The 55,831-nt window shown below is 54.9% G+C and carries 60 protein-coding genes and 3 pseudogenes (1 of these 63 cut by a window edge); 46 read left to right on the forward strand and 17 right to left on the reverse strand.

The genetic code is table 11. From position 1 onward, the window contains the following. The 3 genes from ACJ8M3_RS23660 to ACJ8M3_RS23670 form a co-directional block, all read left to right on the forward strand. On the forward strand, window positions 1-1,299 hold a 1,299-nt coding region (locus ACJ8M3_RS23660; RefSeq protein WP_442514754.1), incomplete at its 5' end, for an S-type pyocin domain-containing protein. Then, on the forward strand, window positions 1,296-1,562 hold the full coding sequence (locus tag ACJ8M3_RS23665; protein WP_094887908.1) for a colicin immunity domain-containing protein: 267 nt from the start codon (window positions 1,296-1,298) through the stop codon (window positions 1,560-1,562). The genes ACJ8M3_RS23660 and ACJ8M3_RS23665, both read left to right, overlap by 4 nt. 458 nt (window positions 1,563-2,020) lie before the next feature. Then, window positions 2,021-2,185: a hypothetical protein gene (locus ACJ8M3_RS23670; RefSeq protein ID WP_230200727.1), complete on the forward strand. Its 165-nt coding sequence runs from the start codon at window positions 2,021-2,023 to the stop codon at window positions 2,183-2,185. Here ACJ8M3_RS23670 and ACJ8M3_RS23675 read toward each other — a convergent pair. The 3 genes from ACJ8M3_RS23675 to ACJ8M3_RS23685 are packed head-to-tail and all read right to left on the reverse strand — an operon-like array spanning window position 2,182 to window position 3,630. Then, a complete protein-coding gene (locus tag ACJ8M3_RS23675) occupies window positions 2,182-2,508 on the reverse strand; it encodes a DUF1493 family protein (RefSeq protein ID WP_442514755.1) in 327 nt (108 codons plus the stop codon). The two genes, ACJ8M3_RS23670 and ACJ8M3_RS23675, sit on opposite strands and share 4 nt — an antisense overlap. After that, a complete protein-coding gene (locus ACJ8M3_RS23680) occupies window positions 2,508-2,969 on the reverse strand; it encodes an STM2901 family protein (protein ID WP_442514756.1) in 462 nt (153 codons plus the stop codon). The genes ACJ8M3_RS23675 and ACJ8M3_RS23680 overlap by 1 nt, the downstream gene beginning before the upstream one ends. Before the next feature lie 25 nt (window positions 2,970-2,994). Next, window positions 2,995-3,630, reverse strand: a complete 636-nt coding sequence (locus tag ACJ8M3_RS23685) for a DUF2913 family protein (protein WP_435958795.1) — start codon at window positions 3,628-3,630, stop codon at window positions 2,995-2,997. A gap of 213 nt (window positions 3,631-3,843) precedes the next feature. Between ACJ8M3_RS23685 and ACJ8M3_RS23690 the strand changes: the two genes are divergently transcribed. After that, entirely contained in the window at window positions 3,844-4,341 is a 498-nt protein-coding gene (locus ACJ8M3_RS23690; protein ID WP_435958794.1) for a PBECR2 nuclease fold domain-containing protein, read from the forward strand. A 509-nt stretch (window positions 4,342-4,850) separates the two neighbouring features. Here ACJ8M3_RS23690 and ACJ8M3_RS23695 read toward each other — a convergent pair. Continuing rightward, window positions 4,851-5,462 (reverse strand): DNA-binding protein, encoded by a 612-nt coding sequence (locus ACJ8M3_RS23695; RefSeq protein ID WP_435958793.1) that lies wholly within the window; start codon window positions 5,460-5,462, stop codon window positions 4,851-4,853. Window positions 5,463-5,861: 399 nt separating this feature from the next. Between ACJ8M3_RS23695 and ACJ8M3_RS23700 the strand changes: the two genes are divergently transcribed. Further along, a complete protein-coding gene (locus tag ACJ8M3_RS23700) occupies window positions 5,862-7,202 on the forward strand; it encodes an RES family NAD+ phosphorylase (protein WP_442514757.1) in 1,341 nt (446 codons plus the stop codon). 188 nt (window positions 7,203-7,390) lie between these two features. Here the strand turns inward: ACJ8M3_RS23700 and ACJ8M3_RS23705 are convergent, their stop codons facing one another. Genes ACJ8M3_RS23705 through ACJ8M3_RS23715 form a run of 3 tightly spaced genes read right to left on the reverse strand, consistent with a single transcriptional unit; the run spans window position 7,391 to window position 10,728 of the window. After that, the gene (locus ACJ8M3_RS23705) at window positions 7,391-9,370 is read right to left on the reverse strand and encodes a KAP family P-loop NTPase fold protein (protein WP_442514758.1); all 1,980 of its coding nucleotides are present in this window, start codon (window positions 9,368-9,370) and stop codon (window positions 7,391-7,393) included. A gap of 24 nt (window positions 9,371-9,394) precedes the next feature. Then, window positions 9,395-9,655: a P-loop NTPase fold protein gene (locus ACJ8M3_RS23710; RefSeq protein WP_442514759.1), complete on the reverse strand. Its 261-nt coding sequence runs from the start codon at window positions 9,653-9,655 to the stop codon at window positions 9,395-9,397. Between the two features lie 2 nt (window positions 9,656-9,657). After that, window positions 9,658-10,728, reverse strand: coding sequence for a hypothetical protein (locus ACJ8M3_RS23715; RefSeq protein WP_435958790.1), 1,071 nt, complete (start codon window positions 10,726-10,728; stop codon window positions 9,658-9,660). A 707-nt stretch (window positions 10,729-11,435) separates the two neighbouring features. On the opposite strand from ACJ8M3_RS23715, the gene ACJ8M3_RS23720 reads away from it, so the two are divergent. Together ACJ8M3_RS23720 and ACJ8M3_RS23725 are read left to right on the forward strand one after the other, a co-directional pair. Continuing rightward, a complete protein-coding gene (locus ACJ8M3_RS23720; RefSeq protein ID WP_264384011.1) occupies window positions 11,436-11,702 on the forward strand; it encodes a type II toxin-antitoxin system TacA family antitoxin in 267 nt (88 codons plus the stop codon). Next, window positions 11,690-12,175 (forward strand): GNAT family N-acetyltransferase, encoded by a 486-nt coding sequence (locus ACJ8M3_RS23725; RefSeq protein ID WP_442514760.1) that lies wholly within the window; start codon window positions 11,690-11,692, stop codon window positions 12,173-12,175. Before ACJ8M3_RS23720 ends, ACJ8M3_RS23725 begins: the two co-directional genes overlap by 13 nt. A 181-nt stretch (window positions 12,176-12,356) precedes the next feature. Here the strand turns inward: ACJ8M3_RS23725 and ACJ8M3_RS23730 are convergent, their stop codons facing one another. After that, window positions 12,357-12,950: a hypothetical protein gene (locus ACJ8M3_RS23730; protein WP_264384013.1), complete on the reverse strand. Its 594-nt coding sequence runs from the start codon at window positions 12,948-12,950 to the stop codon at window positions 12,357-12,359. Window positions 12,951-13,653: 703 nt separating this feature from the next. Between ACJ8M3_RS23730 and ACJ8M3_RS23735 the strand changes: the two genes are divergently transcribed. The 7 genes from ACJ8M3_RS23735 (at window position 13,654) to ACJ8M3_RS23765 (ending at window position 20,537) form a co-directional block, all read left to right on the forward strand. Then, window positions 13,654-14,226, forward strand: coding sequence for a fimbrial protein (locus ACJ8M3_RS23735; protein WP_264384014.1), 573 nt, complete (start codon window positions 13,654-13,656; stop codon window positions 14,224-14,226). Window positions 14,227-14,286: 60 nt separating this feature from the next. Next, window positions 14,287-14,991 (forward strand): fimbria/pilus periplasmic chaperone, encoded by a 705-nt coding sequence (locus tag ACJ8M3_RS23740; RefSeq protein ID WP_264384015.1) that lies wholly within the window; start codon window positions 14,287-14,289, stop codon window positions 14,989-14,991. A gap of 37 nt (window positions 14,992-15,028) precedes the next feature. Then, the gene (locus ACJ8M3_RS23745) at window positions 15,029-17,749 is read left to right on the forward strand and encodes a fimbria/pilus outer membrane usher protein (protein ID WP_264384016.1); all 2,721 of its coding nucleotides are present in this window, start codon (window positions 15,029-15,031) and stop codon (window positions 17,747-17,749) included. Between the two features lie 13 nt (window positions 17,750-17,762). Continuing rightward, the gene (locus ACJ8M3_RS23750) at window positions 17,763-18,326 is read left to right on the forward strand and encodes a fimbrial protein (protein ID WP_264383970.1); all 564 of its coding nucleotides are present in this window, start codon (window positions 17,763-17,765) and stop codon (window positions 18,324-18,326) included. A gap of 63 nt (window positions 18,327-18,389) precedes the next feature. Beyond that, on the forward strand, window positions 18,390-18,932 hold the full coding sequence (locus ACJ8M3_RS23755) for a hypothetical protein (RefSeq protein WP_442514761.1): 543 nt from the start codon (window positions 18,390-18,392) through the stop codon (window positions 18,930-18,932). Window positions 18,933-19,110: 178 nt separating this feature from the next. Beyond that, complete coding sequence (locus tag ACJ8M3_RS23760) at window positions 19,111-19,947, forward strand: reverse transcriptase domain-containing protein (protein ID WP_264383972.1); 837 nt, start codon at window positions 19,111-19,113, stop codon at window positions 19,945-19,947. Between the two features lie 392 nt (window positions 19,948-20,339). Continuing rightward, window positions 20,340-20,537: a hypothetical protein gene (locus ACJ8M3_RS23765; protein ID WP_264383973.1), complete on the forward strand. Its 198-nt coding sequence runs from the start codon at window positions 20,340-20,342 to the stop codon at window positions 20,535-20,537. A 259-nt stretch (window positions 20,538-20,796) separates the two neighbouring features. Here ACJ8M3_RS23765 and ACJ8M3_RS23770 read toward each other — a convergent pair. After that, window positions 20,797-21,166: pseudogene (locus ACJ8M3_RS23770) on the reverse strand (type II toxin-antitoxin system VapC family toxin). A gap of 26 nt (window positions 21,167-21,192) precedes the next feature. Continuing rightward, window positions 21,193-21,405: pseudogene (vapB, locus tag ACJ8M3_RS23775) on the reverse strand (type II toxin-antitoxin system VapB family antitoxin); the annotation flags it as partial. Between the two features lie 547 nt (window positions 21,406-21,952). Here vapB and ACJ8M3_RS23780 point away from each other — a divergent pair. The 4 genes from ACJ8M3_RS23780 (at window position 21,953) to ACJ8M3_RS23795 (ending at window position 24,394) form a co-directional block, all read left to right on the forward strand. Beyond that, window positions 21,953-22,894 (forward strand): hypothetical protein, encoded by a 942-nt coding sequence (locus ACJ8M3_RS23780; RefSeq protein WP_435958784.1) that lies wholly within the window; start codon window positions 21,953-21,955, stop codon window positions 22,892-22,894. A 4-nt stretch (window positions 22,895-22,898) separates the two neighbouring features. Continuing rightward, on the forward strand, window positions 22,899-23,675 hold the full coding sequence (locus ACJ8M3_RS23785) for a site-specific integrase (RefSeq protein ID WP_435958798.1): 777 nt from the start codon (window positions 22,899-22,901) through the stop codon (window positions 23,673-23,675). A 108-nt stretch (window positions 23,676-23,783) separates the two neighbouring features. Continuing rightward, a complete protein-coding gene (locus tag ACJ8M3_RS23790) occupies window positions 23,784-23,960 on the forward strand; it encodes a hypothetical protein (RefSeq protein ID WP_185742248.1) in 177 nt (58 codons plus the stop codon). 179 nt (window positions 23,961-24,139) lie between these two features. Next, window positions 24,140-24,394 carry a helix-turn-helix transcriptional regulator gene (locus ACJ8M3_RS23795; RefSeq protein WP_128869033.1) on the forward strand — a complete coding sequence of 85 codons (255 nt, stop codon included), beginning with the start codon at window positions 24,140-24,142 and terminating at the stop codon, window positions 24,392-24,394. 57 nt (window positions 24,395-24,451) lie between these two features. On the opposite strand, the gene ACJ8M3_RS23800 is transcribed toward ACJ8M3_RS23795, so the two are convergent. From ACJ8M3_RS23800 to ACJ8M3_RS23825, 6 genes and pseudogenes are all read right to left on the reverse strand, one after another. Next, the gene (locus ACJ8M3_RS23800; protein ID WP_128869034.1) at window positions 24,452-24,655 is read right to left on the reverse strand and encodes a plasmid partition protein ParG; all 204 of its coding nucleotides are present in this window, start codon (window positions 24,653-24,655) and stop codon (window positions 24,452-24,454) included. Then, window positions 24,652-25,278 (reverse strand): ParA family partition ATPase, encoded by a 627-nt coding sequence (gene parA, locus ACJ8M3_RS23805; protein ID WP_060445473.1) that lies wholly within the window; start codon window positions 25,276-25,278, stop codon window positions 24,652-24,654. The genes ACJ8M3_RS23800 and parA overlap by 4 nt, the downstream gene beginning before the upstream one ends. Window positions 25,279-25,696: 418 nt before the next feature. Next, the gene (locus ACJ8M3_RS23810) at window positions 25,697-25,987 is read right to left on the reverse strand and encodes a helix-turn-helix transcriptional regulator (protein WP_435958783.1); all 291 of its coding nucleotides are present in this window, start codon (window positions 25,985-25,987) and stop codon (window positions 25,697-25,699) included. Between the two features lie 202 nt (window positions 25,988-26,189). Beyond that, entirely contained in the window at window positions 26,190-27,365 is a 1,176-nt protein-coding gene (locus ACJ8M3_RS23815; RefSeq protein ID WP_442514762.1) for a MalY/PatB family protein, read from the reverse strand. A 1-nt stretch (window position 27,366) separates the two neighbouring features. Continuing rightward, window positions 27,367-28,806, reverse strand: a complete 1,440-nt coding sequence (nhaC, locus tag ACJ8M3_RS23820) for a Na+/H+ antiporter NhaC (RefSeq protein WP_442514763.1) — start codon at window positions 28,804-28,806, stop codon at window positions 27,367-27,369. Window positions 28,807-28,951: 145 nt separating this feature from the next. After that, window positions 28,952-29,962: pseudogene (locus ACJ8M3_RS23825) on the reverse strand (LacI family DNA-binding transcriptional regulator). 369 nt (window positions 29,963-30,331) lie between these two features. Between ACJ8M3_RS23825 and ACJ8M3_RS23830 the strand changes: the two are divergent. From ACJ8M3_RS23830 to ACJ8M3_RS23895, 14 genes are all read left to right on the forward strand, one after another. After that, window positions 30,332-30,976, forward strand: a complete 645-nt coding sequence (locus tag ACJ8M3_RS23830) for a DNA methyltransferase (protein WP_442514764.1) — start codon at window positions 30,332-30,334, stop codon at window positions 30,974-30,976. A gap of 16 nt (window positions 30,977-30,992) precedes the next feature. Next, a complete protein-coding gene (locus ACJ8M3_RS23835; RefSeq protein ID WP_060432392.1) occupies window positions 30,993-31,214 on the forward strand; it encodes a hypothetical protein in 222 nt (73 codons plus the stop codon). Window positions 31,215-31,638: 424 nt separating this feature from the next. Beyond that, the gene (locus tag ACJ8M3_RS23840; protein WP_060432393.1) at window positions 31,639-32,064 is read left to right on the forward strand and encodes an antirestriction protein; all 426 of its coding nucleotides are present in this window, start codon (window positions 31,639-31,641) and stop codon (window positions 32,062-32,064) included. A 58-nt stretch (window positions 32,065-32,122) separates the two neighbouring features. Further along, complete coding sequence (locus ACJ8M3_RS23845) at window positions 32,123-32,521, forward strand: DUF1380 family protein (protein WP_442514765.1); 399 nt, start codon at window positions 32,123-32,125, stop codon at window positions 32,519-32,521. A gap of 662 nt (window positions 32,522-33,183) precedes the next feature. Further along, window positions 33,184-33,474 (forward strand): ribulokinase, encoded by a 291-nt coding sequence (locus ACJ8M3_RS23850; RefSeq protein ID WP_435958777.1) that lies wholly within the window; start codon window positions 33,184-33,186, stop codon window positions 33,472-33,474. A gap of 86 nt (window positions 33,475-33,560) precedes the next feature. After that, window positions 33,561-35,615 (forward strand): ParB/RepB/Spo0J family partition protein, encoded by a 2,055-nt coding sequence (locus ACJ8M3_RS23855; RefSeq protein ID WP_442514766.1) that lies wholly within the window; start codon window positions 33,561-33,563, stop codon window positions 35,613-35,615. Window positions 35,616-35,657: 42 nt separating this feature from the next. Beyond that, on the forward strand, window positions 35,658-36,098 hold the full coding sequence (gene psiB / locus ACJ8M3_RS23860; protein WP_442514767.1) for a conjugation system SOS inhibitor PsiB: 441 nt from the start codon (window positions 35,658-35,660) through the stop codon (window positions 36,096-36,098). After that, window positions 36,095-36,820, forward strand: coding sequence for a plasmid SOS inhibition protein A (locus ACJ8M3_RS23865; protein WP_442514768.1), 726 nt, complete (start codon window positions 36,095-36,097; stop codon window positions 36,818-36,820). Before psiB ends, ACJ8M3_RS23865 begins: the two co-directional genes overlap by 4 nt. Before the next feature lie 556 nt (window positions 36,821-37,376). Next, the gene (locus tag ACJ8M3_RS23870) at window positions 37,377-37,805 is read left to right on the forward strand and encodes a dehydrogenase (RefSeq protein ID WP_435958773.1); all 429 of its coding nucleotides are present in this window, start codon (window positions 37,377-37,379) and stop codon (window positions 37,803-37,805) included. A gap of 456 nt (window positions 37,806-38,261) precedes the next feature. Then, window positions 38,262-38,555 carry a hypothetical protein gene (locus tag ACJ8M3_RS23875; protein ID WP_060432400.1) on the forward strand — a complete coding sequence of 98 codons (294 nt, stop codon included), beginning with the start codon at window positions 38,262-38,264 and terminating at the stop codon, window positions 38,553-38,555. 86 nt (window positions 38,556-38,641) lie between these two features. Beyond that, the gene (locus ACJ8M3_RS23880; protein ID WP_128869045.1) at window positions 38,642-38,902 is read left to right on the forward strand and encodes a hypothetical protein; all 261 of its coding nucleotides are present in this window, start codon (window positions 38,642-38,644) and stop codon (window positions 38,900-38,902) included. Window positions 38,903-38,961: 59 nt separating this feature from the next. After that, complete coding sequence (locus ACJ8M3_RS23885) at window positions 38,962-39,843, forward strand: DUF4942 domain-containing protein (RefSeq protein ID WP_435958772.1); 882 nt, start codon at window positions 38,962-38,964, stop codon at window positions 39,841-39,843. A gap of 824 nt (window positions 39,844-40,667) precedes the next feature. Beyond that, window positions 40,668-41,084, forward strand: coding sequence for a protein TraE (locus ACJ8M3_RS23890; protein WP_435958771.1), 417 nt, complete (start codon window positions 40,668-40,670; stop codon window positions 41,082-41,084). 44 nt (window positions 41,085-41,128) lie between these two features. Beyond that, entirely contained in the window at window positions 41,129-41,983 is an 855-nt protein-coding gene (locus ACJ8M3_RS23895) for an LPD29 domain-containing protein (RefSeq protein ID WP_435958770.1), read from the forward strand. Window positions 41,984-42,016: 33 nt separating this feature from the next. On the opposite strand, the gene ACJ8M3_RS23900 is transcribed toward ACJ8M3_RS23895, so the two are convergent. Continuing rightward, a complete protein-coding gene (locus ACJ8M3_RS23900) occupies window positions 42,017-42,337 on the reverse strand; it encodes a hypothetical protein (protein WP_435958769.1) in 321 nt (106 codons plus the stop codon). Between the two features lie 222 nt (window positions 42,338-42,559). Here ACJ8M3_RS23900 and mobA point away from each other — a divergent pair, with 222 nt between their 5' ends. The 14 genes from mobA to ACJ8M3_RS23970 form a co-directional block, all read left to right on the forward strand. Next, the gene (gene mobA / locus ACJ8M3_RS23905) at window positions 42,560-42,892 is read left to right on the forward strand and encodes a plasmid mobilization protein MobA (RefSeq protein WP_060432402.1); all 333 of its coding nucleotides are present in this window, start codon (window positions 42,560-42,562) and stop codon (window positions 42,890-42,892) included. Window positions 42,893-42,899: 7 nt separating this feature from the next. Continuing rightward, window positions 42,900-44,855 (forward strand): TraI/MobA(P) family conjugative relaxase, encoded by a 1,956-nt coding sequence (gene traI, locus ACJ8M3_RS23910; protein ID WP_435958768.1) that lies wholly within the window; start codon window positions 42,900-42,902, stop codon window positions 44,853-44,855. A gap of 123 nt (window positions 44,856-44,978) precedes the next feature. After that, a complete protein-coding gene (locus ACJ8M3_RS23915) occupies window positions 44,979-45,254 on the forward strand; it encodes a helix-turn-helix transcriptional regulator (RefSeq protein ID WP_435958767.1) in 276 nt (91 codons plus the stop codon). Window positions 45,255-45,370: 116 nt separating this feature from the next. Beyond that, window positions 45,371-45,571, forward strand: coding sequence for a TraY domain-containing protein (locus ACJ8M3_RS23920; RefSeq protein ID WP_072270311.1), 201 nt, complete (start codon window positions 45,371-45,373; stop codon window positions 45,569-45,571). Window positions 45,572-46,334: 763 nt separating this feature from the next. Continuing rightward, window positions 46,335-47,486, forward strand: coding sequence for a toxin co-regulated pilus biosynthesis Q family protein (locus ACJ8M3_RS23925; protein WP_435958766.1), 1,152 nt, complete (start codon window positions 46,335-46,337; stop codon window positions 47,484-47,486). 113 nt (window positions 47,487-47,599) lie between these two features. Then, a complete protein-coding gene (pilM, locus tag ACJ8M3_RS23930) occupies window positions 47,600-48,064 on the forward strand; it encodes a type IV pilus biogenesis protein PilM (RefSeq protein ID WP_128869051.1) in 465 nt (154 codons plus the stop codon). A gap of 21 nt (window positions 48,065-48,085) precedes the next feature. Continuing rightward, window positions 48,086-49,717, forward strand: a complete 1,632-nt coding sequence (gene pilN, locus ACJ8M3_RS23935; RefSeq protein ID WP_435958765.1) for a PilN family type IVB pilus formation outer membrane protein — start codon at window positions 48,086-48,088, stop codon at window positions 49,715-49,717. A 3-nt stretch (window positions 49,718-49,720) separates the two neighbouring features. Continuing rightward, window positions 49,721-51,019, forward strand: coding sequence for a type 4b pilus protein PilO2 (gene pilO2 / locus ACJ8M3_RS23940; RefSeq protein ID WP_435958764.1), 1,299 nt, complete (start codon window positions 49,721-49,723; stop codon window positions 51,017-51,019). Next, the gene (pilP, locus tag ACJ8M3_RS23945) at window positions 51,006-51,578 is read left to right on the forward strand and encodes a type IV pilus biogenesis protein PilP (protein ID WP_435958763.1); all 573 of its coding nucleotides are present in this window, start codon (window positions 51,006-51,008) and stop codon (window positions 51,576-51,578) included. The genes pilO2 and pilP overlap by 14 nt, the downstream gene beginning before the upstream one ends. 5 nt (window positions 51,579-51,583) lie before the next feature. Then, window positions 51,584-53,074: a GspE/PulE family protein gene (locus ACJ8M3_RS23950; RefSeq protein WP_435958762.1), complete on the forward strand. Its 1,491-nt coding sequence runs from the start codon at window positions 51,584-51,586 to the stop codon at window positions 53,072-53,074. After that, window positions 53,071-54,186 (forward strand): type II secretion system F family protein, encoded by a 1,116-nt coding sequence (locus ACJ8M3_RS23955; RefSeq protein ID WP_128869054.1) that lies wholly within the window; start codon window positions 53,071-53,073, stop codon window positions 54,184-54,186. Before ACJ8M3_RS23950 ends, ACJ8M3_RS23955 begins: the two co-directional genes overlap by 4 nt. 36 nt (window positions 54,187-54,222) lie before the next feature. Then, window positions 54,223-54,813 carry a type 4 pilus major pilin gene (locus tag ACJ8M3_RS23960; RefSeq protein ID WP_060442022.1) on the forward strand — a complete coding sequence of 197 codons (591 nt, stop codon included), beginning with the start codon at window positions 54,223-54,225 and terminating at the stop codon, window positions 54,811-54,813. 54 nt (window positions 54,814-54,867) lie between these two features. After that, the gene (locus tag ACJ8M3_RS23965) at window positions 54,868-55,353 is read left to right on the forward strand and encodes a lytic transglycosylase domain-containing protein (RefSeq protein ID WP_089186989.1); all 486 of its coding nucleotides are present in this window, start codon (window positions 54,868-54,870) and stop codon (window positions 55,351-55,353) included. After that, window positions 55,353-55,831 carry the 5' portion of a prepilin peptidase gene (locus ACJ8M3_RS23970; protein ID WP_435958761.1) on the forward strand. Its footprint extends 190 nt past the window's final position, so 479 of the gene's 669 nt are visible here — the first part of the coding sequence; the start codon lies at window positions 55,353-55,355; its stop codon lies beyond the right edge, outside the window. Before ACJ8M3_RS23965 ends, ACJ8M3_RS23970 begins: the two co-directional genes overlap by 1 nt.

The following is a 55,831-nucleotide window of genomic DNA, read 5'->3' on the forward strand; positions in this document are numbered from 1 at the left end:
GAGGAAGCCCGTAAGGCGGAGGAAGCCCGTAAGGCCGAGGAAGCCCGCAAGGCCGAGGAAGCCCGTAAGGCCGAGGAAGCCCGTAAGGCGGAGGAAGCCCGTAAGGCCGAGGAAGCCCGTAAGGCCGAGGAAGCACGCAAGGCCGAGGAAGCCCGCAAGGCCGAGGAAGCACGCAAGGCTTTGTTCGACAAAGCCGGGGTGAAACCCGCTCCCGTGTATACATCGGCGATGGTAGCAGAAGCGAATAAGGCGCTCAAAGCGCCGGGCGCGATGGTGCTGAATCAGACGCCGGGGACGGCGCAGATGGCGTTGGCCGGAGCCGGAGTGTGGACAGCTGCCGGTGATGTGGCAGGCAGTATTACCAACTGGTTCAGTAATGCGCTGTCCAAACTGTCCGTTCCGGCGGTCAGTCCGGGGCTTCTTAAGGCATCGATGGCGACTCTTTGGTTCCATTCAAAACCTGCTGGTCAGGGTAGTGATCAAGTTCCAGGGCGCGACGTTCCTGCGCTGTTTGCGGTTCCGGCGCGGGCTCTGGCGGATGCGAAGGCGATAGAGGCCGGGATGAAAACCGTGAATATGCCGGCGCGTGGGAGTCTGGTGAAGAGCAATGGACAACTGGCGCTGCAGCTGATGAAAACCGGTAACGGCGGTATTCCGGCTGCGGTGCAGGTGCTGACGGGGGTGCGTGATCCGAAAACAGGTCTGGACCGTATTACCGTTCCGGCAATTGCCGGTGCAGGCGTCCCTGCGCGGACCATCCTGATTAACCCGGCTCAGCCGCCCTCAGCGCCGTCAAATACTGGCACACCACCGCCTCCGGTCCCGGTGACCCCTGTCCATACTGGCACGGAAGTGAAACCGGTGGACACCATCACGGTGACCACGACGCCGGTCGCAGACCACAACGGACTACAGGATTTTATCTACTGGCGACCGGATGCGTCGGGAACGGGTGTGGAGCCGGTGTATGTAGTGCTGAGTGATCCTCTTGACTCGGGGCGATTTACGCGTAAGCAACTGGACAGAAAGTATAAACATGCTGGTGATTTTGGGGTTAGTGACACGAAGAAAAATCGTGAAACGTTGACTAAGTTCAGGGATGCTATTGAGGCGCATTTAGCAGACAAAGAAACCGTAGAGAAAGGGACATACCGAAGAGAGAAAGGGTCTAAAGTGTATTTCAATCCTAAAACTATGCGAGTTGTTGTTCTTAAACCTAATGGTGATTTTTTGTCAGGATGGAAAATCAACCCTGATGCAGAGAACGGTAAAATTTATTTGGAGACCGGTGACTTATGAACAAAATGTCGATAATTGAACTGGCTAAAAATTTCTTGGCCTCAAAAGTTACAGCTATTCAATTTTCTGAGCAAATATGCGTTGAAAGGCGGAAGCTATACGGTGTTAAGGATCAAGATAAAAATGTTCTAAATTGTGGTGAAGAGTTATTCATGGTAGCTGAACGCTTTGAACCTGAAGCTGATAGGGCGGACTATGAACTGGATGAATCTGGCTTAAGAAAGGAAGTAAAAGCTACATTGGAAAAGTTTAAACTTCTTTAACGTCCAGGATTTTCAAGTAATATCTATAGATAACGCCATCCTACAGGATGGCGTTTTTTATGCATGTAATTCGATGGGGGGACACAGGGTCTGACGCCCAGTGGAACGAAAACTCACGTTGAGATATTTTCTGCCGTTGACGCCGCTTTTAACGGCCTCAAACCCCTCTCTCAACTGTTGCGACTTAGCACGATTTCAGAGGGTCTGATCGTTATCTGCCATCCAGCGCCGGGAGACACAAGATGTTGTGTCTAAATCAGCTGAATGAGGTACTAAATGTTGTGTTTCCAGGCGTGATCGTCACTTGCTACTGGCGCCATTGTTTGCCAAACTGCATTGCAGTAATATGACAAAATGACATGTTTTAGGGGGCGGTGATGACGGGATTTGAGCTGAAACTATGGCGAACGGGGCTGGGATGGACACAGGAACGGGCGTCAAAGGAGTTTGGGATTTCGATGCGTACCTACATCCGCTATGAGCATGCTGATCCACCGAGGGCGATTGAATTGGCCATCCAGGCCCTGTCTCTGGCCGCGATGTTGCCGGATATCGACGCACTGCCGGCAGATACGTTACGGCAGCGTGTCAGAACGCTGGCGGTTGACATCCAATCCGGCTAATACAACCAGCGTCCGGCTTTCGCCGACTCGACCAGCATTCTGATGGTGAGCGGTTTTAGGGGCTGGTCGGGCACCTTTGAACCGAAAAACTCTGGGGCAAAATAATGGGTGAATTCCATGCCGGCCGGATCGACCTGCCATATGGACAGGTAGGTGTTGATCGCGTCGTCACCGTCATCCCACCCAATCTTGAGATCTTCCCGCAAGCGTGTGTCCAGGGTTACCGGCACTTTCGGGCCCCAGAAGACATACTTCCGCGGGCTGAAATTTTCATAGTAATAATCAATGATCTCTTGCTCTATTTGCGTGGGCATCTTCATCATCAAAAATAGGTCCACTGAATTCTGTCTGCCGGACGGGCAATGAGGTTGAAACGGTCTTTCACATCGCGTCCGATCGCGTAAATGGTCCAGGCCGACAGGGCATACCCCAGCCAGGGAACATTGCGGCCGATAAATTTTCCCCAGTTATTCACGTAGCTGATGTGCATGCGCTGTGGGGTTTCGCCCACCAGTGTCGGTAAACGGATACCTTTCGGCAAGGGCTTGTCCAGGTATTTCCGTGACAGTCGCGAGGCGATTGACGTGCCTGGTGTGGCTGTCCCCGGCTTTTGGCGCGTGGGTAGCCAGGGTTGTCCTGATGCGATCAGGACGGCATCGGCAACACTGATCCCCAGATGCTCACGGAGCGCATCGACGGTGATAAGCCACCACAGCTGCTGGGGCGTCAACTGGGTATACCCCTTGTAGAAATACGTACCGTTTAATTCTTCAACCGTATCCATAGGTTATCCTTTACCGTAGGGGATGTCAGGTTGGCGCGTTGCTGTGCTCGCCTGGCTCCAGTGTTACCGTTTGATATGTCGGCTTGCTGTCTGCAAGGCGGGCCTGCAGTCCATACTCTGCCATGACCTGAATGAACGTATCGGCATCGCCGACAATGCGAAAAGAGACTGGCTGCAGGTGATGGCCATCCTGAGAGAAGGCGGCATTGAGCGCCGTTTTTTCGACGTAAAAACCGTTGTACTGGGACGGCGTGGGTGTTGTTTCCGACCGCCACTCGCGGGCATCCATCACATAGTTGTCCCAGCCCCGATCTTTCAGGGTTTCAGTCGCGTAAGTGAGCCGGAACAAATCGGACTGCGCGGCGAGATTGCCACTGCAGGAGCGCCACAGGTATTCCAGATGCTGGCGCAGTTTACCGGCCGGCCCGTGTTTGCGGCCGCGTTCGAGCAGCCAGGCGATATCCACGGCGACGCTTCTGGGAAATCGCTTCTGTTTTTGGGCGGTGGCCAACCAGCGGATCAGGAACAGGTTTTCGGCATAGGGCGTGCCGGCGATACCGTCCTGGCGGGCGAGCCCCAATGCTGCCAGGGCGCAGAACGCCAGATGGCTGAGTGCTGCGGTGGTGTTATCCGTAGTAACGGATTTGGTTTTGTCTAACAACGTTGTCTGCCCTGCCCGTTTTGACGAATGGTTAAAGGGACTCTGCGATCCATCACCATTCAGTGTAACTGGCTATCCGGGCAGTGACCAGCAACGCATTGCACTCCAAATAATTACCAATGTAGGATTCTACTCCGGAGTCACTACAAAACCGAACATAGCAAAACATGGTAAAATGGGCCATTATCTAAGCCGATAAAGGGTAGGAGCAGCGTGGCGCGAGCAATAAAAGGATTGATTACTTTCAAGGATTTAGGGCGTCCTGACCTGCGCGAGCTGGAGAGAGAATTCAGGTTAGATCCTACTCCAGAAATTGAAGCCGGAGGCAGTCTTGAAGCTGCAGTCACTCTGTTGGAACTGCACATGGGTTTCACTGAACCGGAAATGTTAATCGTCCGCAAAGAAACAATCATCGGTACGCTCAGTATTCTCCGAGATAAATTGGAACATATCGTTGAAAAGCGCCTTGATGCTCGCGAACGCTACGTGTTGCTTGCGTTGGATACGCTGGCTAATCCTTATGAAGTGTGGGAAACCATGTATGATGACGGATTGGCACGCTTTCTTTTTATCGGTGCATACCGGCAGAAACAGCAGATGTTGGTTGTCGTGGCGCCGTGGGAAGGAAAAGTGCTCTGGAATTTCATGCACACTGACGCGAAAAGCCTCAATAAACATCGACAGGGAACTTTGCTTTATAAACGGCAATAAAAAAGCCGCCATTTTTCAATGGTGGCCTCAGGGATCTGGGCCTGTTTATTTTACACCTTCAGGCGGGAGGTGTGAGGTTTCACCCTAGCACAGAATTCAGGGATTCTATGGGGTCCTTCCACCAACTCTAGCACCCTGATGCAGTTGGCTTCTCGCTCGTAAATAATAGTATGCTATTACTACGAAAACGTCAATCACCCCGGCTAATCCGGCATAACGGCCCTTCATCCTCGTCAAACTGGTTCAGGGTCAGATCGATGTAGTCCCCGTCCAGGGCGACAAAGACGTGACCGTGAATTTCACCATTTTCAATCCACTGCAGGCCGATGACATAGGGAAACAGGTTTGGGTCGTGATCGCTGAGGTATTTTACCAGCGTCTGGCTGGCCAGCTCACAACAGCCGGCCGGAAAGTCTGTCAGATAGTTATGCCAGCTGCGCGGTTCCGGTTCACCGGCGCGTTCGCCGGCGCCTGGCGAAAAGCCCTCACACAGTTTTCGATTTCCGCTCTCATGGCTTCACCTTCCCGGCGCCGCGCGCCAGCGTCAGCAGCTCGGCCTGCAGGGTGCGGGTTTCCTCGCGGGCGCCTTTCAGCTCGGCCTGGGTGTCCTTCAGCTGCGTCGCCAGGTGCTCGCCGGTGGCGGTCAGCCGGGCGACCTGCTCGCGCAGCGGCAGCGCCTCATCCCGCAGCGCGCGCACCTCCTGCAGCAGGCGATCGCGCTCGGCCACCACCTCGCGCAGCACCGCCAGCTCGCTCTCAAGCCGGGCCACGGTCGCCTGCGCGGCGTCGCGCGCCTGGTCAGCCTGGGCAATATCCGCGTCGGCCTGCTCACGCGCCGCCAGGGTGTCGGCGTCGGCCTGTTTCACGGCCGCCTGCCACAGCAGGGCCAGCTGGCCGCTCAGCAGCTGTGCCAGCTCAACCGGCAGCGCCGGCGCCTGCTCCGCGCGCTGTTCGCGCAGGCGGGCGCGGAACGCGCGCATCACCGGGGAGATGTGGGACAGCGAGCCACCGCCAAGGTGCGCCCGCACCTGCTCGTTGGTCGGGTTCGGGGTGCCGGCGGCAATGAGGGCCGCGGCGGCGTCTTCAATACGGCGGACGGTGTCCGGGGAGAGTGGGGTCATGATCAGGCTCCGGTCTGTCGGGGAATGCCGTCATCGTACCCCTGGCGTAAAAAATACACAATACAAAAAATACAAATAATACATACAATACAATCTGTACATACACTGCATACAATACAGTACATCTCTACAGGTTGTGCTTTTTCGCGGGCAGATCCGTTTTCTGCTAGACCCAGAAGTTCGCTTTCAGGCTGCCTTTCGTCTGTTAATATTGGGACAATGAATCCTTTGGGGGAGACGCTCTGGATGTGCAGCACAAACTCACACAAAACCTGGATATGTTCAGAATGTATCACTGAGCCATTTCTCAGCGCGAACATTGAGGAGTCCGGTAGCCTGCATGACTGCAATTACTGCGGTATGAATCAAGCCTGTTTCAGCCTTAGAACCATATGCAACTTGACCGAACAAGCTATAGCAGAACATTACGTTCGCACGTCGAACGAACCATCAGAATTTGAATATGCCATGCTCAGGCACGGAGACAGCGATTATGACTGGGAGCGAGAAGGTACTGACATTGCGTATGTTATTGAAGATCTGCTTGCGACCAGTTCGGCCGTGGCAACGGATATTCAAAAACAGCTAGAGGAAAAAAATTACAGCTTTGAAGCTGGCACAATGGGTGAGGAATGCGAGTTTGCATCTGATTCCCGCTATGAGGAACGGGGAAAAGTCGATACGGACTCTCTTGACTCCATGTGGGAAAGGTTCGTCACTTCCCTGAAAACCGAGTCTCGCTACGTTAACCACGCCGTAAGCGAAACACTGAACGGCATATTCCGCGATGTGGAAAGCCTGCAATCACATGAAAATAAAGCGGTGATCGCACAGGCCGGTCCAGGTACTGAAATCCCTTTCCTTTATCGCGCTCGGTGGTGCCGTAACCATGACGAACTTGAGAGTTTACTGGTTACTCCAGATCGGGAATTAGGTCCCCCGCCGCATCGCCTCAGCGGCTCGAACCGAATGAGTGCCAGAGGCATCTCGGTGTTTTATGGTGCCAGTTCTTTGGAAATATCAATTTCAGAGATCCGCCCTCCGGTGGGTTGCTCTGTGGTTACCGCGAGATTCAGGATTACCCGCCCGCTCAGGCTGCTAAATCTGCCTGCTTTGGAGGGCATTCTGGCACGTGGAAGTAAGTTTGATCCGAGTTTTATCCGAAGGCGCGAGCAGGCTGCCTTCTTACGCACGTTGACCAGACGCATTGTGGATCCAGTGCTGCCGGGAGAGGAAGACTTCAGTTATATCCCGACCCAGGTTATTGCGGAATATCTGGCAGACCCCGAGCAATTCGACCTGGACGGGATCCTTTATCCGTCGGTGCAATTGTCGGGTACCGCGCCGTTGTCGACTATCTCATCGGAAGAAGGCTACAACGTCGTTCTGTTCCACAAAGCCTCCCGGGTTCGCTTGCTTACGCTGCCAGCACAGAAAGACTGTATGATCCGATACGGGCGTCAAGTCAGTGAAGACGAGTGGGAGCCAGATATTTGCGTGACAGAAATGGAAGACGGTGCAGCTCCATGCCTGCCAGATACGGATTCTGTTTCACCTCCAAACGATTACCGGGAGCCGTCACTGGAGATTGTTCTATCTTCGGTCAACGTTCACGAAATCAGGGCGGCTCGCTTTGAGTATTCCACCGACACCGTCAGACGGGGCAAGTACAGCTATACCCCCTCATCTAAATCTCACTTGTGGAAAACCAGTCCTGGCGAGGACGATACATCCTACTGATACAGGATTTTTCGGACACCCATAGGCCGTTCGAGAGTCGCGCTTTTTCATTGGCGTCCGGCCGTTCATGGTGTCCTTGGCATGGCCGCCATTCGCCACACCCTGTCCGCTGCCCCTGAAACAGGCACCAGGTGGGCCTTACCGACCGGCGCTGATGGAGTCCGGCCGGTGCCCGGCAAGACGCACCATCAACCAGTTCTGCGACGATTAGCTGCTATCTTGATCGAACGATTCACCTCTTCAATCCGTTCTGGGAAATGGCCGGCCTGTTTGATGCGATCAATACGCGCTTGCACTGTCTGAGGCTCACCCAGAAATTCGGTCATCTCTGCCAGATCCAGCGCGCGATATTGCCCAATCGCGGTACTGATGCCATGGTACCGGAGCTGCAGCAGCAGGTTCAGAAATGCCTCATCCTCTTTTATTTGGCGGTCGACCCATTTCCGTACGGCCTGACCCCCGCTGATATCACGCCATGCCCAGATATATCCATACAGCAGGGGAAAGGCCGGTAACTGTTTGATGATGGCCGGGCTGTTCAGTCTCGTTGCCATGGTTTTCTGTAAGGTGACGACGTTACTCCGCTCCATCCACTCTTCCAGCTGATGGCCCATTCTATTTCCGACTATCCCATGTTGCCACAGCAGGTGACGGACATACTCTGCACTCCAATACCAGGCTTTGCCGCGCTGGAGTCGCACAGTCAGGAACTTCATGGTGGCCGCAGCATCTTCCCGTAGTATCCGTTGGATTAGCCGATCTGCGACACTGTACGTATCCAGATCATGCAGCGACGTCCACGCGTTACGGGCCTGGTAGCGCCTCAGCATCTCATCCCCGTTGTCGAAGAAGAACCCCAGCAGACCCCGGCACTCGGCCGGCATTCTGGCCTTAATCAGGGGGGATGTCAGCTGGGCCAGGATGTGTTCAAACCAGGTCCGGGAGGATAGGTTCTTGCTCTGGATATAATCGAGCAGGCATTCCGCCAGTTCCTGCTGCTTTTCAGGCTCGTTATACTGGCCGGCGAGCGCGAAGAGTTGCTCAAAATCCTGCGGTGACAGGATATTTTGTGGGCTGGAGAAGGCGAAGTAGTAACGCCAGTATGCCTGGCTGCCCAGCCGCTTTCCTGCGGTCAGCTGGGCACTTTCCTCCGGTCCGGTGCGTTCGAAGAGCGTAATAGGGAGTTTCCCCAGCCCGCCGGAGATCCCGGGGACCCATTCTCTCAGCTCCCAGGCTGAATGCGCTTTGGCCGGGAAATAGCGCATCAGGTGTTGCTTAAGGCTGTCTGTCAGGACTTTTTGCTCCTCTTTACTGACATGGCCATCTCCGGTCTCCACCACGTTCCGTTCCGACAGGTACTCTTCCACCCAGTCATACAGACCCGGATTCGTCGTGCGGAGCAGCTGCAGGAAGCACAGATCGGGGAAATACACATAGTCCCGCATGCCCGCATAACGGAACCGCAGTGCATTGAGGACGGTCTGGACTTCCCGGGGCGTTTTCAGCATGGCGCCATAAATATCCGCGACTGTCGCCAGGTCAGCCAGTATATTCTTCTCTGGGGGAAATTTATTCACCGCTTGGTATAACTCGATGGCGGCATCGCGGAATTGCTGGCGCAGCGCAAAGGTTTCCGGGCGCGGCAGGGCGAAGGCGATCTGGATAATTTTCTGCAGGTACAGGCTCCCGTCGGCAACGCCCAGCCCCTGGCTGATGGCCTGTGACAGCACCGCTTTGTCATAACAGAGCAGGTAGCGGAAACGGGGAAAATCCGCGACCGACTTCACCAGCCGGATCACCTCCACGGCCTGGGCGGGTTCGAGGCGGTCGAGATCGTCCAGCAGGACAATGAAGCTCAGATCCAGCTCCTCTATTTTCCGGGCAATCTCGTCGCGCATGTCGGCCGTGGTTTTTTCTTTTTCTTTCAGCCAGTGCGAGTCTGCCACGGCGCCCAGCGCGCCGCTGACGTCGGGGGTGTCGGGAATGAGCGCGGCGATATGAGCGACAGGTGCCAGATTCCGGGCGGTGGCCCGGATGTAGTCCATCAGTACCCGCGCGGTATCGGTCAGCGCTTTTTTCCTTCTGAGGAACGCCCATTTTTTTGCAGGCAGCCGGCGTTCTTCTTCCGCGGCAATGATGCCAGCGACCGGAAGCAGTAAGGACGCCACCAGAGGTGTATCACTGCCGTTGAGTCAGGGGGAAATCGTCAGCACGAAGGTTCGCGCTTCCTGTTGTTTATCCAGTGCCGTGCGCAGCAGATTAAGGAGGCTGGTTTTCCCCGTCCCCCAGGCGCCTTCGATACCGATCACGGCACTGCCCTCCCGGCCGATCTCCTTAATGGCGCGGGCCAACTCGGTGGCAATGTAGGTGAAACCATAGCGGTCTTCGTTCTCATGGCCGATGGCGCGATCGGGATGTTGCCCCTGGCGGTTTTCTTGCGGTGAATGCGTCATGGTTACAGATCCCCGTACAGCGCGGCGAGCTCGGCCAGCGCCGCGGCGGCCGCCGGGCGCTCCAGCTGCGCCAGCAGCTCGGCCTCGAGCGCGGTGAAGGTGTCCGGCGCCAGCCGCAGCCGCAGATTCGGCAGCACCAGACCGATGTCGCCGCTCTCCGGCACATGCAGCGAGACATGCCGCCCCTGATAGCTGCGGGTGCGATCGCCGTCCTGACGCGCGCGCAGCAGGCGGCGCAGCTCGGCGAACACCGGCCAGCCGAAGGTCGACTGGAAGACCGCGCCGCCGATGTGCAGGGACAGGAACGGCGGCAGTCCGTCGTCGGCGCCCGGATAGGCGCCCTGCCCGGCGACGATCTCCACCGTGGCGCGGAGCTCGCCGGCGGCGGCGGTAAGCTGCCGGCGCTCCACGAAGGGCGCGGTCAGCGCCAGATACTCGGCCAGCGCCGGATCGTCGGCGCGCTGCGCGGCGACCGCCAGCGGGAAGATCGCCCGCAGCCGCACCGGGGTGCAGGCGCGGGCCAGCGCCTCGTCGCTGAAATCATCGAGGTTCAGCACGCCGCTGGCCAGCGGCCGGGCGAAGAATTCGGCGCTGCCGGCCGGCGGGGTGCGTGTCGCCGTAAAGCGGTCACGCAGCGCCTGCAGCCAGTCCTCGCCGCGCAGGCCGAAGGTACGCCGATAATAGTGGGGATCGACCTCGAGCCCGCCGCCCACCGCCGTCTCCAGCAGCGCATCGGTGATCAGCAGCAGCGCGGACAGCGGCGCCCGGTTGACCGGCCCGCGGCCATCGCGGTAGGCGATCTGCGCCTGGCTGAACAGCCAGCGCAGTTCGGCGCGGCTCAGCGCCTGGCCGTCGACGGTTTCCGCGCGCACGACCTTGCGGTACAGCTGGCCCAGGGTGGTGTACGGCGCCGCGCAGAGCGCGCGGTATTCGTCGCCGGCGACCGAGGTGGCCAGCGTTTGCTGCAGCAGACGTTCGGCCAGGGTGTTGACCGGCACCGCTTCGGCGGCGGCGCGGTTTTTCAGGGCTGCGATCAGGGATTTCGGAAAGCGGAGGTTCATCTGGCTTAGCATGGCGGTGTCCTGCTGTCATAGGAATCTATTGTGATGATAGCAATATCCTATAAAGCAGAAATTGAAATTACAATGCTATGCTCAGTGCAAATAGCTTTCTTTTACTTAGATAGCAATAATGACCCATTGCTAACCATTTTGCTGGTCTGCTAGCGAAGCTCCGTGCCGCGGTCGGCGTTTTTGCGTCGCAGATCCGATTTCTGGCAGACCCGGAGATAAGAATAACAGCTTGATAAGATGCAAAATTTGTTCCTTTGGGGGCTTTTTTCAGAGCGAGGCCCTTCCGGGAAAATGGGCTTTAAAGGGGAATCGGATTGTAATGTCTGCAATAAGAATAATTAAAATAATATAATTAAATCAGTTTGATATGTTGTTTTTTAGGATGTTATGGCGTGTTGTCGGAGGTTTTCGGAAGTAGAAGTTAGAGGTAAGGGCAATCCGTATAGTCAATTGCGATATCCTGGTGGGGGAGCAGATCAATGCCAGAAGAGGAGCTTTCTTATAGTTCCCACCGTTCTGTATCTCCGTTGTAGCAGCATCATCCTCTATGATAGCGGTCAGTCATGTACCCCTAATCGTTGAAGTGACGAAAGAATAACGCATAGCCCGGACTATCACAGATGCCTGACTGATCAGTTGTATAGCGATTGCTATACATGGCGTTTGTGGTATTATTGCAAAGCAATTGCTATACAAGGAGCACGCACATGAAATCAGATGTTCAGCTCAACCTCAGAGCGAAGGAATCTCAAAGGGCACTCATTGATGCTGCCGCGGAGATCCTCCATAAATCACGTACAGACTTCATTCTGGAAATGGCCTGTCAGGCTGCAGAGAACGTGATCCTCGACCGCCGTGTATTCAATTTCAACGATGAACAGTATGCCGAGTTTATCGATATGCTTGACGCCCCCGTCACGGATGAGCCCGTAATTAACAAACTGCTGACAAGGAAACCTCAGTGGGATGTATAACCGCGCCAGTCCCGTTATCCAGCGATCACCAGCTGGCAGAGTTCGTCTGTGGAGAAGTTGTGCTCGATGACTGGCTTAAACAGAAAGGCTTAAAAAATCAGGCCCTCGGAGCTGCCCGAACGTTCGTTGTTTGTAAAGCAGAGACGAAGCGAGTTCTCGGTTTTTACTCTCTGGCCACCGGCAGTGTTAACCATGTGGAAGCCACGGGGAACCTCCGACGTAATATGCCAGATCCCATCCCCGTGATCATACTTGCGCGCCTGGCTGTCGATATCTCATTGCGTGGCAGAGGGCTTGGCGCAGATCTACTACACGATGCCGTGCTGCGCTGCTATCGGGTAGCTGAGAATATTGGCGTGCGCGCAATCATGGTTCATGCGCTATCAGATGAAGCGAAAGCTTTTGATATTCATCATGGCTTTAAGGTATCTCAGACACAGGAACGGACCCTGTTCCTCAGGGTGCCTCAATAGAGGGGGTAACACCTGGTATTTAGATGTTACGCAGGTCCCATATCCACCTGTAGAATAAGGTGAGCATCCCACCCGTACTGGCGCTTACACCATCAAGGGTGCCGTGATCCGCGCGACAGCAGAACGTATCTTTATAAAAAGTAGCCCCCTTCAGTTAGCTACGTCTTTACAGGCGTTAGTGTTAAGGGACGATTTTTTTGATTTGATAGATTTGGTAAAGCTGTTGCAAGCTGATTAAATATGCCCTGCGTTTCACGTTCCATAAATGTGAGTATAAAGTTTTATTTTCGATAGACAGTCTGTTGCATATTACGCGGTGGCTTATCCCTCTGAAGAAAAGGTTAAGGATCCTCGTTTCTTTACGGCTGACATAGAACGTATCGCTGAGACGTAGCTGACTTTTGTCGTGAGACAGGTACAGAAGTCCTGCTTTTATTCTGGCAAGTACCGGGCGAATGTCACGGCGATTAATGATAACCAGGTTATCAGCCATCACTAAGAGCCTGTTTATCGGTGTGCACCTCACTTCGGTCAGGATGAAGAATAGCGTGTTTTGATAGCGCTGTACGTGTCGCCGAAGCTCTGTCTGCCCCCATTCGTTACACACCCGGTCTGCTCCCAGAAAAACGTAGCGCACCGGATATTTACTCAGCGTTGTGACAACCTCCTGCAGCGTATCCGCTATTGACACTCTTCGTGGATACGAGAACTTTTCTTTCAGATATACCCTCATTCCCAGCGCTGTAAAACTGCAGTCCTCAGCAATCAGAATCATTAGTCGTCTCAATGGGTTTGGTTAATTAGTAGGTTATTAATACATTTATTTTGTAAGTAAAATGTTATTCGCCGTGAGTTCTTATAAATAAACTCCTTTTATCTTTTAAATGAAAAATATTTACCGCCAGGAAAGAGCCCGACTTTCTTTCGACAGGCAGGGGAAGCCCCAGCTTGTATAAAGCTGTGTGTATTAACGCCGTTAATTTAAAGCGAGACCGTTACTTATATTCACTTTCAGGTAGCTACATATTTAGCCTCATTAATGACACCAGGTATCGATGAGCTGAATTTAGATCATTTCACTGAAAAGATCACCTTCTTTGATCATAAATCCTGAACCAACAAGCAACATTAGGTGATTGTGCTGTTTTTGTGATCTTGCTCAGGATATCGATCTTATTATTGGTTGCATTGGTGTACCTGAGCAGAATAAATGCCATTATTTTATTTGGAATTCCCATATTCACTCCGTGGTTTAATATTTATTTAGGGTTTCTGTTCGAGGATTTGCGTGAAAGCAGCATGATTGCAGATGGATGCAATTATTTTTCAGCAGGCATAATAAGCCTGCGAACTTTAATGTGAGTCATCATTTTGTTTCCATCGAAATGCCGTTTTTTTTCTTTGCTATCAATGTATTGCTCAGGAGTGTCCGAAAACTCCTGAGAAGATGCGTATTATTTAATCGAAAAGGATAATTCATGAAACGTAAAAATTTAGCTCTCGCATTAACGACATTGCTTTGCACATCGTCGGCATTTGCTGCCCCCGAGGGACCGCCTAAATCCGCCACGGTGAATGGCGGAACTATCAAGTTTATCGGCAGCCTTGTCGATGCCCCATGTGTCCTGGACCAGCCTACCGGTGGTCGGGTTGTTGACTTGCAGCAATTTCGTGTGGCCGATTTAAATAAGGCAGTAGGAGACGTCACCCCGGCACGTGACTTTGACATCAAACTCACGGACTGCTCGGTGGAAACTTATAAGAAGGCCCGTGTTAATTTTAATGGTGTAAGCGTGGCGGGTAAAAATACCATTCTTGCCCTGGATGGTGGCATTGCCGGAGCGGAGAGTGCCAGCGGTGTTGGGATTCAAATCCTGAGTAACGGGAAGCCCGTTGCCGTTGACGGTACATCCTCACCGGCAGCGACTGAGACGACTCTGAGGCCGGGCAATACCAACCTGCGTTTCCAGGCTCAATACATCTCGACGTCTAAAGAAGTCAAACCTGGCGCAGCGAACGCCAGCGCCGAGTTCACTATCACCTATTCCTGACAGGTCCTGCTCCGGACCCTGGTCCGGAGCAGGTCTCTCCGCAATATCATGGTTATCAATATGACTCTTACGCGCTTTTTCCAGAGAAAAGCGGGCGCCCTTTTGCTCTCTTTTTTCAGCTTGCTGCCCCCTGGCGTCCAGGCCGGCGGCATAGTGCTGGGCGGCACCCGTATTATCTATCCGCTGGAGAGCCGGCAGCAGCCGGTCTCTGTCCGTAATACCGACGACAAAACCACCTTCCTGGTGCAGTCCTGGGTTGAGGGTGCCGACGGCCAGAAAACTAAGGACTTTGTGGTCACGCCGCCGCTGTATACCGGCGGGCCCGGCAACGAGAATATGCTGCGCCTGGTGCGTACGGGGGGAGAATTACCCCGTGACCGGGAGAGCCTCTATTACTTCAATGCCAAGGCAATTCCTTCGGTGGATAAAAAAGCGCTTGAAGGAAAAAGCGCCCTCATTCTCGCCGTGGTCACCCGCGTCAAACTGTTTGTCAGACCTGAAGGGCTCAGGCCTCGGCCTGAGGCCGCGCCCGCCGAACTGCGTTTTCGGATAAACGGGCAGAAGGTCACTGTCCATAATCCGACGCCGTACTACCTGACCCTGACCGACATAAAAGCCGGCAAAACGCCGCTGGCGGACACCATGGTTTCTCCTCTGAGTGACTCTTCCATCGTCCTGCCGTCGGGGGCGGGAAGCGACATCACCTTCAGCACCATCAACGACTACGGCGGCATCACTACCCCGCAGAAAGGCGTCATGCAGTAAGTGAGTTGCTCGCGGGAGGTAAGGGAGGTTCAGCATTATGGACAGAAAGCGGAACAGAAAAAAAAGGTCGGGAGACGGCGCGGGAGATCCGTCGGCCATCATCGTGCCTGACCTTACGGATGAAAAAAATAGCGACAAAAGAAAGAGAAGCCGCTGGACGCCTGAACATCAGCGGGGCGTCGCCCCCCTGGCGCTGGCGGTCACGCTGGCGCTGACGGGTGGACCTGCGATGGCCGATGAACTCTGGTTCCCGCCCGGATTACTGGGGGACGCGAAGACGGTGGCAGACCTGTCGCAGTTCCAGCGGGGCGGGCAGATGCCGGGCCGCTACCAGGTTGACATTGTGGTGAATGACACGGTGGTGGCCACCCGGACGCTTACCTTCGTGCCGCTGCCGGAGAAGGATATTCCCCCGGGCATTACCGATAACACCGGGTTGATGACCTGCCTGGGCCCTGACGAGCTGAAGGAAGTGGGATTGCGACCGGAGATACTGGCCCCACGGCTCGGCCAGCCCGATGAGCAGCCAGAGGCGAGCGCCCTGTCGGACCAGCAGTGCCTGAACGTGGCAACCCTGGTGCCGCAGGCCACGACCCGCTTCGACTTCCAGCGTATGCGCCTGGAGCTGAGCATCCCTCAGGCTGCGTTGCTGGCCAGACCCCGGGGATGGATGCCGCCGGAGCAGTGGGACGAGGGCATCAATGCGGCCCTGCTCAACTACAACCTGAGCGGCAGCGACAACCGCGGGCGATACGGCAACAGCCGCAGCAACTACCTGCGCCTGAGCGGCGGCCTGAACCTTGGCGCCTGGCGTTTTCGGGATGATATGACCTGGAGCAGTTACAGCAGCCGTTACTCCAGCGAGAGTCGCTGGCAGCACGGGAGCGCCTGGGCGGAGCGGGCCATTATTCCCTGGCGCAGCCGCCTGACGCTCGGGGACGCCACCACCGATGGCGATATTTTTGATTCGGTAGGTTTTCGCGGCGTGCGGCTGATGACCGACGACAGCATGTACCCGGACAGCCAGCGCGGCTATGCCCCGGTTATCCGCGGCACCGCCGTCGGCAACGCCCGGGTGACGGTCCGGCAGAACGGGTACGAGATGTACCGGATGAACGTGGCCCCGGGGCCATTTGTTATCGACGATATGTACCCGATGTACGCCGGGGGTGACCTTGAGGTCACCGTGACAGAGGCGGACGGCACCCGAAAAACGTTCACCGTGCCGTATTCCTCGGTGCCTCTCCTCCTGCGTGAGGGGCGCGTGACCTACTCGGTGACCGCGGGACGGCTGCGCAGCAACAGCGACCGCTATGAGAAACCGGCCTTCGTGCAGCCGACCCTGGTGTGGGGACTGCCGTATAACATCACCGCTTACGGCGGGCTGCAGCTGGCGGAGCGCTACCGGGCGGGAACGCTGGGCGTCGGCCTGAATATGGGGCGCTGGGGCGCTATCTCTGCCGACGCCACCCACGCCGACAGCGAGCTGGCAGACGGCAGCCGCCATCAGGGGCAGTCCGTACGATTCCTCTATGGCCGGTCGCTGAACGACCTGGGGACGACGTTCCAGCTGGCGGGCTACCGCTACTCGACACAGGGCTTCCACACCCTGGACGAGACGGCGCTGAAAGGCATGTCTGGCTGGCTGTACGACCCGAAGGAGGTGGATGCGGACGGCCGGCCGGCGCGCCGGCCGGTGACGGACTATTTCAACCTCTATGACAATAAGCGGCAGCGCATACAGGTCAATATCTCCCAGCGGCTGGGGGATATCGGCGCCCTCTACCTGACCGGCAGCCGGCAGACCTACTGGAACCGCCGCGGGAGCAGCGAGTCGCTGCAGGCAGGTTTCAGCGGGATGGTGGGGACGGTGAATTACAGCGTCTCCTTTAACCAGACGCGCAATACCGGGTTGTCACAGACGGACCGCTCGCTGTACCTGACGCTGTCGGTGCCGCTGGAGCGCTGGCTGCCGTCGGGCAGCTCGCCGGTCTACGCCACCCTGAGCGGCGGGCGCGACGGGCGCGGTAATGTCACGCAGCAGCTGGGCCTCAGCGGCTCGGCGCTGGAGCGCGGCAACCTGAGCTGGAACGTCAGCCAGGGGCACTCCCGGGACGGGGGGAACAGCAGCAGCGCGAGCCTCTATTACCAGGGCGGGTACGGCAACGGCAACCTGGGCTACAGCCACAGCGGCAGCTACACCCAGACCAGCTACGGCGTGTCGGGCGGAATGCTGTTGCACCGGAACGGGCTGACGCTGGGCCAGCCGCTGGGGGATACCAGTGTCCTGGTGGCCGCCCCCGGTGCGGCGAATGTGCCGGTGGGCAACGCCGGCGGAGTGCAGACGGACTGGCGGGGCTACACGGTGATGCCGTACGCCACGGTGTACCGTGAAAACCGGGTCGCGCTGGACACCACGAAGCTGGACGACCGGACAGAAATTGATAACGCGGTGAGCCGGGTGGTGCCGACGCGCGGGGCCATCGTCAGAGCTGAATTTAAAGCGAGGACCGGGCTGCGGGCGCTGATAACGCTGACGCACAACGGGAAGCCGCTGCCGTTCGGGACGACGGTCACGTCGGGCGATAACGGGAGCATCGTCGGGGACGAGGGCCAGGTCTTCCTGTCGGGACTGTCGCCGCAGGGCACCCTGAAGGCGAAATGGGGCGCGGGTGCGGACCAGCAGTGCACGGTGCGCTACCGGCTGCCGGCGCAAAAAGAACACCTGATACAGGTCAGGCAGATTTGTCAGTCATAAGGAGCATCATGAAATGGGAAAAAAAATGAAGCAGGAAATGAAGCAGGAAATGAAGGCACGTCGTCAGCAGGGCATCCGACGCATCGTGTTGCTGGGCGCTCTGGGGCAATTATTTGCCGCATCGGCAACCCTGGCTGCCAGATCCGCGACGGTGACGATTACGGGGAAGGTCATATCCGAATGTCGTGTTGAAATGCCCTCCACAATAAATATGCCGGATATTCCGTTTTCCGCGCTTGATAAGAGAACCCCTGGATCGGTGCTCGCTGAGTACCGCACAACTTTGAAAATTACCGGCTCATGCACCGGTGGTGCAAAATTTAAATACACACTGACGCCAAACGACTGGACGTACGTAAATGGATGCATAGACCCTGCTGGAGCGGGTAAGGATGTATTATATATCTGTGTGTACGACCCTGGCGGTAGCAAGCTTGATTTTACAAATTCCAGAACTCCCACGATAACGAATTTAAATAACGGTGATGTGGAATTACCTATCTATGCATCTGTGGGGAAAGCTCCTAAAGCTGGTGCATATTCCGCATCATTAACAGTAAGAATAGATCCACTGTAGTCGGCTGATTTTAAATAAATCGCTATTGAGTTGGTCTTTTATTAACAGTCCGGTCAGAAAATCATGATGAGTAGAAATATAACAATATTTTCCGTTTTCACATATTTAACTATTGGTTTGTTGTTTGTACGGAATGCAGGGGCTCAGAACAAAGACCCGGCACTCTCAACGATGACCTCCTCAGCCCAAGTGGAGATTACAGGAATACTTAAGGGGATGTGTTCGCTGGCTGTTCCTTCACCGGTAGAGCTGGGTGAAATCCCTGTTTCAGCCCTGGGGAAAGAGTTGGACGGGAAGGGCATGACTGAATATAGCAAAATTTTCAAAATCACAACCTCCTGTGCCGGGTCTGAAAAATACGAGCTGGAGTTCAGAGCCGATAAAGTAACCGCCGACGGTTGCCTGGAAGCCAGCTCAGGGGCGATGGGCTTCTGTCTGTACAGAAAAGATAAGCTGATAAACCTGTCAGAGGACGCCTCCCGTAAACTGGAGGGAAATGTCGTCACCGGAGGAGAAATGATTAAGGTAGTTCCATCCCGGGGGAGCAAAACACCGGTAGCCGGAAAGCACAGCGGGAGCGTGACGGTTACCATTAAGCCACTTTAAAATGCCTGATGTCAGTAATGAAATCAGCACGATATGGCTTCAGGCATATGTGTGGCTGTGCGAGACGCGAAAAAGGCATCCTCCAAATTCGGACATCTGGCACCTGCGGTGGCGATGGTCAGCAGAGGGCGAGGCGCTCTTTCGGTGCGTAACGGCAGGCCGCTATCGACTCTCCCCAATGCTGATTACCGGAAGGGGGCAGGACGCCCGGGCTATATGGTCGGCCTCTGATGCTCTGGTGCTGAAATGGGTGGCGCTGCGTATTCAGCACCTCCTGCCTCAGCATGAAGCCTGCATGCATCTTACCGGCGGAGGCGTGGTGAAAAGTGTCGCTCGCGTGTCTGAGGCGCCTGAAACACAGCGCTACTGCTTTGTTCACAGGACGGATATCCGGGGATATTACGCTCATATCCTGAAGCCGCAGGTCGTGGCCCAGGTAGAGCGGTGGGTCACGGACCCGGTTCTGCAGGCGCTGGTCAGACAGTATGTGTACTACAGCGTGGAACGAGGCGGTGAAATTCACACCCCGGCAAAGGGCATCCCGCGAGGATGTTCCCTGAGCCCGCTTATTGGCGGCAGCCTGCTGCGCCACATTGACAGCCACTGGGCGTATTTACCCGGAGAGGATTACTGCTATGTCAGATACATGGATGACTTTCTTTTGCTTACCCACACCCGCTGGCAGTTGCGCAGGGGTATTGCCCGCCTGTCGGCGGATTTTGAAACGGGCGGTTTTGAGCGTCATCCGGATAAAACGCAGACCGGACGCCTGGAGCAAGGCTTTGACTGGCTGGGTATAGGATTCGGCGCCGGGGGCCCCGCCCTCTCGCCCAGGGCAATAAGGAACCATCGTGAACGGCGCCTGCGGCTTTATGAGCAGGCGCGGGCCGGAGGTGCTTCTGAATCAGAGGCGCAGGCCCGCGTGCAGGCTTACGAATCGCGATGGATGGCATGGGGGAGTCGGCTGCTGACAGCGGCTTCCCGGCGAAAACAGTCGGATGATGGAATATGCTAAAACTTCTAAAACTTATAGTCTTCGCATCCGTCTCGATTGCATCCCTATGGGCGCAATCGGCGGAAATAAATTGGTTGTACGGGAAAACGGGGATGAGTGAGATTTATATCGCCAGGTTCCTCGCGCCAGTTAGTGGTGGCATTACATGTTCTATATTAGGTTCCAACAGGTTTACGAGTGAACATGACGGTGACGTCATCCACCCCGTGGAGATGAATCTTTACGATGGGGGGACGTGGGGGCGGACAGAATTCGTTACTGACAGTGGGAAATATTACTACAACTGGATACAGTGTCCCCAGCCGGTGTGGCAGATTACAGGGGTTATGTTCGGCTCCCCCCAGCCTACATACCCCCCCCGCGTTACCGGCCCTGACCTTAGGATTGGGGAGGTGCAAACCGTACTAATTCGACCGCTGGATATAGGACGTGCTGTTACCGCCATTCGGGTGGAAGTTGGGTATACCGAGGGTGCGGCCGCGAGTAACTGGCGGGCCGACCGTTATGACCAGATCCTCACCGGGAACATTACCGGCGTAAAGGCGGGGGAGTACCAAGTTCTGTTGAACGTCACGATCGAATTGATGTGAGGCGCCGCGGATATGAGCCCGCACATCAGGGGGCTTTGCGTCCCCAGGGGGGCCGGGTGGATCTGGACTCGTCACCGGGCTGGAGAGCAGGGCCGCCTATCCAGGCCGTAGCGATCTGCCTGCGGCTGAAACGGGGGGAGCTTTGCTCCGGCATTTGACTGACTATTTGCGCGGAAAAGAAAATGCGGGGCCCGCGGCATGTACGTGCGGGACATGGCTGAGAGGCCGAGGGGTTATCTACATTGCCTTCCAGTAACATCTATCCCACGCGCACGAACTTCCGCGTATTGTTTCTCACCAGAATTGCGCCCGCTGATATCGCATGCCCGGCAATAGCCGTGTCATTCACGCCAATCGGCGTGCCGGCCAGTCGCTGGGCCACTTTCACATCGGTGGTGGCGTCGACCGCGGCGCGATCCCACGGCAGGATGGCATCGAGGCGCGCGCAGAACGCTTCAACCAGCTGCACGTGGCGAGGCATTCGGGCATCCGCCACCAGAGCACATTTCGGCATAGGTAATGGCTGAGATCACGATGCTGCGATTGCACAGCACCGCCTGCAACAGGCGTTTTATCACGGCGGCCGGCTGCTCGCGCATGATGAACGCGCAGATACAGGTGTCGAGCATGTAGATCCGGTCTTTTGTCTTCTTCCGAGGTCTAATCGTCCTTCGTCGCCGACAACGTCCTCGCGCGCCGCCATAAAGTACGGATCGGCTTTTTCGAGCTGCGCGAACGAGCCCCAGGTCGGCCGGACGGGACGCAGGATGAGGCTGTCCCCTTCGCGGACGATCTCCAGCTCGCTCACCCCCTCAAAATCCAGATCACGGGGCAGACGGATGGCGCGGTTATTGCCGTTTTTAAATATCGATACCGTTCTCTTGGTTTTTCTCTCCCGATGTCAGGGGCAGGTGAACCCTGTCCGGCGTGATAATAAGAGCCCCGGGTGGGGCAGAGGCGTAGTGTAGGCAGATGCCTTGCATATGCCAGTTTCTCACTTTTTCACGTCAGATCCGAAAAAAGGTAGTCTCGGATCACTATATCGTCACCCTCCCCCGTCGCCCCGGTAAACACACTATGTGCCACCTGTTCAGCTGGGTTTTTGTCTATATGTTGTGTTTTACCGGGCTGATTGTTAACGGTGGATTTCGGCTGACAAGCGCGGTGTGATTAGTTTCCCGCCGTGGTACACTTCCGGAAAGTTTAAATATGCCAGAAAGTCGGATCACACAGGAAAGGTGAACAGGTAATTTAACGACGTGACTGTTTGACGGCTTATCATGTACTTCTTTCTTTTGTTGTATACAAAATGAGTCATGACGTATACAGTTAATCTTCAAACGGTAAATTAGACTTTATGTTCACTGACCCGACCATTTACCGACTCTGAAAACGTTTTGCATAAGGAAGAAGTCATGGCGAAGATCCAGGCCAGAAATGTTGACGATGCGCTGTTTGCACGCATTGAGCAGTCAGCCATGAAAAATGAACGTTCACTCGAAGGGGAGATCCGCCTCGCGCTGGCCAGGCAGTATCCTGCCGTGACTACGCCCGTGGAAACCTTGACCAACCGGCAACGGTGGCAGAAGGAATGCGGTGGGCGTCTGCTGGCACTGTTTGATCGCCTGTCCTCTGACGGATTTTTCCCGGGATCGGGGCATGATGGGCAGACACTCATCGCAGACTGGGTGCGGATAGCACACCAGTTAAACGTGTCTCCGGGACTGATCATGGACAGTATCGATGGCGCCGGCGAGTTAACCCGGGATCTGGCAGAACTGATAGAAAGACGGTTCGGCACCAGTGCGGCGTGGCTGACAACCGGTGATGGGCTGATGTTTCCACTGGTAAAACTCGGTACCCACACCGGTGTAAGCTGGCAGGAATTTTTCCTGCCGGACGATGACCGGTATATCTTTGAACTGATCCGTATTACGGGGGGCCGTCATGACGGCACCCTGCTGATCCTGCGTCAGAATGAAAAGCTGGGGACGATCACTACTGGCCTGGTAACGGAGACTTTTTATCTTGGGGCCGGTATGGGCAGCGGCGGCTACGGCAATCTCAAGCGGTTTTTGCTGTACCTGAACACTCACTGCCAGGATCTGGTGATGAATGCGTATGTGTTTGAGCCGCCAGAGGCCGACTTTGATTTCTGGTCCGTCATGGGGCAGCACCATCCGGTCTGGTTTCGTGACGCCAGGCGTCGCTCACCGTCCCGCTGGCTGCAGCAGGTATTGAATGGTGATGATCCGGGCGAGTGGTTTGCCGGCGGATGGACATCCGTTTTGAAAGAGGTGGCGCAGGCTCGAACCAAGGAAAACCCGTCAGCACATGACGTCAGCCATGATGAATAAGCCGATGGTTCCGATACCGGCCGGGGTTTTTGCGCCGGCTGCTGCACAGCTGCCGGTGGCCATCGACTACCCCGCCGCTCTGGCACTGCGACAGATGGCCCTCGTCCATGACGAACTGCCCAAATACCTGCTGGCACCGGAGATCAGCGCCCTGCTCCACTACGTGCCGGACTTGCACCGCAAACTGCTGCTGGCCACGTTGTGGAACAGCGGCGCCCGGATCAACGAGGCGCTGGCGCTGACACGCGAGAATTTCTCGCTGGCGCCGCCCTACCCATTCGTGCAGCTGGCCACCCTCAAGCAGCGCACGGAAAAGGCGACCCGCAGCGCTGGCCGGTTGCCGGCGGCCAGCACGCCGCCGCGCGTGGTGCCGCTGTCCGATCCGCAGTACGTCGCGCAGCTGCAGACGATGGTGGCCACGCTGAAAATTCCGCTCGAGCGCCGCAACGTGCGCACCGGCCGAATGGAAAAGGCGCGGCTGTGGACGATCACCGATCGGACGGTGCGCAGCTGGCTGGCGGAGGCGGTGGACGCCGCGGCGCGCGACGGGGTGACGTTCTCGGTGCCCGTCACCCCGCACACCTTCCGCCACAGCTACGCGATGCACATGCTGTATGCCGGCATTCCGCTCAAGGTGCTCCAGGCGCTGATGGGACACAAGTCGATCAGCTCGACGGAGGTGTATACGAGAGTGTTTGCACTGGATGTGGCGGCGCGGCATCGGGTGCAGTTCCAGATGCCGGAGGCCGACGCGGTGGCGATGCTTAAAGAACGTCGCTGAATAGTGGCTGTTCTGCGTGAATATACAAAGAATGGGTGAGGGATTTTTTTAATTCAAATCCTGCTTATCGCGGAGAGATATCCTTCTTGACTTGGGGAGTAGGTGGTCATGATGAAAACGGTCGATCTTTATATTAAATTGTTTTTTGGCGCCGTTGCTGGAGGCATCACATTCTTTTTACTGTTTCACTCATTCTTTAATATGCGTGCAGGTTATGCTTTGGGGATGTCACTGGGAATCGCGGTTGTCGCGTTTATCATTGGGATAAACTCCCGTCGACGCTAAGTAAGCACTGAATGGCCGATAGGTAAAAACAAAAGGCCGGTCAAGTGACCGGCCTTTTGTTTTCCCTGGTGTTTCCTGGCGTACTGCATGGTTGGTGTTTTTGATGTTTAGTAACTCTAAACAAGACTAATGTTAAGTGATGCTAAACATGTCGTCAATCCTTTCTATGACGGCAGACTATGGTTCCCCAACGACTGAAAAACGCCCGCCTCCGAGCTGGCTATACGCAGGAAAAACTGGGTGTCCTGGCGGGTATTGATGAAGCCACCGCTCGTTCGCGGATCTCCCAGTACGAAAGTGGCACCTACACGCCGGCGTTCACGACGATGTGCGCCCTGGCACGCGTGCTCAACGTGCCGGAGTGCTATTTCTACATTCTGGATGAGGAATTTGCGGAGAAAGTTTTGGGATTATATGATGCTGAGAGTATGTAATCATATGATGATGTGGTTTATGTAATCCTATGATCCTATCATCATAGGATTGTCTAATCATTCATTATCCTTCAGCCAGTTACTTATCAACTCTATAGTAATCTCGGTCATTTCCTTATCTTGCTTCAGACAAGCTAGCTTAAATCTTTTATGTAGCTCTTCGTCGATATTCATCTGCAGTTTCTTGGTCAACCCCTTTGGTGCATGAATTGCCTGCAGAGCCGGGTTCAGCTGCTTATGTTGTCCCAGTTTCATCTTCATTGGATCAGCTCCAGAATTTCTTTGGTCATTACATCTATTTCCCCTTTCGCCTGGCTGTCTGTCGTGTCATAGACTGTGCCTCCATCAAGCATTGTTCTGATGTATGCCTGCCGCTGGCCAGTCCCGGTTTTCAGTGCTGGAATCCCTGTATCGGCAATGGACTCTTTGAGGACTTCAAGCATTTTTGCAGACGACACTTTTTTGGTTATCAGGAACCTGGCTTTTATAGGTTGTAGATTTTGTCTTGCCTCAATAACTGCAATGATTGCGCTGCAAGCTGCGAAGTCTAACGGTGAAGGTGTTACCGGGATTAGAACGAGATCGCTAACCATTACAGCAGCAGATGAGATTGCCGAAATCGCTGCTGCACCATCAATGATGATGAAGTCATATCCTGTAAGCTGCTTCCGAACGGTATAAACTTCCTTCTCAGAAGACGCTTCAGCCAGATCGAACTTGCATTTATCTTCCTCATACCAGTTGCCAATACTTGCCTGGGGATCAGTATCGACAACAACTACACGGAAACCTTGTTTGGCCAGGCAAGTAGCAACGTTGATAGACGTCGTGGTCTTCCCGACCCCTCCCTTGCCATTCAAAAATGAAATTACGTTAGTTTTCATAGTAAACCTCTCAGTGGCATAATCCTGTAATCCTCGATTGATATAATCTCATGATTATTTGATTATGTAAATACAGGTTCCTGTAATCCTGTAATCCTGTAATCCTGTGGGGTTCGCGCTGTGTATTATGCTCTTGCAGCCTTGCCTACCTCATAACCATACTCAGTGAAGCCAAGAAGCTATATATCAGCACGTGTGTTATCGGGGTAAGGTGAAGTAGGGAGGATGAAATTTGGAAAAGATGCCGCAGTTGTTCTGTTGTATTAGGCGACCATTATTCTGACCAACAGGACAGAATAATGATCGCCTACTAGGTACGCTGCGCAAGTATACGGTTTAGTCCAGACCGATTATCTTGCGGTAGACTTGAACTGATCTTGTAGCAAATAGACCAAGTTGCAGCGCTACTAAGCTTTGGTTAAGCGACTTGGATATCTGTATCCTGCATATTAATTTTAATCCCCATCATTGCCATAGTGAGCCTCACCTGGACGACGCTGGTGACGGCAACCAGGTTGGATAATTCGAGTTTTTGACGCGCCTCCTGCAGCACTTTACGCACGGTCTCAGGTGAGACGTCGCGCAGGTCTGCAATGGTCGTGATGGCCAATCCCATGGAGTACAGGATACAGGTCATTGCTTGTGTCGGCGTTAACTCGGGGAATAATTCAAAGTAACGCGCAAATTGTGCAGTCTCAACAACAGCCATTTTAGCCTTCCATCTAGTGGTCCACGGCCTGTCAGTGGTCTGACAGTTCCTTGATGGTCAGTACCCGCTCGAACCTATGCCTGGTCGATGCGGGCCCTGAATGACTTCCCCGGTGTTGAGTGTGCCCACGCAAAGCTGGGCACTAACTATCATCATTATCCGGCCCCGAGTTGTGTGGTCTGCGCCGTCGGGTGCCTGTTGTTTAAGGGGGAAGTTTGGCCAACCCTCTGATTGCGTCTTCAAGGTACTGACGAGGGCAGCCCAGATTGATGCGGATAAATCCCTTCCCCTGGGAGCCGAAGCTGCGGCCCATCGAGGGCGCGATCTTCGATGTGTGGATCAATGCCTGTTGTAAGGCATCGTCATCCAACCCCAGGGCGCGACAATCCAGCCAGGCAAGGTAAGTGCCTTCCGCCCGGGTCATTTTGCACCAGGGCGCGGCATAGCCTAACGCCTGCTCAAACCAGCGCCGGTTATCAGCCAGATAGCGCTGCAAATCGTCAAGCCAGGCCTCGCCGTGCTGATAAGCCGCAGTGGCTGCCGTCATCGACAGCGCATTAAAGACATCTAGACCATGGGCGTTGAGGCGGTCGATGAACGCCCCTCGCATCCGGGCATTGGGGATCAGGAAATTCGAGATCCGCAGTGACGACAATCCAAACGTTTTGCTGGGCGCGGTAGCAGCAATCACCTGTTCCCGGCAGTCCTTATCCAGGTGCAGGACCGATGTGAACGTCTGCCCGGGCAGCAGCAGGTCTGCCCAAATTTCGTCAGAGATAACGGTCACGCCATGGGCGCGGCAGAGCGTCATCAACTGCGTCAGTTCGTCATGTGTCCAGCAGCGTCCGGTAGGGTTGTGCGGATTGCACAACAGTAACAGCGGGGGCGTGTGTTGCCGGAAGCAGCTTTCAAGCTGGGAGAAGTCGAATTGATATCCCTGAGGGCTTTCTGTCAGCGGATTCTCGACGACGTTTCTACCGTTCATGGTAATGATCTTGGCGAATGAGCCGTAGTAGGGTCCTTGTATCACAACGGCATCGCCCGGGTTACTGAGCATCTGAATAAGGAGAGCCAGGCCGGGAACGACACCTTCGACCGACGTAAACCATTCTCGCTTCAGCTGCAGGTTGTGCCGCTTTGAGAACCAATCCATGGCAGTCTGGTAATAGTGATCGTCTCGTTCGCTGTAGCCAAATATGCCGTGGTCAACCCGGCTATGCAGTGCATTTTGGACTTCAGGGGGGCACTTGAAGTCAAAATCAGAAACCCACATGGGTAACAGATCGCTGCCATCCAACTGAAGATAGTGCTCTATAAAGTCCCACTTCACCGAGCCGGTGTTATGGCGGTTAATTACCTGGTTAAAATTGGTCTTCACGTCAGGCATCCTTCTGCTGCAGGTCATTTTGAGGCTGTGTCCTGGCAATGCCGAAGCCGGTAAAGCCATAAATCAGCGCAAACACAACGGCGGCGTAGCATTGGACTGCCCATGGCAGTAAATCCAGCGTGCTGACCCCCAGGGTAGTCGCCATATAAATACCCGCCGCCGTCCATGGGATCAGCTGCTCGATGACGGTGCCGGCATCTTCAACAGTTCGTGACAGGTTCTTATTATCCAGCCCCATGCGGCGATACGCGCCTTTGAACAGCTCAGCCGGTATAAGCAGGGCAAGTTTCCCGTCACTGGTGGCGCCGGTTACGAGGATAGTGGTCGCGACGGTGGCGGCAATCAATTGGCCTGTCGTATGTACTACCTTCAGCAGTCGATTGATGATGATGGTCAGGGCGCCGGTCAGCGTTAATGCGCCGGCGAATGAGAACGCGCAGAAGACCAGCAGAATGGTGCTCATCATCGAGAACATACCGCCGCGGTTAAGCAAACGCGGAACATCGTCAACGATCCCGGTTACGTTGAATCCCTGGGCGGAAAACATGGAGAGGTTGAACCCGTCCATTAGCGCGTTTAAACCTTGCTGCAGGCTGAAGCCCTGGAGGGCGACGCCAATGGCAATGGCCAGTGCACATGCTGCCAGCATGATGGGGATCACCGGGCGTTTGGTCACTGCACCCCACAAGACGAGGGCAGGGGGCAGGAGCAAGAGCGGGTTGAAGTGATACAGACCTTCAAGAGCGTTGACTATCGCGGTCACTTTCTCGGGCGTGGCCACGTCGCCAACGGCGCCGGTATGTCCGGCGATCAGATAGACGATGGCCGCCAACACGAAGCTGGGCAGCGTGGTGTACATCAGGTGTTGAATATGGCTATAGAGGTCGGTGTCCGCAACGATGGCCGCAAAGTTCGTTGAGTCGGACAGCGGGGAAATCTTGTCGCCAAAATAGGCGCCCGAGACAACCGCGCCGGCGGCAGCGGCCAGGGGAACGTCCAGTCCTGCGGCAACGCCCATCAGGGCGACACCGACGGTACCCGTCGCGCCCCAGGAGGTACCGGTACATACGGATATCACACTGGTGATGAAGAAAGCCGCGATCAGGATATATTGCGGACTGATCAGCTTTAAGCCCCAGTACACCATGTACGGAATGGTTCCGCTGATCATCCAGGTGCCAATCAGGCCGCCCACGCAGATCAGTATCATGATCACCGGCATCGCCTTCGCCAGCTTGGAGACGATCGCATCGATAATGTCGTCCCAGCGGTAACCTTGCCACCAGGCCAGTGCGGCCGCAATGCCGGCAGAAACCAATAGCAGGGGCTCTATTCGCAGACCAAACTGCCCATAGCCGATAATAAGCAACAACAACATGGCCACAATGGGCAGCAGCGCTAAACCCAGGCTCAGCGTTTTTTTGTCATCCATGTACAACTCCAGTCAGGGGGTAATTACTCAAGCGTAACTAATAAGTTTCGTAGGGGATGTGAGCGCGGATGGGTGTTCATGTAATCGGTTTCATGAGGTTAGTTAATGTGATGCAGATCTCAGATAAATCGCTTGTCTTGTTGGCTCAGGTCATTGTTTGCGATGGTGCTACGGAATCTCTGAGGATGATTTCAGCGGTATAGCGGTTGTTCTGTGGCGCTGTATTCATGCCTGTGTTGAGCTGAAGGGCGAGCCTGGCGGCACGCCTTGCCATTTTTTCCACGGGGTAATGCACCGTGGTCAAAGAAGGATGAAGATACTTGGCCAGGGCGATGTCATCAAAACCAATAATCGATATGTCATCCGGCATTCTTATCTGTTTCTGATGGAAGGTGCGGATCATGCCGGCGGCTATCACATCGTTAAATGTGGCCACTGCAGTAAAATGTTGCCCGCTGGCCAATAACTGCTCTGCTGCACGTTCGCCGCCTTCTTCATTGAAGGGCACGCTGATGATCCAGGTGCTGGGGACATGGATGCCGGCGCCGGCCATGGCCATACGGTACCCCTCGAGCCGATGTTTTTTATCGTCGATCGGCAGATCGGCTGTGATTCAGGCGATCTTTCTGTGACCATTGTTGATCAGCATCGTGGTTGCGGCTTGCGCGGCGCTGACATTATCCAGCCATATGCAACGATTGGCGATAGCGGGTAAATAGCGATTGACCACAACCAGGGCCGGCGTGTGGGCCGCGTATCTCAATATGTCCGCTTCATTCATTCGGGTGACGTGCGCAACGATAGCCTCACATCCCTGGTTTATCAGGAAGTCGAGGCCGCTTTTTTCCAGCTCGGCCTGATGCCCCCCGCTGCAGACCATCAACCTGACGCCTTCTTTTCGCGTGACATCTTCGACGCCCCGCGCCAGGCGCGAGAAAAACGGATCATCGAGGTTACCGGTGAGTAACCCCAGCATATTGCCGCTTCGCTTTGCCAGCGCCAGTGCCGCTGCATTCCGGTGATAGTTAAACTCCCGCATTGCTTTCTCCACCCGTTCGCGGGTTACGGGTTCAACAAAGGCGGTGTTGTTGATCACTCTGCTGACGGTGGCGGCGGATACCCCCGCGCGGCGCGCAACGTCTTTCATGGTGGCCATGCCTTATCCTGTTGGTTTTCTTCTGTTCAAACTCCCGGTTAAGTGTAGCTGCTGAGGATGTCGCTACGCTCCGTTTTCCTTACCGCCTTGCGGCGGCCGATCATTTATCCGGATCTTCCCTCCGCGGTGGTTACCGCACACCTGCAGCCCGATGACATATTGGCAGCCCCCGCTGAGAGCGTGGCGGCGGGCTGTGCCCGGCCTTCAAGCCGCTTTCGCGGCATAGCCTCGCCGGCGATACCCCCGCCAACTCGGTATTCCACGGTCGGCCTGACACGCGGCGGTGCCTGCCTGCCATGACATCGGGCAGCAGGGAACGGGGGCCGTACCGACCCCCTCTTGCACCCCTTGAATGGCGAGGTATTCCTTATGTCCCGATATGTCCTGGGTGATTCCGTGCAGGTGATGGCCGGCTTTCCGCCAAACAGCATCGATTTTGTGCTGACCGATCCCCCTTACCTGGTCGGTTTTACCGACCGCAGCGGCCGCAGTATCGCCAACGACAAAAACGATGAATGGGTGCGCCCGGCGTTCCGTGAAATGTTCCGGGTGCTCAAGCCCGACAGTCTGGCGGTAAGTTTCTATGGCTGGAACCGGGTTGATACCTTTATGGCTGCCTGGAAGCAGGCCGGTTTCCGCGTTGTCGGGCATCTGGTGTTTACAAAACCTTATGCCTCAAAATCGGCCTTTGTCGGCTATCAGCATGAATGTGCGTATATCTTGGCGAAAGGGCGCCCGGCATTGCCGGCACAACCGCGCTCTGACGTTCAGCCATGGGAGTACACCGGTAATCGCCATCATCCTACGGAAAAACCGGTCTCAGTCCTTCAGCCACTGATTGAATCGTTCACGCAGCCCGGCGCGATAGTGCTGGACCCCTTTGCCGGTTCCGGTTCGACCTGCGTCGCCGCAGCCCAGGCCGGCCGCCGCTATATCGGTATCGAGCTTTTGGCGCAGTACCGCGCTATCGGTCAGCAGCGCTTGCAGCGTCTGCGCACCCTGAACGCGGCGTAAACGAGGAGGATCAGCGATGAATTACACCGGAAATGAAGAGCTGCGCGCCGCGATTGCGGCACTGTCCAACGACATGTGTGATCTGCACCTGCGGCTGCGGGGACTGGTGAGTACGTATTACTGGAACAGTGACGTGCTGGCAGAGCGCCTTGCCGGCCATATCCTGCGGGACGCGCACGATCGTTACGTCGAAATTTATAAGACGATCAACGAGCTGGAACACCATTTCAAGGATTGAACGACAGGCTGGATACGATCGGGCAGGGGAAACCTGCCCGGGTTGCCTTGCTGTAAGCCTGCGAACGCCGGGGCGCATCGAACGCCCCGCGTCCGTTGAACCGCCACGCGGCACTTGCCGGCGAAGCCGGCGCCGCAACGGGCGCAGGCTGGGCCTGCCCACACCTCTCTAAATTCTTTTCCTTTGACGCTCTGGTGTGGTGACGGCCTGTGCCGTACCCAAACGCTAGTCCGGCACGGTTGTGGCACAAGGGCCGCGATGCTCGCCGTCGGCACCCGTTCGCGCCCGTTACGGGCATTCAGCCGCGCAACGGGCTTGCGCTGCGGCTTTGACGGCGCCCTTGTTCCCCGCCCTCAAGGCCGGCCTTTCGAATGGGTACGGTACCGGCCGGTGTCGCGAACCCTGAAACTCTGGAGGTAGTTCCATGCAACATGCTCATTCCATCACGCTGCAGGTATGCGAATCCGATCGTCTGTCATTCCTGCCGGATATGTTCGGCGATGATTTTCTCTCAGCCGAAATGCAGGTGTATTCGCTCGCCGATCGCTATCTGCCGCAGTACACCGGCGGTTTCTGGCTCTTCATCCGTTTACCGGAGGGCGGCGGCTATATGGCGCCCGATAGCGACCGCGTACACCTGATCAACGCCGATAACTGGTTTGACAAAACCGTCAGCGGCGACGCCGCCGGCATTGTACTGACTGCATTGGCCATCAACCGCCGATGCTGGGTGCATCACGATCGGGGCAATGCCGGTCTGGTGCAACTGCTGATGCAGCGGGAAGAGCAACTTTGGAACTACATCGAGACGCACCCGGAGCGCGGCGACATCATTCGCGCGCTGGATTGACAGGATTTTCACCGAGGGCGGCATGGCCGCCCTGTAAAAAATAATGAGGAAAAATAATATGTTCGGCAGTGTTAAAGAAGTGGCAGCGGAATTGTTCCGTGAGTACGGCAGCGAAGAACCGATCACCGTGCTGATATGGGACACACAGTCAGTGCGGTATGCCCTGGAGAAGCACAATCCCACCCCTCAGGATGTATTGGCGATACTGGAAACCATGGGCTGTACTGACATTGACGAATATCAGCGCCGTGGCATAGGGCATGAATTTGTGGCTGAAGTCATGCTGGGGATCGTGGAAGCCCGAACCGCAACAGGTAACGTAACGGTCAACAAGCTGGAATTACAGCGGTTGTTACATTTTGCCGCCAACCGGCTTGATAGCGACCGCGCCGAGGAAATGACGGAGGATGAGCGGGAGGCCATGCACACCATCGACGGCTTGCTTAATCAGCTCTGATCTGTTGCCGTCCTGCGGTATGTAGGGCGGCATAGAGGTTTGCCTGTGAGAGCGCGAAACCCCCTTGCCGCCGCTTGCAGCGGCTGGCAGGCGAGGCGTGCGGCTGCGCCGCCCGCTGACGCTGCCATTCGGAGAATGTACCGGACTTGCCTTTCTTGTCTGGTATGTTCAAGGATATCTTTCCTCTTCCTCTTTTTTCTGTTTCACCAGGTACTTTGCGAATGCGGTAGTGCCTGGGCGTCCGGGCGCGCTGTCGTGCTGCGCATGGCGCCGGCTTGCCGTCGCCACCCTGCGGGCTTCCATCACTGACGCCAGGGCACGCTTGCAGCGGCAAGCTTGCCGCGCCGCGCAGGGAACGCACCGCGCCACAGGCGCTTTAAGGTCGCCCCTCCGGTCGCTGTCGCGCCGGCGTGTCGGGTGGGTGCCCGTTCATCCTTCCGTGGTACACCTGCCGCAGTGAGCCTTCCCGTCGCGGCTGATAACAGCACAGCGCTTCGCTTAGCGACAAGGGGTGAAGTGCACTCCGCCAAAAACTTTTCCTCCCTGCGGTCAAAAACTTTTTGTCTCCGCCCCTTGCCGACGCTCCCCGCCGCGCTGACTCAGCCTTTTCGCGACGGCGAATACTCACAGCGGCATCAATCAACCACCCGGAGGAATCCAACATGCAACCACAAAACGTCAACAGCGCGACAACGAAGCCTACAGCAGCATCTGCACAGACCAACAGTGCCCTGACCATACCGCAGGTGTATGACCTGTTTTGCTATGTGAAGGCGGTGTGCGGTCGTTCAACCGGCACCATTGAACCGCCGGTCGTACCGGCAGGGGCGGAAGAGGTGTTCGCGGACTTTGGGGATTTCGACACCATTTCGGTGTGGATCGTCGGGGGCTGGCCGGTGGCTGCCAGCGATCAGATGACCATGACCCACTGGAGCCTTAACTGCGGGCGATAAAAAAGCGGCATTGCAGCCGCTTTCTCACCGCCAGTCCTGACGCCATCGGGACTGGCACAACACGTGATAACTGAGAGGAAACCACTATGTCTAACATCGAGTCTACCTTACCGGCCAAGGGCAAAACAACCCGCCCGGCCAAATCTACAGCCAAGAAAAACCCCCTCGCGGAAAAAATCGAGGCGGCGCTGGCCAAGGCCGTGCGCAAAACCGCCACGCTTGGCCAGCTGGTGCTGACCGATTTGAACGTGCGCAAGAAAAAATCCTCGCAGGCGTCGATCGAGGGGCTGGCCGCCGCCATCCGTTCAGCCGGTCTGCTGATGAATCTGGTCGTGTTCGAAATGGACGATGGCCGCTACGGCGTCGCCGCCGGTGAGCGCCGCACGTTGGCGCTGCGCTGGTTGATGGAACAGGAGAGCGACGCCGACAAGACCACCCCGGACGGCATCGTGACCGACGATTACCCGGTCGAGGTGCTGGTCGTCAGCAAGGCGATGGCGCGCGTGGTGTCGATGATGGAGAACAGCCAGCGCGAGCAGATGCACCCGGCCGATCAGGTTACGGCGTTCCGCGACCTGTCGGCAGACGGGCAAACTCCGGCACAGATCGGCGATCTGCTGGGGTTCAGCACGCGCCACGTTCAACGCTGTCTGCGTCTGGCAACGATGGCGCCGGTGCTGCTCGATGCGCTGGCCGACGACCAGATCACCCTCGACCAGCTGCAGGCGCTGTCGGCCACCGACGATCATCAACGTCAGTGTGACGTCTGGGACAACGCGCACGGCTGGGCGGCTGCGCCGCAGCACCTGCGCGAGGCGGTGCTGAAAGGCGAAGTTTCGGCCAAAGACAACAGCCAGCTGGCGTTCGTCGGGCGCGAGGTCTACGAAGCGGCGGGTGGCACTTTCAAATTTGACCTGTTTACCGACGAGGGCTTTTTGACCGAACCGGCGATGCTGGAGCGTCTTGCCCGTGAAAAATTGCACGCGCTGGCGCAGCAGGTGGCCGAGGACGAGGGCTGGAGCTGGGCGGAAGGGCGCATTTCGGCCATTAAAACATGGGGTGAGGATGCGGAGCTGTATCGCGAGCTGGCCGAACCGCAGCCGGAATTTACCGCTGACGAACAGGCCGAGATCGCCCGTCTGAAAGCGCGGTTCCGCGAGCTGGAAGCGGCATTCGAGGCGGCGGATGCCGATACCGATACCCACGCGCTGAACGTCGAAAGCGACGTTGTCGAAGCCGATATTGCGCGGCTAACCGCGCAGGCAATCGTCCGTGCATGGCCGCAGGCGATGCGCAGCAGCAGTGGAGTGGTGGCGTCCCTGCGTAACGGGGAGGTGGTTTACCAGCGCGGGATCGTGCTGCGGGCGAGCGAAGCAACCGACAAATCCGGGGATGACAACGGCGAGGGCGCAGCGACCACTGAAACGACGGCACCGAAAACCAAGGAGAAAGGGCTGTCGGCGGCGCTGATCACCAGCCTGTCGGCGGAGCGCACGCTGGCGGTGATGGGGGCGCTGGTCGAGAACCCGACCGTGGCGCTGGCGCTGCACACCCACACGCTGGTCGTGAAGGTGTTCGGTTCGCGCTACGCCGGATCGCTGCTCCAAACCAGCCTGACCCCAAAACGGGCGGAGCTGCTGACCAAAGCCCCGACGGCGGAAGGAAGCCGCGCCGATCGCCAGCTGGGCGAGCTGCACGCGCAGTGGGAGGCGAAATTGCCGCCGGAATGGAATACCGATTTCACATGGTTGCTGACGTGGGAACAGGCCGAGGTCGTGGCGCTGCTGGCGTACAGCGTCGGCCTGTCGCTCGATGCCGTGCAGCTGTGGCCTGCGAAGGATGGCAAAGTCGGCGATGCCCTGACGCCGCTCGAGCACGCGCTGGACTTCACGCTGCGCGACTGGTGGCAACCGACCAAGGCCAATTACTTCGGGCGCATCAGCAAGGAGCTAATGAGCGATGCGCTACTTGACGGTGGGAAGGTGGCGCAGGCGGCCTCGGTGCTCAAGATGAAGAAGGGCGACGCCGCGCAGCTGGCCGAGGATGAACTGACCGCCAGCGGCTGGGTGCCGGAGTGCCTGCTGCCGGTGGCCGAGGACACCACCACTTTACAGGGCGCTGACAACAGCGCCGCCGCGTAACCGACAGGGAGCTGCCGCCCTGCGGGGCGGCAGAAAACAGCGATGAAAAATGCATTCAATCTGGAAACACTGACGGCAATGAGCGCCGACGAACTGGAGCAGTACCGCGATCGGGGCAGGGATTACCGGGTGATGCTCAACTGCGCGGTGCTGAGCCAGCTGGCGTTGCCGGAGGGCTGGCACGTGGTGGCGGAAGAGGGCTGCGAGTTCTGCGGGCGCGTGCCGGTCGTGTGCCGGATAAGCCCGGCTGGGGATGAGGCGACGGCGCTCTATTTGTGCAGCGCGGGGGCGGAGGTGCCGAACTGGTCAATGACGCTGCCGTTTGACGGCGGTCAGTCGCTGGCGTGGCTGTACCTGGATGAGCATTACACCCCGGCCACGGTCAACCGGGTGCTGCATACCGTGGCGGGCTATTACCGGCTGGGGTTCTGGCGGCCGGAAAAGCTGGCGGTCGCGCTGCGGATGGGAGGGCATTGCCTGTGATCCCCCATCATCTCGCTTTGGTGCCGTGGCACCCGTACCGGCAGGCCGTCTGGCAAGCCATCGCACAGGTCGAAGCCCGCCGTGAAGCGGGCAGGCGGTTATCTGCCTACCCGTATGCCACGGCGTTTTTCCGCCAGTTAACCGGGCGGCTCACAATTTCAGCCAGGGATATCCGCATGATAGACGTGACCTACCGGCCCGGCGATCGTCGCCGCGCCACGCGCAAGGAAGACTATATTGATGCACTCGACACGCTGATTGCCAGCCGGGGCGAGCACTGTTATTCCCCGTTGCCGGGCGACACCCGTGACACGCTGTTCCCGGAAGTGAACCGCCGCCGCCGTCAGCGATTCGAACACCGACTGACGATGAAACACACCCGTCAGGCGCGCATCGATGCCACACTCCGGCGGCACAAGCGGCGACGTTACCAGGTGCGGCTGGCGCAGGCGGAAGTCGAGCTGGCATTCATCACGCCGGGCGAGCTTGACCGCTGGGTACGGCGTGCGCAGCAGCAGGGACTGGCCGAGGATGACCTGAGCGGGCTGGTGATGGCGTGGACGGCGCGGTTTCCCTGTCTGGCCGAACTGGATAGTTACCTCTGGTCGGCCATGCCATTTTGGGAGGCGCGTCTTCAGGTCAGTCTGATCAATGCTGAGTTATCCGCTGAAGCGCATATCGATAACGCGGCGCGGCTGCCGAATCGCCTGGTAGGCCGCTAACCCCTGGACAACAGGCTGCAGTGGCTACGCCACTGCGGCTTGTTGCTCTCTCATTCCTGTGCCAGGTATGCATCTTCTTTTGACAGGAGGCGTGGCGGCTGTTGACGGTGCCACGGCGACAGTCGGGCATGGATGTGCTGCTTCTGAACGACTTGCCTGGCGAGACGATGCAGCGGTGGGCGTCCGGGCGCGCTGTCGTGCTGCGCATGGCGCCGGCAAGCCGTCGCCCCCCTGCGGGCGTCCATCGCTGACGCGAAAGGCACGCTTGCAGCCGGCGGTGCCGGCGCCGCTATTCACTGTTCCCCGGTTACCGGCGATCGCTAAGGACGCCCCGACGTTCCGCCGTGTCGAGGGTTTTCATTCTCATCTTACTCACCAGTGGCCATTTCTCTGCGAATTTTTGCGGAGGGCTGTTCGTAGCACCATCCCCGTTCTAAAAACAAGGTACTGGCAAGCCACGCCTCCGGCGCCCTTGTTTTTCTCCTGGTCTGTCGCTTCTTCGCCCTTTGCCGCAAAGAACTCGCTGAGAGATGGAACCTAGAAGGAGCAAACCAGAATGAAAACCAACAACGTCAAAACCGCCGCTGCAGAATCTGCCGAGAGATGTGAGGAATTTTGCGAACCAGATACCCCTGAGCCGTGGGAAAAGCCCGGCGTGCAATATCCCGCAGCCGTTCGAGCGATGGAGATGGAGTTTCGCTATTTAGACGACCTGAATGATCTGTATGCGCAAAGCAGCACGTCCCACGACGAGCTGGAGCAGGCACTCTATGAGATTTTCAGGCGGATGACAGAGCGCGTCCAAAACTGCGGGGCTGACTATAAACTCCCGGACAAACCGCGGGTTGCCTACGAAATGATCCAATATTGGATCAGAGGGCAACGGGTAGCGCAACGCTGCTTCGGTGAAATCGGTCAGCGCGCCTGGGAGCATGCTCGCTACCGATTGGCGCTCGAGATGGCAGTGGAGTATTCGTATAACTAAACCGCTATGGTCTTCCTCTGGTGGCTGGCCGCACTCATCCAGCCATCAGCCCTACTCGTCTAGCCAGCCGCAAGCGGTTGGCAAGTCTCGCCGAACCCCTGCGGGTTTCGGGCCCGCCGGCTCAGGTCTGAAAGCCAACAGCAACGTCAAAAGCATGCGCTTGCAGCCGGCAGTGCCGGCGCCGCTTTTCACTGTTCCTCGCCTGGGCGAGGAACGCTGCAGACGCCCCGGCGTAATAACGCCGTGTCGGGTGTGTTCATTCTCTCTTGATATGGAGGTTATCTCCCGTCAGACCCTTACGCGGAGGGCTGTTCGTAGCACCATCCCCGTTCAGAAAACAAGGGTAAATGGCACGCCTTCGGCGCCCTTGCTTTCTGCCCAGGTCTGTCGCTCCTTCGCCCTTTGCCGCGAAAGGTCCCGACGAGAGATGAATTAACCACCAGGCAGGAGAGCAGAATGAACACACAGAACGTCAACGTCAAAACCGCCGCTCAGGAGCCCTCGGAAAGATGTGGGGAGAGGCTGAACGCTATCTGTCAGAACGATATGCCAATTTTATTGAAGGAATGCCTGTATGTCCTGAATGAAATTACAAATCGCAGACTGCCGCGAGGTAGCCGTTATCCCGATACTTATGCGCTGGCCTCGGCCATTGAAGCCGTTTTACGGGCGGTTGAACAAGAACAATCAGCCGCAGTTCAACGTGATCTAAAGGAGGTTTTCAACCCAAAAACGCAAATCCGTAAATGAAAAAAGCAGCGTTTCCGCTGCTTTCTCGTGCCGGTCTACCCCTAGGAAAGTTAGCCCGGCTCTCAATAATCGATTGGAGTAAAACTATGACTATTGAAGTTTCAATCATTACATCAACTGACTCTTATGTAAAGCAATTGGCGGCAAATAACGAAGCGCCGAAAAAGCAAACCCGCATACTGCGGGACAGCCTCGAGGCTACGGCAGTTAAACCTGAACTGCGTGCATTGGGGCGGCATATTGCAAAATGTCAGCGTAAACGCCAGCCGGTACGCATTCCGGCTATGCGCGGTAGTGAGCTAGGGCAGGTATTGCGCACGTTAGAACTGAAACGGGCCTACGCCTGATAACACGAACTGCCGTCCTGTTGGACGGCAGTTTTACCCAACTCATTAAGGAGAAACACATGACATTTTCAACCGTAGAACAGACCCGTGATAACGCGGGTGTGATCGCAGATATTACCGTTAATCCTTCCCAAGGGGGGGAAGTTATTCCCTCTGTTTCTATTGACCGCATTATTGCGCAGCGAAATGGTGGCATTGCTCAATTCATGGAGGGAATAGCATTGATCCATACGGCTGCTAAACAGCTTTCAGAGGCGGCCAACAAAGAATATTTGTATGGTTACAGCGACGTGGTCAAACAGGCGTTGGATTGGCGAGGCAAACCAGAAAAATACGGTGATGCGGTTGCCAAGCTGATTGATCGTAAAGTTTGGGATCGGCTGCTGAGTGATACCGGTATGTACACGCTGATGAGCAGCAAACAGCGGGAAGAGTGGGATCGCCAACTGAACAGCAAGGATTGTCCGGAGGTCACGCTTGATACGGTGCTGGCGACGTTCAAACAACTTAATGCCGACAAGGTTGTTACCTTTGAGAAGGGGGTAATAGATGTATTTCGCAGCCTGTCATGGGACTACAAAACCAACAGCCCATGCCGCCTTGGGAAAAAGATCATCGTAGAACGCTTTCTCAGCACATGGCGGTACGGGAAATCAAGTTTCACGTGGGAAGGGCAACAACTGCTCGATGATCTGGCGCGTCCATTTTATTTGCTTGATGGGAAGGCGGTGCCGGACTTCAGGTCAGGGGACGGTCAAAAATACGCTGATTTCTTTGGCACCGGCAACAAAATTAGCGAGTTGTGTGATCTTGAATATTTTACCGTTAAGGGCTTTGCCAAAGGGACAGGACATATCGTTTTTAAACGCCCCGATCTGGTAAATAAAATTAACGATATCGTGGCGCGCCAGTTCCCAGGGATGTTGCCACCTCGCTTGTAACCAGTAAGTCAGACCTAAGGAGGCAGGCAGGGAAATCCCTGCCTGGAAAATATGCCCGATCATTATAAATTTGAACAAATGTGCCATTTTGTCATTATTCGGTGATCATGGCTTGAGTGTGCCAATTGCAGAAATAGTGGCGAACTGTTGAGGTGTTAACTGCTATAAGCCTGCCAGGCGGATAAAAGCCCTGTGGCTTCGCCACGGCTGCTTTCGTCCCTCTGGGGCTGATTCAGTCCAGTAATGTCCCTTTTAATTCGATATCGCTGTTTGATGTTTTCCCTTCTTTGACGCCTATTTCTCCTTTCACCAGGCTTGAAAAAAAACACAATGAGCTGAAGCTCCCTGCGGTGGCCGGTCGCATGCGCCCGACCATCAGCCCCACTCGACTAGTCAGCCGTATGCGGCTGACAAATCTCGCCGAACCCGCGAGCGGTTTCGGGCCTGTCGGCTAGGGTCTGAGAGCCAACGTCAACAGCTGGCGCTTACAGGCGGCAAGTGCCGGCGCCGCTTTCACTGGTGGCTCCTTCGGCGCCACCGCTAGAGACGTCCCGCCGTTCCGGCGTGCCGGATGTGTTCATTCTCAAAGTTCTGTCGTTGCCCATCACTCGATAAGTCCCGGCGCAGAGGGCAGGGGGTAGCACCGTCGCCCAGCGCAGTACCAGGGTAGCGCTACGCCGCCGTCAAAAACTTTTTCTTTCCTTCGGTCAAAAAAACTTTTCGTCGTCGCCCTGGCACTGCGCCGTTCGTCGTTGCTCCTTTGCCCTTCGCTGCGACGGAACTCACCGAGAGATGGATTAACCATCGACAAGAGGAAAACCAGAATGAACACACAAAACGTCAACACCGCTGCTCTAGAATCTTCCGAAAGATGTGATCTCAATGACTTTGAAACTTGCCGTCTTGGTCAGTTCGCAGTTCGATTTTTTGCGCCTTCAAGTGATGGTGCTATGCATGGAAACTGCACCTACATGTGCCTTGCAAGCAGTGAATGGGATGCCGCCTTTAGATTCGGGCAGCATTGTAAGAATGTTCATTACGATATCTATTCGGTGACAGAAACAGAGCCAGTTCAGGCTGTCGCGTTAAGTACAAATAATTATCGATTTGTCCCGTTGAATTCAAAGTGTTGGCGTTGCCTTGATACAGGGTTCGTGGTGTTCGTTACAGCTGATGGAGGCATATACGATGAAATCATGCAACCATTAAAACGCTACGGCACGTTGTCCCAAATTTTCTAATTTATGCGGGGCGATGTCCCCGCTATTTATCATGGAGTTTAAATATGAAAATCGAAAATAAATCTCTTAAGGTTGGGCAGGCTGTTTACACTAATCTTTACGGGTATGGCCGTGGCGTAATTTTCGGTGTTCATGGTGAGCCTCTACCAGAAAACGTTATAAATTTTCCTGGAAATGAAATGGTTCATGGTGAAAGAATTGATCTTGATATTGTGTTTCATTGCGGAAAAATTCTTCGGAAAGTGTCTGAAAGTATTTTGCTGGGTGTTCAGTGGAAGATCTGTGATGACGTTTGTACACCGTCAGAACTAGATGAAATTCTGTCTGCCGCGTTACAGGAAGAGCATAGGAATGAGAAAGCAAAAAAAGATATGAAAGAAGTCTTTGAGGCAGAGGTTCAAAGATTGAAATTCCTACCTGATTTTTCCCACCTTAAAAAAGTAGAAAATAATAATAGCAGTGTGGCAGCAGTAGTATCTTCAAATATTCGTTTACTGCTTAAGAAAAATTTTTCTGGCGTTAAATTTTTTGTAAAGAAAGTAAGCTATAACTCAATCTCAGTGCGTTGGATTGATGGCCCAACTTGTGACAAAGTTGAAGAGATAACAAGAAAATTTAAGAGCGGATATTTTAACAGCATGGAGGATGTTTACGAGTATAACGAAAGTCCATTCAATGTTGTTTATGGTGGTATAAATTTCATCTCTATAGACAGAGATTATAGCGATGAACTCATCGAGAAAGCGATATCACTGTGCAGAATAACTTATGGTGATAAGGTTCCTGAATGGGCTGATGTAGATTCATACAAAAAGGGAAAGTTGTTCACGGTAAATGTGAACCCATTGTTCAATAATAACTTGCAAAGTGAAATCAGACTCATGCTAAAATCGTTTTAGTCAATGATGTGGCGGGTAACCCCGCCATTTTCATTATGGTTGGTTTGTCTCCTGCTTAGCGTTACTCCTCCCACGTTTTTTTGCTGTAGGTTTTGTTGCTCGGATGATATCTGATATCGCCTTCTCGCTTACTGATATATCTACCGTTTGTAACGCTGATTTGATCTCTGATGCTGTATACCCCTTTGACTTTGCTAAGGTGATAATGCTTTCTTTTAGTGATTCCAAAAGCTCAGTTCTGCTGATTTTATTAGGTGTCAAATCAGGTAAGGATTCGAGCGCCAGTTTTGCTTCTTCTAGCTGATCCTGAGTATAAAATTTAGTTCCTGCCATGTAACCCTCTGATTTAGCCATAGTAGATGTAACCACATTAAACCATATCACTTCTGAGAGGCCAAGCCCGCCTCCTCACTGACGCCTAATTAGGCAAAAAATAGCTCGCATCCAAAAGGATAGACGTAGTAAAATGACGGACAGGAAATGTTTTGTCATTACCGCCTGCACGCAGTCGATAATGCAAAACACCTGGTCAGGGCTACGCCCCGACACCCCGGTTGAGTAGTTAGAGGTTGAGCTATGTCGAAAAGCGAGTCGCGTCAGAAAGGTATAATCATCCAAATCCGATGCACCGAAGAGGAGGCTGAGGCCATCAAAGGTAAGGCCAAGGCAGCAGGGATAAGCACTTCCGAGCTACTGCGGCGCTCCGCCTTGAACCGGAAGATAATGACACGAACAGACACACGCTTGATGAACGAACTTCTTCGTTTGGGTGGTTTACAAAAACACCTCTACACCCAAATGCAAGACCAGATGACTCAGGAACTCAGTAAGCAGTTTTCTGACGTACTGGTCGAAGTGAAGAAGGCAATCATCGCTTTGGATTTGAATCTCGTACCAGCAAACGAATAAGGGCACTATGAACGTTATCATCCCACCAAAAAGACGAGACGGCGGCACCAGCTTCATGAAGCTGGTCGGCTACCTGAGTCTGCGGGATGAGAAAAAACCTGATGAAGTTATCACGCCTGATAAGACTCCAAAGACCTCTTCACGCTCCAGTCAGGCAATTTTTGATCGCCTGGTAGACTATGTTGAGCGGCGTAATGATTACTCACCCATGCAGGTTGTCGCTAGCTTTCCTGATGGGCGAGAGCAAGTCATTGTCGGGGGCGTTGAATGTGAAACAAATTGCTTTTCACTGGAGACAGCTGCAGCAGAAATGAATATGGTTTCTGCGCAGAATCGACACTGTAAAGACCCCGTCTATCACTTCATTTTATCCTGGCAAGAGGATGAGACTCCGACACCGTCTCAGGTGTTTGATAGCGCTCGCCATTGCCTGGAAAAGCTGGGGATGGCAAACCACCAATTTGTTACCGCTATCCATCGTGATACCGACAATATTCACTGCCACATCGCCGTTAATCGTGTGAATCCGGAAACGTATCGTGCAGCCAATTTGTGGAATGATGCAGACACCTTACAACAGTGTTGCCGCGTTCTGGAAAAACGTTTTGGCTTCAAACAAGATAATGGCAGTTGGGTTTGGGGTGATAACAATACATTGCGTCGTGCACCCTGGCGTTTTCGTAATGCTCCACAGGGAGCTGCCAAGCGGGAGATCTTCTCTGACAAAGAAAGCCTATATCATTATGCTGTTCGGCAGGTGCGCTCAAAAATCACCGATGCCATCAAGAACAAGACTGCAAGCTGGAACTATTTTCATCTTCTGATGCATGCCAATGGTCTGGGGTTGCGTGAACAATCGGGCGGGTTGGTTATATACGATATCGCGCGACCAGATACTATGATGGTGAAGGCATCTGATGTTCATCCGTCTCTTTCTAAGACCAGGCTTGAACCGTATTTTGGTCAGTTCGAAGCTCCACCAAGCTTTAATTCTGAAGACCTGGAAGAGGGGGGGTATGCAATCTATAACCACTACCAACCTGAATTCCAGGTGCGCGATCGGGAGGCGAGAAAAGAGCGTCGTGAAGAAAGGGCTGCTGCGCGCGATGACCTCAAATTGCGTTATAAAAAATACCGCGATACATGGGTAAAACCAGACTTGAACGTGAGAGCACGCTATCAGGAGATTGCCGCACATTATCAGTCAATGAAGGGTAATGTTCGCCATAGCTACCGCGACCCTCTGCTGCGAAAACTGATGTATCGAGTTGCTGAGTTCGAGCGAATGAAAGCCACAGCGGAGCTACGAATTCAGATCCGAGAGGAACGTAAGACGCTGTTTGAGTCAGGACAATATCGTCCGTTGTCTTACCGTTCCTGGGTGGAGCACGAAGCCTTAACGGGGGATGTTGCCGCTATTAGCCAGCTGCGTGGATGGGCGTATCGTGAGAAGCGTAAAGCGAAAGCCGCCGATCCGAATAAGCATAAAGACAGCGTATTGGTGTTCGGTGTCGCCGACGACTCACCGTTGCTCGAACGGTCTACCCATGCAACTCGTCTGCACCGGAACGGTACAGTGGAATATCTGCGTGATGGGGTTGTCGGTGTAGTCGATCGTGGTAGCCAGGTTGAGATTAAGCCCGGGTTCGAGGATTACGACGATACCGCGAATTACCACCTGGCTGCAGAGATTGCCGGCACGAAAAGTGGTGAGCGAGTTGAGGTTGTTGGCACCGACGATTTCGTTGACCGCGTACTGGTTGAGGGCTGTCGCCTGAATTACCAGCAGGAAAAAGAGGTGTTCCGGCCAACAGACAACTGGCAGCGCGGTCGCTCCGAGGTTCTCGAGCATCGCCACGTTAGACCAGAAATGGGTTATGACGCTCCAGCTGGATCTCGTCAAGCTGACGATCGCGACGATGATGCACCAACAGTAAATTCGTATTGGGGACCACGTCCTTAAACAGAGCAGTAGATAAAAAGTAAAGCGAGATAATTAATGTAAATCATATTATTAGTCGCTGATTGCACAGGGTTGAAGGCCTGTACAACCAGCTAACCATAACAACCTGTACGGGAGGCTGCCATGGCTGCCATCGATCCTAGCCAATTTAGGGCATTACACAAGTATTTTCCGGATTTAACACTCACTCAGTTGGCTACTGCCTATATGTACTCGACAGGAATCCCTGTGGGAACGATTGCTCAGCTTCGAGATGTATCGGAGGACACTGTCAAAGATTCTCTCAAAGCAGCATGTCATCGAATGCACTTAACGTCGATATCTACGATGGGGACGGCGATCCAGCTTAAGCTAAACCTTGAGTTGTTGATTGCCATTGACACCCTGCAACTAAATTGAATTTTAGACTCACAGTTTAACCAATACGTCAACCCCCTTTTAAAGGGGGTTTCGCATTTTAGGAGAAAGGATTAATCTCGCCATAATTCTTTTGAAGATGTAGGGAATTATAATAAATGACTGATAAGTCACAATGGAAAGCCGCACAGACCGTTATCGAAATGAGCCCTGATGTTAATCGGTTGTTGACTCAGGCCGCAAAGCGCTCAGGTCGTAGCAAAGTTAAAGAGGCGACAATTCGACTTGCCGATCATCTAAAAACAGTTACAGATATTGCGGTGCCTGGCCGCCGTTTCCTTTCTGATGAATCCAAGTAGCACCCTATAGAGATCCAACACCAGGGAACTCTATTTTATTAGTTTGTTTAGTGATTATAAAAATATATGGCGTTAACTCGCAGGGCCTTCTATTACCTGGAATCTTTTGAATTTTGGGTGATTGCCCGTGAGGAATTATCACGAAATGAATAATTCGTCCGTTGGGATGGGGTGCTCGTGGCCTTTGAAAAAAGGTGGCGCCCGCTTTTTAACAACCGGGGTTACTTATACACATTATCCGCTTAGCGGTTATGTGATTTTTCAATGGGAGTAACCCCGAATGGAAAGTCGGACAGTATTCCGTAACTGTTAAGACCCCTATGCAAAAATGCAATGTATCTATGGGTACGATCTGCCTGTAGAGAAGATTAGCACCACCCGCGAGGGCGGGGTGAATGGGCGTGAACGGGCAACACTGGCAGTGAAAGGATGCTGACGCAAAAGAGATTTGTGCAAGTCCATTCTAACGAGTGGACTTGCCTGAACAGCAGTTTACATTCGGATAAGGAGATGTTGATGGCAAAAGGAAAGTTAAACTCATCACAAACTTTTTCCTGTGAGTTCTCCGAACTATCGACACTAATTGCCCCTGATATAGAGAAAATAAACAGAACGCGTAAAAGAAAGCGAATTAGACGCGATACGTTATTTTACCTGGGTAATACAAAAGTGCAGGTAAAGAAAAAGTACAGGCTCTCATCCTCCGCTATAAACCCCTCTCTACCTACATCGCGTACCCGGCCTTTTGAACGTGCGGTGGCCTGTGCAAATATTCTTTGCCGAACTGTTACTAAATAAACTTCCTAAAATCGTTATTCTGCAATACCCCTGTCTTGTTTCCTGTTTATCCCACTGCGTAATTGAGGTGACTCTATTGAAAATATTTCTCCCCGTTGCCCTAGCGCCGGTGGTGTTGAGTGGATGTGCTATTAGCCCATCTTCGCCGCCGCGCCTTCCGGCTCAAGAGTTTGTGACTTCGTTGATCCAGGAGCAAATACCGATAATTCAGCGAGCACAGGCGGATCTGGCCCAAGCCAGCCGGGTTAGTTTAAAACCTGTGCGGACGGTTCCTGAGTCCAGGCCAGCAGGCACATCGTTGAGGCGTCAGCCGGAGGTCATTCAGCCTAGGGCGCTTGCAGGTCAGCCGGTACCTACCCTGCAGGCTATCCGCTATATCGGAGAGCGGCCAGCCAGTCTGACGCTTGCCAAGCCGGGCAAAGCTTCAACGCTCCGTCAGGCTATACGGCAGATTACCCCTCCTGGTTGGCAAGTGACTTTCTCTCAAGAGCTTAAACCGGATGCCCGCACTTCACTGCAATGGCGCGGTAACGATCAGTGGCCGTTTGTGCTGGATGACGTGCTGCAGCAACAGGGCAAGGTCGCGCTGGTCGATTGGTCAACCCAACGGATTTCCGTCGCGGCCAAATCTGTTGAATTTACTCCCGGGGCCGTGGCTGCAAATTCGCCTAAAAGCGCATCAGTTACCCTGTCCTCAACCCCAGCGGTAACCGATAAGAAAGGCAGTGTGGTATCTGGCCGTAATCCATTTGGTGGCAGTAAGCCGGTAGCCACCTCGAGCCCTACCCCGGCGGTAAAAACTACAGCTTCGGTAACACTGCCCAAATCGGTCATTAAACCAAAGGTTTGGCGGATCGAAGCGGGGAGCACGTTGAAAGATACCCTGTTCAGTTGGGCGGCGGCAGAGAAGTGTTCTACCCCTGGTGTCGCTAACTGGACTGTCGCCTGGTTGACATCGGTGAATTACCGCATCGACGCCCCACTCCAGTTTGAAGGCAGTTTCCGGGATGCATTGAATAGCCTGTTCACCTTATACGGTACGGCCAAAGTGCCATTGTATGCCGGTATTCGCCATGTCCAATGTGTCATCTCGGTTGATGACAAGGAAATCCATTGATGGACATTCAGTAACATCCTTTCCCCTTCTGTTCAGAGGTTGCATCCGCAGCCTTATCTCCTGGAGGTTTGCATGAATTATCGCGGCACAGTGAACGTCGGCGTGATCGTCCTATGCACCATATTCTGGATAGTGCTTTGGAGGGCAATCTGATGTTTTACTGGATTTTATCTGTATTCCTGGGGTTCCTGGTATGGGTCAACATTTCTCCCCATGACCAGGCCGGGACTCAGCTACAGGATAGCACGCTGAGTCAGCGCGCTATTCAAACCATCCGTTACATCAATGACATCAATGACTGGCGCTATAACAACCCTGCACAAAAAGACGGCGTGATCCCCGACAGTGCCTTCGGCTGGTCATCCGTTGGAGGGTTGCGCAATGTTTTGCAGGCTGATCGTGTGTATGTCTATCAGCCAGATCAACCTGGGTTGATGGCGGCATTGTTGGCTCAGAGCCGACATTCCGCGCTGGTTGGCAAAGTTGTCGGAAGACGCCTCATCGACAGTGTTGGCAATGACATGCAGGTAAATGTGCCGGCGAGCATTACTGACGGCAGCCTGGTGTACCTCAACTAATCTCCCCTAATAAGGTTAACAATGAAAAAACACCTCCCCTTGACCGGGTTGGCGGCGACGTTGTGTTTGCTGCTTTCCGGCTGTGCGCCGCTTGAGCGCATCGATAAGATCGATAATCAAGTATCACGAGACGAAAATCAGGCAGATAAACATATGCATGCTCTTAAACAGGGCTCTGTGGTGCGTGATTTAACCTCTCAGTGGATCAACCCTTACCCGTTAAATGCTCAACCAGGGGGCAATAGTTTGCTGCCTCCTTGCGCTGTGGCCATCAATCGTCCTGGGAGCATCACACTGGCGGAAGTCAGTGCTTTTATCAGTAAGCGTTGTCGTTTGCCTGTGGTGGTGACGCCTGATGCACAAGCTATCTTGGCACCGACGGGTGGCAAAACTGAGCAGATAAGTGGCCCGGTTCCGGCGCCAGATCCGAATGGGTTGGTGCCGTTAGCCGCGTTGGGCGGTTCATCTACCCGTGCTGCGCCGGTCGTCAGTGGTGGCACTGCGCTCAGGGGGGTGTTCTGGCAGGGCGAGTTGGGGGGATTGCTTGATAATGTCACTACTCGTCTTGGGCTGTCATGGCGTTATGAGCAGGGTCGGATCGCCATTTTCTATCTCGACACCCGGACGTTCCCGGTCATGTTCATGGACAGCAAGGCGAGTTTTGGCTCTAAAACCGTGAGCGGCACCACTTCATCGATGGGGGCAACGGGTGACAGCAGTGGCGGTGGACTCAGCGGTGACTCCAATACCTCTCAGGCGACTGAGATGGAAATCAAATCCAGCCTGTACGAGGACGTCACCAATACCATTAAGTCGATGTTAACGCCCGGTACCGGTCGCATGAATTTGTCCGCCGGCGTCCTTACGGTGACGGATACGCCACGCGTTCTTGAGCAGATAGGCCGTTATCTGGAAGACCGCAATAAAGAACTCAACCGCCAGGTCGTTCTCAACGTGCAGGTCTACAGCGTCGAAAAACGCACTCAGGATCAGTACGGCATCGACTGGAACGCCGTATTCAACAGTGGCAGCGTCGGCTTGTCACTGACCAACGCGTTTACCGGCGCGGCTTCAGATGCGTTGAACGGTGGGGTTTCTATCCTTGATGGCAAAGGGGCGGGCACCAAAGCCTTTATCAAAGCCCTGTCTGAACAGGCGAATGTCAGCGTAATGACAGAGGCCTCGAGCATGACCACTAACCTGTCAGCGGTGCCGATCCAAGTTGCGCTGCAGCAGGACTATGCCTCCAACGTCACTACGGAGAACACGGCCAACGTCGGTTCATCGAGCAGTATCACCAAATCCACGATCACAACCGGTTTCAACATGACCGTGCTGCCGTTCCTGATGCCCCAGTCGCCAAAAATGCAGCTGCAGTTTGCGATCAATATGTCAGATGACCCGACCATGCGCACGTTCACGAGTGAAAAAACGTCGGTTGAGTTGATGAAAACACGCCTCAAAACCTTTACCCAGCGCGTCATTATGCAATCCGGACAAACGTTGGTTCTCAGTGGTTACCAATCTCTCAACAACACCGCAAATCGCCAGGGCGTCGGCAGCTTCCGCTTCTTTGGACTCGGCGGCGGTGCCAACGGCGAAAATAACAAAACCATGCTGGTCATTCTTATCACTCCGGTCATTTTGGGATAAGCCATGAAACAACAGACTACCTACACGCTGCAGAATGGGAACGCCTGGCTTGTGGCCGGGTTGCACTGGCAGTATTTGCCGCTGCGTGGGCGCCGCAGCATGCGTTTGCGTGCGAAGGAGGCCAAGGCTACGCATTGGGCAGCATTGCCAACCGGTGACGGCCAGGCACAAGGCACCTTATTGGGCACTGTCAATCTCGCCGGCAAGGCTGTTCGAAAAGGAGGCGGGCTGGCATCGATGGCGTTGGCGGTTCTGCCGGCATTGCCAGAGGCGTGTTATGGCGTTTTCCCGTTATCCAATGGGCAATACTGGTTCGTCGCTGTCAGTGACGGCATGCTTTCCCCGTTCGGTGATATCGTCGGGGATGAAACGGCTATACGCACTGCGGTTTCAAATTTTCTGGCGATCACCTCAGCGCCTGCTGCGGGGTGGATGATATATGCTCCTGGCGGTTTCTTTCCCGGGGAAGACACGGAAGATAAATCGCTCACCGACTTGGTCGATAGCAAGGTCGGTTTGCGCCGGGCCAGGCTGAGTCAGACTCATGATCCGAAGGTACTGTGGCTTTGGGGCATGGCAGTGGTGGTCCTGGGGGCCGGGTATGTGGGTTATTCGGCCTGGGAGAAACACCAGGAAGATGCGCGCATAGCAGCAGCTCAGGCCGCGCTGATGGCCAGGCAACAGATGGCACAACAGGCGCCGGCCGACAACCTGAAACCCTGGGCTACACAACCGCGGTTTCCACCGATGCTCAGTGCCTGCAGTCGCGTATGGAAAGATGCGCAGATCTCTATTGCAGGCTGGGTTTTCAATACGGCAACGTGTGATTCGCAGGGAAAAATCATACTGCACTACACCTTGCCGAACGGTGGCACCGTAGGGGATTTTGCCTTGCGCTTACCCGTGCTCTATGGTTCAGATATTCAACCCGTTTTTAATATTCCCGGTAGCGCAGACGACGCCTCTTTTGCGTTACCGGTGCCACTTTCTCCTCCAGAACATCCCGAAGATCTTCTCCCGGGCAGCCAGCAAATTCAGCACTTAACCAGTTATGCCCAGCGTATCAATGCGCGCTTGCGCCTAAGCGAAATGGACGTGAGCACGCAGTTAACGCAGGGCGACGTACAAAATCTGCCGTGGCGTACCTACAGCTTCACGTTCATTACCGATATTCCGCCCGATCGGTTGTTTGCGCCAACGCGCTTCAACAGCAGTGGAATACGGGCGTCCAGCATCACGACCACGCTCAAAAACAACCGTCTGGAATACACCATTGAGGGACTTCTGTATGCCAACCGCTAAATCCAGAGTAACGCCCTGGGCGTTGTGCCTGGTGCTGATTGCACCTGGTGTCTTCGCCGCGCCGGTCGCAGATATACCGGCGGCTCCGCCCGCTTCACCGCCGGTGAAGCCACCCACGGCAGCGGATCTTCCTCTGCCTACCACGTTCGCGCGCGCGGAGGCTGGGCGAGCGTTAAATCTTGGTCAACTGGAAGCCATCCAGGCAGAGACAGTGCTGTATGAGGCCCAGCTGGCCAGGGCCAAGGCGCTGAATGAACTGCAAAAGAACGGGTATGACCGTGCTCTGGATCAGCCTTTCAACCCGGCGCCACCTTCTCAGGACAACAAATCCGAGGTCAAGGGCGCGGTGCAAGATGCTGCTCCACCGCAGATTGTGGAGATCACCGGCGCGGGTAAGGGCTTCACGGCCGTGCTGGCACTCAGCAACGGCAATCAGGTTACGGTGCAGGTGGGGAATCGTATCCCGGGTACGGAGTTCGTTGTTAAACGGATCAACATCAATGAAGTCGTGGTGTCCGGGAAGAACCAAACACTGGTCTCTCTTTCCTTTGCGGGGTAACCCATATGTATGAGAAACGTGGTTCAACCTATATCCATTTAGATCTGGCCAACACCGATGCCCCGACGCTATATGTGTCTGACGCCCATAATAACAGTCTGGCCGTCACGTCAGAGATTGCCGGCGCGTATAAGAAATACCCCCGACTGCAGGTTAAGCGGGTTCAGCTCGACAAGCTAAAAGAGTTGCAGCAAAGCCAGCTCACCGAGAACCCCGAGGCTAATGATTATTCCTCTCAACAGGCGAAAATCATCGATTTCTTTCGGGAAGCCAAGAAGAAAGGCGCCAGTGATATTCATCTGCTGATCGGAATGAATAATGTGACAGTGGTGCAATTTCGTGTGCACGGCGACCTCGAAACGGTGACGCAGCTGGATCGCGCCGAAGGAATGACGCTGGCGTCAACGATTGTGATGTCGATGTGCGATGTGGCCGAGAAGAGTTTTAACCCCAATCGCGCTCAGGATGGGCGGGTGCGTAAAGAGTTTCTGCAAGGGCTTCAGCTCTTCGGGGCGCGTTATGCGCATACGCCGGCAGAATTCGGTCTATATGTGGTCATGCGCATTTTGCCCGATGAGGGTAAAACGCCGCCTACGCTCGACGAATTGGGTTTTCTACAGGAACAGCAAACGCTTATTCGCCGTATGCTGGCGCGCCCTGAAGGCGTCATCATCCTGTCCGGCCCTACCGGTTCTGGGAAAAGTACCTCACTGCGCACATTCAGCGAAATGTACCTGTCGTTTACCGGGCATCGAAAACGACTGATGACGCTGGAAGACCCTCCAGAAGGATTGATTTTGGGCGCGGTACAAACCCCCATCATTGCCGATAAAAACGATCCGGACGCTGTTAGCCGTGCCTGGGTCAGGTCTATTTCTGCCGCATTACGGCTGGACCCTGATGCCATGGTCGTCGGCGAAATTCGTGATGCCAACTCGGTTAAGTCTGCTTTGACGGCGGCCAAGTCAGGACACCTGGTGGAAACCACGCTGCATGCGAATGATGCGGTCGGCATTCTTGATCGCCTGACTGATACTCTGGGTATCCCCATGGGCCAGGTGGCTGATCCTCAAGTCATGATTGGGTTAATCGCACAGCGGCTGGTGCAGCTGTTATGCCCTCACTGCAAGAAACGCTGGGAGGCGGTCAGAGCAAGTCTGGGAGAGGAGAAAAGAGCGCTGCTTGAACGCTTTTGTCAGGTCGAAAAGCTGGCTTTTCGCCATCCTGAGGGATGTGAGCACTGTTACAAAGGCGTAATCGGCCGGCGTGTTATCGCTGAAGTCATTCGTCCCGATGCCAGATTCATGGAGCTGTTTCGCCATGAGGGCAAACTGGCTGCGCGCAGTTATTGGGTGAATGCGCTGGGCGGTATCACGCGCGGTCAGCACCTGATGCGTTATCTCAATGACGGACTGGTCGACCCGATTGATGCGGACTATATCAGCCCGCTGGACGAGGACAGCCTGACATTGTTACCCCCGGAGGCAGCATCATGATTTCCCGTTTGCGCGAACGGTTGACGGCGCTACGGGGCAGGATGCCGTCATCGGAAACAATGAATGAAGGGGTAGGGCGCTGGTTGGCGCAAAAGACATTCTCCACCGCTGACCGCCTGACGCTCTACGAGGATCTGGCTTTCCTGCTCGACAACAACCTCAAAGTTGAGAAAGCCATCAATTCAATGATAGGGAGCTATGGCAATAAACGCCCGCCGGTCGTCTATTGCCTGGAGGATATGCTCAGTGCCCTGCGTCAGGGCCGGTCAGTCGACCAGGGATTGGCGTCCTGGATACCCCGGCAGGAGGCCGCCATCCTCAGCTCTGGCGTTCAGGACGGCAACCTAGCTGCTGCCCTATACCGGGCGATCACCGTGGTACAGGGCATGTCGGATATGAAATCAGCATTGGTGTCCACGTTGGCTTACCCGATGCTGTTGCTGGCTACCACGTTTGCCATGATGAAGATGGTCACTGTTTATTTCCTTCCCCGCCTGGAGTCATTGTCTGCCCGAGATAATTGGACTGGGGCGTTGTGGTGGCTCAGCGCCATCTCAGAATTCTTTGTCAATCATGCAATTATTCTTGGTGGGCTGGTACTCCTGCTGATTGGCTTCGTCATCTGGTCAATGCCGAACTTGACGGGAACGGTGCGGCAGCATGTTTTGGACCGTCTATTGCCCTGGAGCGTGTATCGCGACGTGCTGGGAGTGGGTTTTTTACTTAATTTCAGTGCGTTGATGCGTGCTCAGGTGAAGACGGAAGACGCCATCGACATGCTGAGCCGTTATGCACCGCCCTGGTTATATGAGCGATTGGCCGCAACCCAGCGTCAGGTTAGGCAAGGTGACCACCTCGGGTTGGCGTTGCGCAATGCCGGCTACGGATTTCCCTCTCCGCGTGCTATCGACAAACTGGTCCTGCTGACCGACGGCGATAACGCTGAAATCATTATTGAAAATTTTGCACGGGCCTGGCTTGTGCAAACTGTAGCCCGGATCAAGCGGACGGCGTCTTTGCTTTCTTACATCGCATTGGGCACCAACGCTGGCTACATGATCCTGATCCTCCTGGCCACACAAAACCTCAACGACCTCGTGGGCACACGTTAAGCCGCCCACTCTCATCAAAACCTAAAGGAAACAGTAATGGAACTGACACAAACTCGACAGTCAGCAATCAACCGTGGGGTTATTACCCTGCTTGAAGCGGCTATTTATTTTGTTCTTGTCCTCGTTGTATTAGCTATCGCCATTACCCAGGGCGGAGGGCTGTTTAACCGCAACGACGCCAGTACGGAGTACAATAATGCCGCAGAACTTCTGACCAACACCCGCACCATGTTGAAAACATCCGGTGTTTATAATTTTGCCGCCGCTGACGCCATGACCGGCGCCCTGATCCAGTTCGGGGGCGCGCCGGCCAACATGACGGTTGTCGGTACCAAATCCTCGGGTAGCGCCAAGTTGCAAAACCTGTGGGGGGGCGCTGTCACCGTGCAACCCGTGGCAACGGCCGGTGGGCAGAAATCCTCCTTCTCTCTGACTTACGCGGCCGTTCCTCAAGAGGCGTGCATTACTCTGGCCACAAAACTGAGTGCGGCGCCGAGTGTTGTTACCACCATGGTCAACGGCACATCGACGAATGGCGCGATCGCTGCCAGCGCCGTGGGGGCGCAGTGTACTGCCGATAAAGGATCTGTTGGGCAGAACACCCTTACCTTTACCAGCAACACCTGATGCCCATCCTGCCGGCAACGTTCTGTTGCCGGCCTCCATCTGGAGTGCATTCTCATGTTGTTTTCCTTTCAACGAGCTCTGGCCTGCCTGGTGCTGGGCTGGGCATTATTATTTTCGCTGCCGGCACAGGCGTTCTGTTTTAACGAGGCAGGTGCGCGCTATAAAGTCGACCCTTTATTACTTCGCTCAATGGCGACTGTCGAAAGCAGCCTAAATCCTCAAGCCATTGGCAAAAATCGCGATAAAGCCGGACGAGTTACCAGCCGTGACTTCGGGTTGATGCAAATCAATGACCGACATATTCCCCAATTGCGCGCGTTGGGCATCATCCGCAGTGAGCAGGATTTGCTGACCAACAGCTGTCTCAACGTGCAGATCGGGGCCTGGATATTGGCAAAGCACCTCAAACAATGCGGGGTAAATTGGCAATGCCTCGGCTCCTATAATGCCGGATTCGCAGATAACAACGGTCCGAGGCGTATGATTTACGCGCGGAAAGTGTATGCGATGTACATGAAACTGAAAGGAGGTGCTGCCTGATGGCTTTGTATCTCCTGAAGTTCTCGTTACTGATGGTATGCGCCGGCGCCACTCTGTTTATTGGCGCCCAGCCGTTGGTTCATCGAGCGAAACAATTCTTGCTTGAACATGATGGCCCACCCCTTACTCGGCGGCAGGTCAGAGGCGTCACAATAGTTTTTGTCGGCAGCGGTACTGCACTGATCGCAACAACAGCCCTTGTGGGGCATCCCTGGGCAGGTACTGTCAAAATTCTGGGGCTGCTGGCCTGGGGTATTCCCATGGTGCTGCTTGATTTGCGCAATTACTGGCTACCGCTGCGATATACCTCAGGTTTTTGGCTGACAGGTCTGCTGTTTACCTTGATGCCTGGCAGTACACTTGCCCTGACTGAGGCGCTCACAGGCAGTATCGGCATGTTTTTGTTCCTCTATGCCTTTCACTATGGCGCCAAGCATCTGCGGGGGGAAGAAGGGTTCGGCATGGGCGATGTGCATTT

The sequence above is a fragment of the Serratia sp. CY55921 genome, from assembly GCF_052167655.1.
GTDB lineage: Bacteria > Pseudomonadota > Gammaproteobacteria > Enterobacterales > Enterobacteriaceae > Serratia > Serratia ureilytica.

Bases quoted from the DNA above. Each gene is read 5' to 3' on its own strand.
- ACJ8M3_RS23665 (WP_094887908.1), top strand. From the start codon at position 1,296: ATGAACAAAATGTCGATAATTGAACTGGCTAAAAATTTCTTGGCCTCA.
- ACJ8M3_RS23670 (WP_230200727.1), top strand. From the start codon at position 2,021: ATGCGTACCTACATCCGCTATGAGCATGCTGATCCACCGAGGGCGATT.
- ACJ8M3_RS23675 (WP_442514755.1), bottom strand. From the start codon at position 2,508: ATGATGAAGATGCCCACGCAAATAGAGCAAGAGATCATTGATTATTAC.
- ACJ8M3_RS23680 (WP_442514756.1), bottom strand. From the start codon at position 2,969: ATGGATACGGTTGAAGAATTAAACGGTACGTATTTCTACAAGGGGTAT.
- ACJ8M3_RS23695 (WP_435958793.1), bottom strand. From the start codon at position 5,462: ATGACCCCACTCTCCCCGGACACCGTCCGCCGTATTGAAGACGCCGCC.
- ACJ8M3_RS23710 (WP_442514759.1), bottom strand. From the start codon at position 9,655: ATGACGCATTCACCGCAAGAAAACCGCCAGGGGCAACATCCCGATCGC.
- ACJ8M3_RS23715 (WP_435958790.1), bottom strand. From the start codon at position 10,728: ATGCTAAGCCAGATGAACCTCCGCTTTCCGAAATCCCTGATCGCAGCC.
- ACJ8M3_RS23720 (WP_264384011.1), top strand. From the start codon at position 11,436: ATGAAATCAGATGTTCAGCTCAACCTCAGAGCGAAGGAATCTCAAAGG.
- ACJ8M3_RS23730 (WP_264384013.1), bottom strand. From the start codon at position 12,950: ATGATTCTGATTGCTGAGGACTGCAGTTTTACAGCGCTGGGAATGAGG.
- ACJ8M3_RS23735 (WP_264384014.1), top strand. From the start codon at position 13,654: ATGAAACGTAAAAATTTAGCTCTCGCATTAACGACATTGCTTTGCACA.
- ACJ8M3_RS23740 (WP_264384015.1), top strand. From the start codon at position 14,287: ATGACTCTTACGCGCTTTTTCCAGAGAAAAGCGGGCGCCCTTTTGCTC.
- ACJ8M3_RS23745 (WP_264384016.1), top strand. From the start codon at position 15,029: ATGGACAGAAAGCGGAACAGAAAAAAAAGGTCGGGAGACGGCGCGGGA.
- ACJ8M3_RS23750 (WP_264383970.1), top strand. From the start codon at position 17,763: ATGGGAAAAAAAATGAAGCAGGAAATGAAGCAGGAAATGAAGGCACGT.
- ACJ8M3_RS23755 (WP_442514761.1), top strand. From the start codon at position 18,390: ATGATGAGTAGAAATATAACAATATTTTCCGTTTTCACATATTTAACT.
- ACJ8M3_RS23760 (WP_264383972.1), top strand. From the start codon at position 19,111: ATGCTGATTACCGGAAGGGGGCAGGACGCCCGGGCTATATGGTCGGCC.
- ACJ8M3_RS23780 (WP_435958784.1), top strand. From the start codon at position 21,953: ATGGCGAAGATCCAGGCCAGAAATGTTGACGATGCGCTGTTTGCACGC.
- ACJ8M3_RS23785 (WP_435958798.1), top strand. From the start codon at position 22,899: ATGGTTCCGATACCGGCCGGGGTTTTTGCGCCGGCTGCTGCACAGCTG.
- ACJ8M3_RS23790 (WP_185742248.1), top strand. From the start codon at position 23,784: ATGATGAAAACGGTCGATCTTTATATTAAATTGTTTTTTGGCGCCGTT.
- ACJ8M3_RS23795 (WP_128869033.1), top strand. From the start codon at position 24,140: ATGGTTCCCCAACGACTGAAAAACGCCCGCCTCCGAGCTGGCTATACG.
- ACJ8M3_RS23800 (WP_128869034.1), bottom strand. From the start codon at position 24,655: ATGAAGATGAAACTGGGACAACATAAGCAGCTGAACCCGGCTCTGCAG.
- parA (WP_060445473.1), bottom strand. From the start codon at position 25,278: ATGAAAACTAACGTAATTTCATTTTTGAATGGCAAGGGAGGGGTCGGG.
- ACJ8M3_RS23810 (WP_435958783.1), bottom strand. From the start codon at position 25,987: ATGGCTGTTGTTGAGACTGCACAATTTGCGCGTTACTTTGAATTATTC.
- nhaC (WP_442514763.1), bottom strand. From the start codon at position 28,806: ATGGATGACAAAAAAACGCTGAGCCTGGGTTTAGCGCTGCTGCCCATT.
- ACJ8M3_RS23830 (WP_442514764.1), top strand. From the start codon at position 30,332: ATGTCCCGATATGTCCTGGGTGATTCCGTGCAGGTGATGGCCGGCTTT.
- ACJ8M3_RS23835 (WP_060432392.1), top strand. From the start codon at position 30,993: ATGAATTACACCGGAAATGAAGAGCTGCGCGCCGCGATTGCGGCACTG.
- ACJ8M3_RS23840 (WP_060432393.1), top strand. From the start codon at position 31,639: ATGCAACATGCTCATTCCATCACGCTGCAGGTATGCGAATCCGATCGT.
- ACJ8M3_RS23845 (WP_442514765.1), top strand. From the start codon at position 32,123: ATGTTCGGCAGTGTTAAAGAAGTGGCAGCGGAATTGTTCCGTGAGTAC.
- ACJ8M3_RS23850 (WP_435958777.1), top strand. From the start codon at position 33,184: ATGCAACCACAAAACGTCAACAGCGCGACAACGAAGCCTACAGCAGCA.
- ACJ8M3_RS23855 (WP_442514766.1), top strand. From the start codon at position 33,561: ATGTCTAACATCGAGTCTACCTTACCGGCCAAGGGCAAAACAACCCGC.
- psiB (WP_442514767.1), top strand. From the start codon at position 35,658: ATGAAAAATGCATTCAATCTGGAAACACTGACGGCAATGAGCGCCGAC.
- ACJ8M3_RS23870 (WP_435958773.1), top strand. From the start codon at position 37,377: ATGAAAACCAACAACGTCAAAACCGCCGCTGCAGAATCTGCCGAGAGA.
- ACJ8M3_RS23875 (WP_060432400.1), top strand. From the start codon at position 38,262: ATGAACACACAGAACGTCAACGTCAAAACCGCCGCTCAGGAGCCCTCG.
- ACJ8M3_RS23880 (WP_128869045.1), top strand. From the start codon at position 38,642: ATGACTATTGAAGTTTCAATCATTACATCAACTGACTCTTATGTAAAG.
- ACJ8M3_RS23885 (WP_435958772.1), top strand. From the start codon at position 38,962: ATGACATTTTCAACCGTAGAACAGACCCGTGATAACGCGGGTGTGATC.
- ACJ8M3_RS23890 (WP_435958771.1), top strand. From the start codon at position 40,668: ATGAACACACAAAACGTCAACACCGCTGCTCTAGAATCTTCCGAAAGA.
- ACJ8M3_RS23895 (WP_435958770.1), top strand. From the start codon at position 41,129: ATGAAAATCGAAAATAAATCTCTTAAGGTTGGGCAGGCTGTTTACACT.
- ACJ8M3_RS23900 (WP_435958769.1), bottom strand. From the start codon at position 42,337: ATGGCTAAATCAGAGGGTTACATGGCAGGAACTAAATTTTATACTCAG.
- mobA (WP_060432402.1), top strand. From the start codon at position 42,560: ATGTCGAAAAGCGAGTCGCGTCAGAAAGGTATAATCATCCAAATCCGA.
- traI (WP_435958768.1), top strand. From the start codon at position 42,900: ATGAACGTTATCATCCCACCAAAAAGACGAGACGGCGGCACCAGCTTC.
- ACJ8M3_RS23915 (WP_435958767.1), top strand. From the start codon at position 44,979: ATGGCTGCCATCGATCCTAGCCAATTTAGGGCATTACACAAGTATTTT.
- ACJ8M3_RS23920 (WP_072270311.1), top strand. From the start codon at position 45,371: ATGACTGATAAGTCACAATGGAAAGCCGCACAGACCGTTATCGAAATG.
- pilM (WP_128869051.1), top strand. From the start codon at position 47,600: ATGCACCATATTCTGGATAGTGCTTTGGAGGGCAATCTGATGTTTTAC.
- pilN (WP_435958765.1), top strand. From the start codon at position 48,086: ATGAAAAAACACCTCCCCTTGACCGGGTTGGCGGCGACGTTGTGTTTG.
- pilO2 (WP_435958764.1), top strand. From the start codon at position 49,721: ATGAAACAACAGACTACCTACACGCTGCAGAATGGGAACGCCTGGCTT.
- pilP (WP_435958763.1), top strand. From the start codon at position 51,006: ATGCCAACCGCTAAATCCAGAGTAACGCCCTGGGCGTTGTGCCTGGTG.
- ACJ8M3_RS23950 (WP_435958762.1), top strand. From the start codon at position 51,584: ATGTATGAGAAACGTGGTTCAACCTATATCCATTTAGATCTGGCCAAC.
- ACJ8M3_RS23955 (WP_128869054.1), top strand. From the start codon at position 53,071: ATGATTTCCCGTTTGCGCGAACGGTTGACGGCGCTACGGGGCAGGATG.
- ACJ8M3_RS23960 (WP_060442022.1), top strand. From the start codon at position 54,223: ATGGAACTGACACAAACTCGACAGTCAGCAATCAACCGTGGGGTTATT.
- ACJ8M3_RS23965 (WP_089186989.1), top strand. From the start codon at position 54,868: ATGTTGTTTTCCTTTCAACGAGCTCTGGCCTGCCTGGTGCTGGGCTGG.